The sequence below is a fragment of the Paenibacillus auburnensis genome (assembly GCF_927798115.1).
GTDB classification, from domain to species: domain Bacteria; phylum Bacillota; class Bacilli; order Paenibacillales; family Paenibacillaceae; genus Paenibacillus_AQ; species Paenibacillus_AQ auburnensis.
In genome coordinates this window covers 1-54529 of the sequence record NZ_CAKMMG010000015.1, presented here as the reverse complement: position 1 = coordinate 54529, position 54529 = coordinate 1, and the positions used below count along the sequence as shown (strand labels likewise).

The 54529-nt window shown below is 47.3% G+C and carries 73 protein-coding genes, 1 rRNA gene and 1 other annotated feature (1 of these 75 cut by a window edge); of the genes, 68 read left to right on the top strand and 6 right to left on the bottom strand.

What is annotated here, in order from left to right; genetic code table 11:
* The 22 genes from gltX to tuf all read left to right on the top strand — a co-directional run.
* Positions 1–104, top strand: partial view of a glutamate--tRNA ligase gene (gene gltX, locus L6H70_RS27660; protein WP_236337413.1) — the 3' portion only. It extends 1360 nt beyond the left edge of the window; 104 of the gene's 1464 nt are visible here — the last part of the coding sequence; the start codon falls outside the window, past its left edge; the stop codon is at positions 102–104.
* Between the two features lie 496 nt (positions 105–600).
* Complete coding sequence (gene cysE / locus L6H70_RS27655; protein WP_054943998.1) at positions 601–1293, top strand: serine O-acetyltransferase; 693 nt, start codon at positions 601–603, stop codon at positions 1291–1293.
* A 51-nt stretch (positions 1294–1344) separates the two neighbouring features.
* Complete coding sequence (cysS, locus tag L6H70_RS27650; protein ID WP_236337412.1) at positions 1345–2751, top strand: cysteine--tRNA ligase; 1407 nt, start codon at positions 1345–1347, stop codon at positions 2749–2751.
* Positions 2748–3185, top strand: a complete 438-nt coding sequence (locus L6H70_RS27645) for a Mini-ribonuclease 3 (protein ID WP_236337411.1) — start codon at positions 2748–2750, stop codon at positions 3183–3185. The genes cysS and L6H70_RS27645 overlap by 4 nt, the downstream gene beginning before the upstream one ends.
* A gap of 32 nt (positions 3186–3217) precedes the next feature.
* Positions 3218–3979: a 23S rRNA (guanosine(2251)-2'-O)-methyltransferase RlmB gene (rlmB, locus tag L6H70_RS27640; RefSeq protein ID WP_054943957.1), complete on the top strand. Its 762-nt coding sequence runs from the start codon at positions 3218–3220 to the stop codon at positions 3977–3979.
* Between the two features lie 2 nt (positions 3980–3981).
* Positions 3982–4503, top strand: coding sequence for an NYN domain-containing protein (locus tag L6H70_RS27635; RefSeq protein ID WP_236337410.1), 522 nt, complete (start codon positions 3982–3984; stop codon positions 4501–4503).
* Between the two features lie 165 nt (positions 4504–4668).
* Positions 4669–5313, top strand: a complete 645-nt coding sequence (gene sigH, locus L6H70_RS27630; protein ID WP_019908203.1) for an RNA polymerase sporulation sigma factor SigH — start codon at positions 4669–4671, stop codon at positions 5311–5313.
* 369 nt (positions 5314–5682) lie between these two features.
* Positions 5683–5832, top strand: a complete 150-nt coding sequence (gene rpmG / locus L6H70_RS27625) for a 50S ribosomal protein L33 (RefSeq protein WP_074086515.1) — start codon at positions 5683–5685, stop codon at positions 5830–5832.
* A 20-nt stretch (positions 5833–5852) separates the two neighbouring features.
* Entirely contained in the window at positions 5853–6044 is a 192-nt protein-coding gene (gene secE / locus L6H70_RS27620; protein ID WP_236337409.1) for a preprotein translocase subunit SecE, read from the top strand.
* A gap of 21 nt (positions 6045–6065) precedes the next feature.
* Entirely contained in the window at positions 6066–6599 is a 534-nt protein-coding gene (gene nusG, locus L6H70_RS27615; protein ID WP_020427084.1) for a transcription termination/antitermination protein NusG, read from the top strand.
* A gap of 74 nt (positions 6600–6673) precedes the next feature.
* On the top strand, positions 6674–7099 hold the full coding sequence (gene rplK / locus L6H70_RS27610; RefSeq protein WP_020427083.1) for a 50S ribosomal protein L11: 426 nt from the start codon (positions 6674–6676) through the stop codon (positions 7097–7099).
* A gap of 81 nt (positions 7100–7180) precedes the next feature.
* Positions 7181–7873: a 50S ribosomal protein L1 gene (gene rplA, locus L6H70_RS27605; RefSeq protein ID WP_054943960.1), complete on the top strand. Its 693-nt coding sequence runs from the start codon at positions 7181–7183 to the stop codon at positions 7871–7873.
* 68 nt (positions 7874–7941) lie between these two features.
* Positions 7942–8096, top strand: a sequence feature (ribosomal protein L10 leader region).
* A gap of 64 nt (positions 8097–8160) precedes the next feature.
* Positions 8161–8664, top strand: a complete 504-nt coding sequence (gene rplJ, locus L6H70_RS27600) for a 50S ribosomal protein L10 (RefSeq protein ID WP_054943961.1) — start codon at positions 8161–8163, stop codon at positions 8662–8664.
* Positions 8665–8729: 65 nt separating this feature from the next.
* On the top strand, positions 8730–9089 hold the full coding sequence (gene rplL, locus L6H70_RS27595; protein WP_054943962.1) for a 50S ribosomal protein L7/L12: 360 nt from the start codon (positions 8730–8732) through the stop codon (positions 9087–9089).
* Between the two features lie 123 nt (positions 9090–9212).
* Positions 9213–9818 carry a class I SAM-dependent methyltransferase gene (locus L6H70_RS27590; protein WP_236337407.1) on the top strand — a complete coding sequence of 202 codons (606 nt, stop codon included), beginning with the start codon at positions 9213–9215 and terminating at the stop codon, positions 9816–9818.
* A 412-nt stretch (positions 9819–10230) separates the two neighbouring features.
* Positions 10231–13776, top strand: coding sequence for a DNA-directed RNA polymerase subunit beta (gene rpoB / locus L6H70_RS27585; RefSeq protein WP_054943964.1), 3546 nt, complete (start codon positions 10231–10233; stop codon positions 13774–13776).
* Positions 13777–13890: 114 nt separating this feature from the next.
* Complete coding sequence (gene rpoC, locus L6H70_RS27580) at positions 13891–17502, top strand: DNA-directed RNA polymerase subunit beta' (RefSeq protein WP_236337406.1); 3612 nt, start codon at positions 13891–13893, stop codon at positions 17500–17502.
* A 183-nt stretch (positions 17503–17685) separates the two neighbouring features.
* Positions 17686–17937 (top strand): ribosomal L7Ae/L30e/S12e/Gadd45 family protein, encoded by a 252-nt coding sequence (locus L6H70_RS27575; protein WP_206102164.1) that lies wholly within the window; start codon positions 17686–17688, stop codon positions 17935–17937.
* A 134-nt stretch (positions 17938–18071) separates the two neighbouring features.
* Positions 18072–18491, top strand: coding sequence for a 30S ribosomal protein S12 (gene rpsL / locus L6H70_RS27570; protein WP_020427075.1), 420 nt, complete (start codon positions 18072–18074; stop codon positions 18489–18491).
* Between the two features lie 45 nt (positions 18492–18536).
* Positions 18537–19007: a 30S ribosomal protein S7 gene (gene rpsG / locus L6H70_RS27565; RefSeq protein ID WP_036652908.1), complete on the top strand. Its 471-nt coding sequence runs from the start codon at positions 18537–18539 to the stop codon at positions 19005–19007.
* Between the two features lie 48 nt (positions 19008–19055).
* Positions 19056–21134 carry an elongation factor G gene (gene fusA, locus L6H70_RS27560; RefSeq protein WP_236337405.1) on the top strand — a complete coding sequence of 693 codons (2079 nt, stop codon included), beginning with the start codon at positions 19056–19058 and terminating at the stop codon, positions 21132–21134.
* A gap of 110 nt (positions 21135–21244) precedes the next feature.
* Positions 21245–22435 (top strand): elongation factor Tu, encoded by a 1191-nt coding sequence (gene tuf, locus L6H70_RS27555; protein ID WP_236337404.1) that lies wholly within the window; start codon positions 21245–21247, stop codon positions 22433–22435.
* 136 nt (positions 22436–22571) lie between these two features.
* Here tuf and L6H70_RS27550 read toward each other — a convergent pair whose 3' ends face one another.
* Positions 22572–22913, bottom strand: coding sequence for a cupin domain-containing protein (locus tag L6H70_RS27550; protein WP_236337403.1), 342 nt, complete (start codon positions 22911–22913; stop codon positions 22572–22574).
* A 39-nt stretch (positions 22914–22952) separates the two neighbouring features.
* Positions 22953–23402: a V4R domain-containing protein gene (locus L6H70_RS27545; protein WP_054943970.1), complete on the bottom strand. Its 450-nt coding sequence runs from the start codon at positions 23400–23402 to the stop codon at positions 22953–22955.
* Between the two features lie 233 nt (positions 23403–23635).
* Here L6H70_RS27545 and L6H70_RS27540 point away from each other — a divergent pair, with 233 nt between their 5' ends.
* The 36 genes from L6H70_RS27540 (at position 23636) to rpsI (ending at position 43329) form a co-directional block, all read left to right on the top strand.
* Positions 23636–24280, top strand: coding sequence for a Crp/Fnr family transcriptional regulator (locus L6H70_RS27540; RefSeq protein WP_236337402.1), 645 nt, complete (start codon positions 23636–23638; stop codon positions 24278–24280).
* Between the two features lie 208 nt (positions 24281–24488).
* Positions 24489–25814, top strand: coding sequence for a globin-coupled sensor protein (locus L6H70_RS27535; protein ID WP_236337401.1), 1326 nt, complete (start codon positions 24489–24491; stop codon positions 25812–25814).
* Between the two features lie 236 nt (positions 25815–26050).
* Positions 26051–26359, top strand: coding sequence for a 30S ribosomal protein S10 (gene rpsJ / locus L6H70_RS27530; RefSeq protein ID WP_017692074.1), 309 nt, complete (start codon positions 26051–26053; stop codon positions 26357–26359).
* A 42-nt stretch (positions 26360–26401) separates the two neighbouring features.
* Positions 26402–27025: a 50S ribosomal protein L3 gene (gene rplC, locus L6H70_RS27525; protein ID WP_074113289.1), complete on the top strand. Its 624-nt coding sequence runs from the start codon at positions 26402–26404 to the stop codon at positions 27023–27025.
* Between the two features lie 25 nt (positions 27026–27050).
* Positions 27051–27674: a 50S ribosomal protein L4 gene (gene rplD, locus L6H70_RS27520; protein WP_236337400.1), complete on the top strand. Its 624-nt coding sequence runs from the start codon at positions 27051–27053 to the stop codon at positions 27672–27674.
* Complete coding sequence (gene rplW / locus L6H70_RS27515; RefSeq protein ID WP_019908225.1) at positions 27674–27967, top strand: 50S ribosomal protein L23; 294 nt, start codon at positions 27674–27676, stop codon at positions 27965–27967. Before rplD ends, rplW begins: the two co-directional genes overlap by 1 nt.
* A gap of 27 nt (positions 27968–27994) precedes the next feature.
* Entirely contained in the window at positions 27995–28825 is an 831-nt protein-coding gene (rplB, locus tag L6H70_RS27510) for a 50S ribosomal protein L2 (protein WP_054943974.1), read from the top strand.
* Positions 28826–28900: 75 nt separating this feature from the next.
* A complete protein-coding gene (gene rpsS, locus L6H70_RS27505) occupies positions 28901–29179 on the top strand; it encodes a 30S ribosomal protein S19 (RefSeq protein WP_054943975.1) in 279 nt (92 codons plus the stop codon).
* Between the two features lie 35 nt (positions 29180–29214).
* Complete coding sequence (gene rplV, locus L6H70_RS27500; RefSeq protein ID WP_019908228.1) at positions 29215–29547, top strand: 50S ribosomal protein L22; 333 nt, start codon at positions 29215–29217, stop codon at positions 29545–29547.
* 14 nt (positions 29548–29561) lie between these two features.
* Positions 29562–30227 (top strand): 30S ribosomal protein S3, encoded by a 666-nt coding sequence (gene rpsC, locus L6H70_RS27495; protein ID WP_054943976.1) that lies wholly within the window; start codon positions 29562–29564, stop codon positions 30225–30227.
* Positions 30228–30229: 2 nt separating this feature from the next.
* A complete protein-coding gene (gene rplP / locus L6H70_RS27490) occupies positions 30230–30664 on the top strand; it encodes a 50S ribosomal protein L16 (RefSeq protein WP_020427064.1) in 435 nt (144 codons plus the stop codon).
* Positions 30654–30851 carry a 50S ribosomal protein L29 gene (rpmC, locus tag L6H70_RS27485; protein WP_019908232.1) on the top strand — a complete coding sequence of 66 codons (198 nt, stop codon included), beginning with the start codon at positions 30654–30656 and terminating at the stop codon, positions 30849–30851. The genes rplP and rpmC overlap by 11 nt, the downstream gene beginning before the upstream one ends.
* Before the next feature lie 44 nt (positions 30852–30895).
* The gene (rpsQ, locus tag L6H70_RS27480) at positions 30896–31162 is read left to right on the top strand and encodes a 30S ribosomal protein S17 (RefSeq protein ID WP_054943977.1); all 267 of its coding nucleotides are present in this window, start codon (positions 30896–30898) and stop codon (positions 31160–31162) included.
* A gap of 38 nt (positions 31163–31200) precedes the next feature.
* Positions 31201–31569, top strand: coding sequence for a 50S ribosomal protein L14 (rplN, locus tag L6H70_RS27475; protein WP_020427062.1), 369 nt, complete (start codon positions 31201–31203; stop codon positions 31567–31569).
* 59 nt (positions 31570–31628) lie between these two features.
* A complete protein-coding gene (gene rplX / locus L6H70_RS27470) occupies positions 31629–31982 on the top strand; it encodes a 50S ribosomal protein L24 (RefSeq protein WP_019908235.1) in 354 nt (117 codons plus the stop codon).
* 30 nt (positions 31983–32012) lie between these two features.
* The gene (rplE, locus tag L6H70_RS27465) at positions 32013–32555 is read left to right on the top strand and encodes a 50S ribosomal protein L5 (protein WP_038597061.1); all 543 of its coding nucleotides are present in this window, start codon (positions 32013–32015) and stop codon (positions 32553–32555) included.
* Between the two features lie 45 nt (positions 32556–32600).
* Positions 32601–32786, top strand: coding sequence for a type Z 30S ribosomal protein S14 (locus L6H70_RS27460; RefSeq protein ID WP_036589425.1), 186 nt, complete (start codon positions 32601–32603; stop codon positions 32784–32786).
* A gap of 32 nt (positions 32787–32818) precedes the next feature.
* Complete coding sequence (gene rpsH / locus L6H70_RS27455) at positions 32819–33217, top strand: 30S ribosomal protein S8 (RefSeq protein WP_019908239.1); 399 nt, start codon at positions 32819–32821, stop codon at positions 33215–33217.
* Positions 33218–33247: 30 nt separating this feature from the next.
* Positions 33248–33790 carry a 50S ribosomal protein L6 gene (gene rplF / locus L6H70_RS27450; RefSeq protein ID WP_039877389.1) on the top strand — a complete coding sequence of 181 codons (543 nt, stop codon included), beginning with the start codon at positions 33248–33250 and terminating at the stop codon, positions 33788–33790.
* A gap of 84 nt (positions 33791–33874) precedes the next feature.
* Positions 33875–34243: a 50S ribosomal protein L18 gene (gene rplR, locus L6H70_RS27445; RefSeq protein WP_054943978.1), complete on the top strand. Its 369-nt coding sequence runs from the start codon at positions 33875–33877 to the stop codon at positions 34241–34243.
* Positions 34244–34270: 27 nt separating this feature from the next.
* Positions 34271–34768: a 30S ribosomal protein S5 gene (gene rpsE / locus L6H70_RS27440; protein ID WP_036652980.1), complete on the top strand. Its 498-nt coding sequence runs from the start codon at positions 34271–34273 to the stop codon at positions 34766–34768.
* 14 nt (positions 34769–34782) lie between these two features.
* Positions 34783–34968, top strand: a complete 186-nt coding sequence (rpmD, locus tag L6H70_RS27435) for a 50S ribosomal protein L30 (protein WP_019908243.1) — start codon at positions 34783–34785, stop codon at positions 34966–34968.
* Positions 34969–35008: 40 nt separating this feature from the next.
* Positions 35009–35449 (top strand): 50S ribosomal protein L15, encoded by a 441-nt coding sequence (gene rplO / locus L6H70_RS27430; protein WP_020427058.1) that lies wholly within the window; start codon positions 35009–35011, stop codon positions 35447–35449.
* Positions 35449–36747 (top strand): preprotein translocase subunit SecY, encoded by a 1299-nt coding sequence (secY, locus tag L6H70_RS27425; protein ID WP_206102159.1) that lies wholly within the window; start codon positions 35449–35451, stop codon positions 36745–36747. Before rplO ends, secY begins: the two co-directional genes overlap by 1 nt.
* 98 nt (positions 36748–36845) lie before the next feature.
* A complete protein-coding gene (locus L6H70_RS27420; RefSeq protein WP_236337399.1) occupies positions 36846–37490 on the top strand; it encodes an adenylate kinase in 645 nt (214 codons plus the stop codon).
* 4 nt (positions 37491–37494) lie between these two features.
* Positions 37495–38247: a type I methionyl aminopeptidase gene (gene map, locus L6H70_RS27415; RefSeq protein ID WP_206102157.1), complete on the top strand. Its 753-nt coding sequence runs from the start codon at positions 37495–37497 to the stop codon at positions 38245–38247.
* A gap of 11 nt (positions 38248–38258) precedes the next feature.
* Positions 38259–38567 carry a KOW domain-containing RNA-binding protein gene (locus L6H70_RS27410; RefSeq protein WP_236337397.1) on the top strand — a complete coding sequence of 103 codons (309 nt, stop codon included), beginning with the start codon at positions 38259–38261 and terminating at the stop codon, positions 38565–38567.
* A gap of 2 nt (positions 38568–38569) precedes the next feature.
* Positions 38570–38785 carry a translation initiation factor IF-1 gene (infA, locus tag L6H70_RS27405; RefSeq protein ID WP_018753971.1) on the top strand — a complete coding sequence of 72 codons (216 nt, stop codon included), beginning with the start codon at positions 38570–38572 and terminating at the stop codon, positions 38783–38785.
* A 53-nt stretch (positions 38786–38838) separates the two neighbouring features.
* The gene (gene rpmJ / locus L6H70_RS27400; RefSeq protein WP_003322638.1) at positions 38839–38952 is read left to right on the top strand and encodes a 50S ribosomal protein L36; all 114 of its coding nucleotides are present in this window, start codon (positions 38839–38841) and stop codon (positions 38950–38952) included.
* A 19-nt stretch (positions 38953–38971) separates the two neighbouring features.
* Positions 38972–39340, top strand: a complete 369-nt coding sequence (rpsM, locus tag L6H70_RS27395; protein ID WP_020427053.1) for a 30S ribosomal protein S13 — start codon at positions 38972–38974, stop codon at positions 39338–39340.
* Between the two features lie 19 nt (positions 39341–39359).
* A complete protein-coding gene (gene rpsK, locus L6H70_RS27390) occupies positions 39360–39755 on the top strand; it encodes a 30S ribosomal protein S11 (protein ID WP_020427052.1) in 396 nt (131 codons plus the stop codon).
* 131 nt (positions 39756–39886) lie between these two features.
* Positions 39887–40831 (top strand): DNA-directed RNA polymerase subunit alpha, encoded by a 945-nt coding sequence (locus L6H70_RS27385; protein WP_054943983.1) that lies wholly within the window; start codon positions 39887–39889, stop codon positions 40829–40831.
* Positions 40832–40873: 42 nt separating this feature from the next.
* Positions 40874–41239 carry a 50S ribosomal protein L17 gene (gene rplQ, locus L6H70_RS27380; protein WP_019908254.1) on the top strand — a complete coding sequence of 122 codons (366 nt, stop codon included), beginning with the start codon at positions 40874–40876 and terminating at the stop codon, positions 41237–41239.
* 225 nt (positions 41240–41464) lie between these two features.
* On the top strand, positions 41465–42244 hold the full coding sequence (gene truA / locus L6H70_RS27375; protein WP_236337395.1) for a tRNA pseudouridine(38-40) synthase TruA: 780 nt from the start codon (positions 41465–41467) through the stop codon (positions 42242–42244).
* A 234-nt stretch (positions 42245–42478) separates the two neighbouring features.
* Entirely contained in the window at positions 42479–42916 is a 438-nt protein-coding gene (rplM, locus tag L6H70_RS27370) for a 50S ribosomal protein L13 (protein ID WP_042140128.1), read from the top strand.
* A gap of 20 nt (positions 42917–42936) precedes the next feature.
* Entirely contained in the window at positions 42937–43329 is a 393-nt protein-coding gene (gene rpsI / locus L6H70_RS27365; protein ID WP_206102155.1) for a 30S ribosomal protein S9, read from the top strand.
* Positions 43330–43402: 73 nt separating this feature from the next.
* On the opposite strand, the gene L6H70_RS27360 is transcribed toward rpsI, so the two are convergent.
* Positions 43403–44290, bottom strand: coding sequence for an ImmA/IrrE family metallo-endopeptidase (locus tag L6H70_RS27360; RefSeq protein ID WP_236337394.1), 888 nt, complete (start codon positions 44288–44290; stop codon positions 43403–43405).
* A gap of 93 nt (positions 44291–44383) precedes the next feature.
* Positions 44384–44770: a helix-turn-helix domain-containing protein gene (locus L6H70_RS27355; protein WP_236337393.1), complete on the bottom strand. Its 387-nt coding sequence runs from the start codon at positions 44768–44770 to the stop codon at positions 44384–44386.
* 317 nt (positions 44771–45087) lie between these two features.
* Here L6H70_RS27355 and L6H70_RS27350 point away from each other — a divergent pair, with 317 nt between their 5' ends.
* The 5 genes from L6H70_RS27350 (at position 45088) to L6H70_RS27330 (ending at position 49548) form a co-directional block, all read left to right on the top strand.
* A complete protein-coding gene (locus L6H70_RS27350) occupies positions 45088–45444 on the top strand; it encodes a hypothetical protein (RefSeq protein ID WP_236337392.1) in 357 nt (118 codons plus the stop codon).
* 151 nt (positions 45445–45595) lie between these two features.
* A complete protein-coding gene (locus L6H70_RS27345; RefSeq protein ID WP_236337391.1) occupies positions 45596–46288 on the top strand; it encodes a phosphoadenylyl-sulfate reductase in 693 nt (230 codons plus the stop codon).
* 57 nt (positions 46289–46345) lie between these two features.
* On the top strand, positions 46346–47518 hold the full coding sequence (gene sat / locus L6H70_RS27340) for a sulfate adenylyltransferase (RefSeq protein WP_236337390.1): 1173 nt from the start codon (positions 46346–46348) through the stop codon (positions 47516–47518).
* Positions 47519–47601: 83 nt separating this feature from the next.
* Positions 47602–48348, top strand: coding sequence for an N-acetylmuramoyl-L-alanine amidase CwlD (cwlD, locus tag L6H70_RS27335; RefSeq protein ID WP_236337389.1), 747 nt, complete (start codon positions 47602–47604; stop codon positions 48346–48348).
* 90 nt (positions 48349–48438) lie between these two features.
* Positions 48439–49548, top strand: coding sequence for an Mrp/NBP35 family ATP-binding protein (locus L6H70_RS27330; protein ID WP_236337388.1), 1110 nt, complete (start codon positions 48439–48441; stop codon positions 49546–49548).
* Positions 49549–49610: 62 nt separating this feature from the next.
* Here L6H70_RS27330 and gerD read toward each other — a convergent pair whose 3' ends face one another.
* Positions 49611–50297 (bottom strand): spore germination lipoprotein GerD, encoded by a 687-nt coding sequence (gerD, locus tag L6H70_RS27325; protein ID WP_236337386.1) that lies wholly within the window; start codon positions 50295–50297, stop codon positions 49611–49613.
* Positions 50298–50424: 127 nt separating this feature from the next.
* Here gerD and L6H70_RS27320 point away from each other — a divergent pair, with 127 nt between their 5' ends.
* Both L6H70_RS27320 and L6H70_RS27315 read left to right on the top strand, forming a co-directional pair.
* Positions 50425–51018, top strand: coding sequence for a KinB-signaling pathway activation protein (locus L6H70_RS27320; RefSeq protein ID WP_236337421.1), 594 nt, complete (start codon positions 50425–50427; stop codon positions 51016–51018).
* 198 nt (positions 51019–51216) lie between these two features.
* On the top strand, positions 51217–52038 hold the full coding sequence (locus tag L6H70_RS27315) for a PPK2 family polyphosphate kinase (protein WP_236337385.1): 822 nt from the start codon (positions 51217–51219) through the stop codon (positions 52036–52038).
* A 45-nt stretch (positions 52039–52083) separates the two neighbouring features.
* Here the strand turns inward: L6H70_RS27315 and pdaB are convergent, their stop codons facing one another.
* Complete coding sequence (pdaB, locus tag L6H70_RS27310) at positions 52084–52890, bottom strand: polysaccharide deacetylase family sporulation protein PdaB (RefSeq protein WP_236337384.1); 807 nt, start codon at positions 52888–52890, stop codon at positions 52084–52086.
* A 98-nt stretch (positions 52891–52988) separates the two neighbouring features.
* On the opposite strand from pdaB, the gene L6H70_RS27305 reads away from it, so the two are divergent.
* The 3 genes from L6H70_RS27305 to L6H70_RS27295 all read left to right on the top strand — a co-directional run.
* Complete coding sequence (locus tag L6H70_RS27305) at positions 52989–53600, top strand: stage II sporulation protein M (RefSeq protein ID WP_236337383.1); 612 nt, start codon at positions 52989–52991, stop codon at positions 53598–53600.
* A 247-nt stretch (positions 53601–53847) separates the two neighbouring features.
* A complete protein-coding gene (locus L6H70_RS27300) occupies positions 53848–54078 on the top strand; it encodes a hypothetical protein (RefSeq protein ID WP_025336637.1) in 231 nt (76 codons plus the stop codon).
* 362 nt (positions 54079–54440) lie between these two features.
* Positions 54441–54529: ribosomal RNA gene (locus L6H70_RS27295) — 16S ribosomal RNA — on the top strand; the annotation flags it as partial.

Sequence of the window (54529 nt, the reverse complement as noted above, 5' to 3'; positions counted from 1 at the left end):
CCCTGACCGGCCAGACACACGGCCGTGATCTTAACGTGACCATTGCCCTTTTGGGGCGCAACCTGGTTATCGAACGTCTGAAATCTCAAATTAAAGGGGCTTAAGACACCAAAGGCTGCTGTCTAACCCTTGTCAGTCCATTATCTTTTCGCTAAGATAGAAGAATATTATAATAGCTGTGATCAGGAAAAGTACGCGTATCTAAGGACAATTGCCAGAGAGAATAACCGCGGAGGAAATCTTTCTTCCAGGCTGGGAGTTATTCATTTGTCCGGCGCGGAACATGCACCTGTGAGCTGTGCGGCTGAGCGCACCCGTCCGGGAGCGTTAGGCCGTGCCGGGACGTTACCGTTATTAACGCCAAGAGGGATGAGCGCAATCGCAGGCCGGAATAGGATTACGGCGATGATGCATCATCCAAGCAGAGTGGAACCGCGGTTACACGCCTCTGCAGCTTTATGCTGCAGAGGCGTTTTTTGTTGGAATTATAATTTATACACGGCATATGTAACTGAAGGAATAAGAAAGTGGGCTGGACAATACCTTCCCTTGGCGCACCTGTTAACAGGAGGCAGGGAAGTGAAGAAGAGGGGAAACGTGATGTTTAAGCATATCAAGTCGGACATCCGGGCTGTATTCGACAACGATCCCGCAGCCCGCAGCAGATTCGAGGTTGTTTTCACCTATGCCGGACTTCACGCGATATGGGCTCACAGAATAGCCCACTCCCTTTACACACGCCGATGGTTTACGCTGGCGCGGATCGTCTCCCAGATCAGCAGATTCATGACCGGTGTGGAGATCCATCCCGGCGCCCGGATCGGCAACAGATTGTTTATCGACCACGGGATGGGGATTGTCATCGGCGAAACCTGTGAAATCGGCGATGATGTCATCATCTATCAGGGGGTAACCCTTGGCGGAACCGGGAAGGAAAAAGGCAAACGCCATCCGACTGTTGGCAATAATGTGGTAATAGGTTCAGGCGCCAAAGTACTGGGATCATTCCGGATCGGCGATAATTCCAATATCGGCTCCAATGCAGTCGTACTGCGTGAAGTACCGAATAACAGTACAGTGGTCGGCAATCCCGGCCGTGTGGTCAAACGCAACGGGGAACGGGTATCGGACCGGCTGGATCATACCAAAATGCCGGATCCGCTGGTGGATTCCCTGCGCTTTCTGCAGAAAGAGATTGAGGAAATCCGCGAACAGCTTGGCAATGAAGACAAGCAAAAGGCAGAGCAGCGGCGGCTGGAAAGCCAGCAATACATCGGCGACTATGAAATTTAAGCTTACCGGTACTCGAAAGAATCCGGGACAACAGAAAGGATTGGGAACAGCATGTCTTTGCAAATTTACAACACTATGGCACGCGCTAAGGAAGTATTCGTGCCTCAAGAGCCAGGCAAGGTAAAAATGTACGTATGCGGACCAACCGTTTACGGCTATATGCATATCGGGAATGCGAGACCGGTTATCGTATTTGATATGGTCCGCAACTACCTGGAGGCACTCGGCAATGAGGTCAGCTATCTGACGAACTTCACCGATGTGGATGACAAAATGATCCGCAAAGCGGAAGAAATGAACATCACTGTAGCTGAGGTTGCGGAAATGTTCATTGCCGCCTATCAGGAGGATCTGATCGGGCTTGGCGTAAAGCCGGCCACGATGAATCCGCGGGTTACGGAGAGTATGGATAAGATTATCGAGTTCATCAAGGAGCTTGAAGAGAAGGGATATGCCTATGAGAACGGCGGGGATGTGTTTTACCGTACCGGCAAGTTTGCCGATTACGGCAAGCTGTCCCGCCAGAACCTGGAGGAGCTGCGCTTCGGTATCCGTGTCGAGGTAGATCCCCGCAAGGAAAACCAGGAGGATTTTGTGCTCTGGAAGGCAGCCAAACCGGGTGAGGTACACTGGGCCAGCCCATGGGGAGAGGGACGTCCCGGCTGGCATATTGAGTGCTCGGCGATGGTCCGCGAATATTTGGGTAAGACTATCGACATCCATGGCGGCGGAGAGGATCTAAAGTTCCCGCACCATGAATGCGAATGTGCACAGACAGAAGCACTGACAGGCGCGCCGCTGTCGAATTATTGGATGCATAACGCATTTCTGAATATCGGTGACGAGAAAATGTCGAAATCTCTGGGGAATGGCCTGCTTGTAAAAGATATCCGTGCACGCTTTAAAGCGGGGACTATCCGGTATTTCATGCTCTCCAGCCATTACCGCAATCAGCTGAATTTTACGGAGGAGGCGCTGCTGTCCGCCGAGAAGAGTGTCGAGCGGATCGCGCTCGCAGAGAGCAATGTAAAACATAGGCTTGAGCTTAACCCGGAAGGTGCGGGTGAAGCGGCGGGTAATGCTGTAGCAGAACGGCTGACGGCGATATTAAGCAATTTCCATGCCAGAATGCAGGATGATTTCAATACACCTGATGCGATTACGGCTGTATTTGACTGGGTCAGCCTTGCCAACCAGACCCTTGCTAAGACTGATGCCTCGTCCGCAGATTTTGCGGCGCTGCTGAATACCTTTGCAGAGATGAATGCTGTGCTGCGCCTGACCCCTGAGCTTGAGGCTGAGGTTGCGAGTGAGGAAGTCGAGCGCCTTATCGCGGAACGGGCAGAGGCACGCAAGAATAAGAATTGGAGTCGCTCGGATGAGATCCGCGACGAGCTGAACAGCCTCGGTATCCTTCTGGAAGATACTCCGCAGGGAATGCGGTGGCGGCGGAAATGAGCGGTGACTTCAAAGTAAACGAAGCCTGGTTTCCATATGAGCCATCCAAGCCGGCCCGGCTGCTCTCACCGATTGTGCTGGCATATGCGGGGGACGCTATTTATGAGGTGGCTGTGCGCCAGTATCTGATTTCACTGCCCAATCTCCGCCCGAATCATTTGCACCGAACAGCTACGGGGCTGGTCTCCGCCAAAGCGCAGAGTACGATTCTGGCCTACCTTGAACCTATGCTTACTGACGAGGAGAAGGATGTTGCCCGTCAGGGGCGCAATGCCAAATCGGGTACGGTCCCCAAAAATGCGGATGTGCTGGAATACCGCCACGCCACTGCGTTTGAATGTCTGATCGGCCACCTCTATTACACGGGGCAGCAGGCAAGAATTCAAGAACTCGTCCACAGCAGTATTGAGTATATGATGAACCGGCCTAAGTGAGGCCGCGAGCTGATAGAACAGGAGGCATGAACATGGAAGAATTAAAGACAGAAGAGGAAATACTGGCCGGTAAGCATTCGGTGCTTGAAGCACTTCGTGCCGGCCGCACGCTGAACAAGATCTGGATTGCTGAAACTGCGCAGAAGCATCTAACCGCGCCGATTATTGCCGAAGCGCGCAAAGCGGGGATTGTTATCCAGCATGTTGACAAACGGAAGCTCGATCAGCTTGCACCGGGAGTGCAGCATCAGGGGGTAGTTGCACAAGCGGCACCGTTCGCGTATGCCGAGGTTGCAGATATTCTGGCTGCCGCGGAGGCAAAAGGGGAACCTCCGTTTCTTATCCTGTTGGATGAAATTGAAGACCCGCATAATCTGGGTTCTATTCTGCGTACCGCAGACTGCACAGGAGTGCATGGTGTAATTGTACCGAAGCGGCGGTCGGCGCAGATTACGGCTACTGTCTCCAAAACATCAGCCGGTGCAGTAGAATATGTTCCGGTAGCACGGGTCACCAACCTGGGTCAAACAATAGACCGGCTTAAGGAACTTGGTGTTTGGGTAGTAGGTACTGATGTTGCCACCGATCAGAATTTGTACGAATCGGATATTTTCACAGGACCTGTAGCTGTTGTGATCGGCAATGAGAATAAAGGGATCGGCCGGTTAATCCGCGAAAAATGCGATATCTTGCTGAAGCTACCGATGGCCGGCAAGATAAATTCCTTGAATGCATCCGTCGCCGCCGGGGTAATTATGTATGAGGTGCTGCGCCGCCGGCATCAGCAGGGATAGTTATGGCTGACTGGCGCGATGTGCTGCTTGTGGATGGATACAATATGATCGGCGGCTGGCCGGAACTTGCTGCGCTTTCGCTGACCGGCATGCAGGGCGCTCGCGACCGGCTGCTGGATATGCTGGCCGATTATCAGGCATTCACGGGGCGGCGCGTTATCGCCGTATTCGATGCTTACCGTGTTCCGGGACTTGGCCGTTCGTTTGTGCAGGGGAAAGTTCAGGTGGTTTTCACCAAGGAAAAAGAAACTGCAGATGAATGCATCGAGCGGCTAGTGGGGGAATTAAGCCACCGCCGCAGGCAGATTTATGTGGCAACAAGCGATTTTGTGGAGCAGCATGTCATTTTTGCCCAAGGGGCACTGAGGATTTCCGCCAGAGAGCTGAAGCTTGAGATTGAAGAAAATCAAAAACAGGTCAAAAAAGCGATTGAACCCGAGATCATCAGCTCAAAGCGCCATTCCCTGGAAGAAAAGCTTCCTCCGGAAATGCGCAAACGTCTTGAAGACTGGCGTCGGCAATGAAAAATCAAATAATATTCAAGAAGCATGGGCGAAATGCCATAAAATGCTATTGAAGATTGTTTTTGGTCAATAATCGGTTGACGGTATAAGGTAACATAATATATACTGATCCTATATTTTAGCGAAGTAACGATGTGTCTTGCGTTGCAGCCGGGGGGATTCTTGGTGAGTGTCGACCTCAAGGAAATAATGCTGTCCGAGTATGATTTCATAAGTGATGAAGAAATTGTCGAGATCTTCCGTGGTGGCGACAGTGGCGCATTGGAACATTTAATTAACAAGTACCGTAACTTTGTACGCGCTAAGGCCCGTTCTTATTTTTTGATTGGAGCGGACAGGGAAGATATCGTACAGGAAGGCATGATTGGCCTGTATAAGGCGATTCGTGACTTTAAGGGTGACAAGCTCTCTTCTTTCAAAGCGTTTGCAGAACTCTGCATTACCCGTCAGATTATAACCGCTATTAAGACGGCTACCCGTCAGAAGCATATTCCGCTTAATTCCTATGTATCATTGGACAAGCCTATCTATGATGAAGACTCAGACCGGACACTGATGGATGTGATCTGCGGTACACAGGTGCTGGATCCCGAAGAACTGATTATCAACCAGGAAGAATTTATTGGACTGGAAGATAAGATGGCGGAGATTTTGAGCGACCTCGAACGCAAGGTTCTGATGCTCTACCTGGATGGAAGATCCTATCAGGAGATTGCAGAAGACTTGAAGCGGCATGTGAAGTCGATCGATAATGCATTGCAACGTGTTAAACGCAAATTGGAAAGATATCTGGAAGTGCGTGACAATTAATGATATACTACTACTTGAAAGGCTCGGACATCGAGTCTTTTTTTAGTGTTTTGGAAATTTCTGTATCATAATGATTCGGGATTTCAGTCGCTAGTTGGTAAGGACAGGTTTATACACAGTCGGAATGCTCCATAATGATAGAGAAAGACAGCGTCTAACGGGCAAAAAGGCAGAACCAAAGACAACGTGCAGCACACGACTACAGAACCCGAAATTACCCGGTGCGGATGGGCAAATCTTTCGTTGACACAGACGTTGACATTATGCTAAAGTGTTTTAGGTAGGCCTAAATTCGCGGGTTTTTTTTAGGATCAATATTTGCGTCTTCTAATTTGATAATTAGAAGGACGTCTTCGGGAGGTGCACATCATGCGGGTAATTATCACTTTGGCTTGTACAAGTTGCAAACAAAGAAACTATGCGACAACCAAAAACAAGCGAAATCACCCCGACCGCTTGGAGATGAAGAAATTTTGCAAGTTCTGTAACGAGCAAACTCCTCATCGCGAAACCAGATAGTCTTTGGAGGTGTAGTCGGCGTGAAACGTAGTTTCAAGTCTTTGTTTTCCTTTTTCACTGAGAGCTGGAGTGAACTCAAAAAAGTTCGCTGGCCTAGTCGTAAAGAACTGAAAAACTATACGTTGATCGTTCTTGGCACAATTGTTGTTGTTGCTGTTTACTTCTGGGTTCTGGACATCGGTATTTCCGCTGTGATCGAAAGGATTATTTAGAGAGGTCCCAGGTGGCTTGGTATGGAAAAAAGATGGTATGTTGTTCATACCTATTCCGGGTATGAGAATAAGGTTAAGGCCAATTTGGAAAAACGCGTTGAGTCCATGGGCATGGAAGACAAAATATTCCGTGTTCTTGTTCCTATGGAAGAAGAACTGGTAAACAAGGACGGCAAGAAAAAAACCGTCATGCGTAAAGTTTACCCTGGTTACGTTTTGGTGGAAATGGTTCAGACTGATGATTCATGGTATGTTGTCCGCAATACGCCGGGCGTTACCGGATTTGTCGGTTCGACAGGTTCCGGGTCCAAGCCTACCGCTTTGCTTCCGGAAGAGGTTGAACAAATTCTGAAGCATATGGGCATGGTTGAACCTAAAGCGAAGATTGATTTCGAAATTAAGGAATCCGTACGTATTATGGTTGGTCCCTTTGCGAATTTTGTGGGCTCCGTGGAAGAAATTTTGGCTGATAAGAGCAAGATCAAAGTGCATGTCAACATGTTTGGACGGGAAACCCCGCTGGAGTTGGATTTCACTCAAGTGGAGAAAATATAACAGTCGCAAGGGTTTCTTGTGGGAGAATGCAATAAGCATTCGAATACCACTATTTTTGCAAGGAGGTGTCACTCATGGCTAAAAAAGTTATTAAAATGGTGAAACTGCAGATTCCTGCAGGGAAAGCGAATCCAGCGCCTCCAGTAGGTCCGGCGTTAGGTCAAGCAGGTGTCAACATCATGGCATTCTGTAAGGAATTCAACGCTCGTACAGCTGACCAGGCTGGCCTGATCATCCCGGTTGAAATTACAGTGTTTGAAGACCGTTCCTTTACTTTCATCACTAAAACTCCTCCGGCTGCCGTTCTGCTTCGCATTGCTGCTAAAGTAGAAAAAGGATCCGGTGAACCAAACAAGAAAAAAGTAGCGAAACTCGGCCGCGCAGCGGTTCGTGAAATCGCCGAAACAAAAATGCCCGACCTGAACGCTGCATCTATCGAAGCTGCAATGCGTATGGTTGAAGGTACTGCCCGCAGTATGGGTATCACTATCGAAGACTAATAAGTATTCGATGAAACGGTCATTCATGACCGCAATATGTGGGAGGAATTTCCGCTAACACCACAAAGGAGGAACATTTTCATGGCAAAACATGGTAAGAAATACCAAGAATCTGCTAAGCTGATTAACAGCGAAGCAACTTACGAGCCTTCAGAAGCTGTAGAGCTTGTGAAAAAGGCAGCAACTGCCAAATTCGACGAAACCGTTGAAGCAGCAGTTCGTCTGGGTGTAGACCCGCGTAAACAAGACCAAGCTGTTCGTGGTGTTGTTGTCCTGCCTCACGGCACAGGCAAAACACAACGCGTGCTTGTATTTGCAAAAGGTGAAAAAGCGAAAGAAGCGGAAGCTGCTGGCGCGGATTTTGTAGGCGATCAGGATATGATCAACAAGATCCAACAGGGCTGGTTTGAATTCGACGTCTGCGTAGCTACACCTGATATGATGAGTGAAGTCGGTAAACTCGGCCGTTTGCTCGGTGGTAAAGGCCTTATGCCTAACCCTAAAGCCGGTACAGTTACTTTCGACGTTACCAAGGCTGTGCAAGAAATCAAAGCCGGTAAAATCGAATACCGTCTCGATAAAGCAGGTCAAATTCACGCGCCTATCGGCAAAGTGTCTTTTGCTCCTGAACAATTGAACGAAAACCTTAAAGCCCTCATCGACGCTTTGAACCGTGCGAAACCAGCTGCTGCTAAAGGTGTATACCTTAAAGGCATCGCAATTTCGTCTACTATGGGACCTAGCGCTCGCGTGAATGCAGCTGCCTTCAGATAAATAAAGGTTGACTCTGAGAGTCATCTTTGATATTCTGTAACAGTTGTGAACATTAAGGTGATCATTCTTGAACTTGAATATGCTTACCGTAGACAGTAGGTGCTGCAAGGCTTAATTTCCTACCGAGGTGTTGTGATAGAAATAAGAAGTGCTAGGCGCTTGCCTGAGTAACTTTCCTTTTATCAAGCCTTCGTGAATCTGCGGAGGCTTTTCTAATGCCTGCGTAGGAACGGCGGGGATTTTTCGGAAGAGACGCCGTCACATAAATTTCCAGGAGGTGTATACAATTGGCAAATGCAAAAGTAATCCAAGCTAAACAGGATGCGGTTGATGTTGTTACCGGCAAACTGCAGAACAGTATTTCTACTGTTGTTGCGGACTACCGCGGATTGAACGTTTCCCAAGTGACTGAACTGCGCAAGCAGCTTCGTGAAGCTGGCGTTGATTTTCAAGTCCTGAAGAACACATTGGTTCGCCGCGCAACTGCTGCGGCTGAATTGACTGATCTGGACGCTGTCCTGACTGGTCCTACAGCAATCGCGTTCAGTGAAACTGATGCGGTAGTAGCAGCCAAAATCTTGAACGACTTCGCTAAGAAGAACGACGCTCTGAAACTGAAAGGCGGCGTTGTAGAAGGCAAAGTTATCGATGCGGACCAACTGAAAGCACTGGCTGAACTGCCATCCCGCGATGGTTTGCTCTCCATGCTGCTTAGCGTGCTTCAAGCTCCAATCCGCAACTTCGCGCTTGCAGTTAAGGCTGTTGCTGAGAAGGAAGAACAAAGCGCGTAAGCCTTTGATTCTAGTATCATAATCATTACCACAAATAAATTTAAATATAAAATGGAGGTTCAATCATGAGCAAAGAAACAATTTTGGAAGAAATTAAAGGCATGAGCGTATTGGAACTGAACGACCTGGTTAAAGCAATCGAAGAAGAATTCGGCGTAACTGCAGCAGCTCCAGTAGCAGCTGGCGGCGCAGTAGCAGCAGTAGAAGAAGAACAATCCGAATTCGACGTAATCTTGACAAGCGCTGGCGCTTCCAAGATCAACGTTATCAAGATCGTTCGCGAAATCACAGGCCTGGGCTTGAAAGAAGCTAAAGACCTCGTAGACAACGCTCCAAAAGCAATCAAAGAAAAAGTAAGCAAAGAAGAAGCCGAAGCTACCAAAGCAAAATTGGAAGAAGCAGGCGCAGCTGTAGAAGTGAAGTAATTCGCTTCCATAAAGTAATGCCCCGGAAGGAAGAAGTTCTTTTCGGTTCTAGCAACCCCCTTGAACTTGTTCAAGGGGGTTGCTCTATAAATACACCTTCACTTAAGCGAAAGGGAGGATTCTATGTCGCAGCATTATTACTCGCAGCAGCCCGAAGCGCGTCATGACAGACGGACAATCGATACGGTGCTGAGAGGAAAAAGCCTCCGTTTTACCAGCGACGCCGGTGTTTTTTCAAAAGGGGATATCGATCACGGAAGCCGTGTTCTAATTGAAGCGATGGAAATTCCTGACGGTTCGACAGTTCTGGATGTAGGCTGCGGATATGGTCCCATGGGGATCAGCGCAGCGGTTCTTGCACCTAAAGGACATGTCACAATGATTGATATCAATGCCCGTGCGGTCCAGCTTGCCAGGGAGAATGCCCAGAATAACGGAATTCGTAATGTTACTGTTATGGAAAGTGATGTACTGGCCGCGGTGAAGGGGCAGAAGTTTGATGTGATTCTCACCAATCCTCCGATTCGTGCAGGTAAAGCTGTAGTACATCAAATTTTTGAACAGGCGTATGAGCATTTGAATGAGGGCGGGACGCTGTGGATTGTTATTCAGAAGAAGCAGGGCGCACCTTCGGCGGTGGCTAAACTGGAAAGTATGTTTCCGGTTGTGGAAGAAGTGGGGAAAGACAAAGGCTATCGCATTATTCGGGCGCAAAAAACAGTTGATTAGTCGTTGACATGTGCCCCGGATAGTGTTATTATTATAAAATGTCAGTATTAAGATAGGCTCCATGTCTTTAGTTTGCTGAAATGTCAAGTGATATATTGTCGCCGGCAAGCGCAAGCCGTTCGGCAAGTTTGTGCGAATTCCGTTGTCTATGTTACTGTCACGGCGAAGGTCGCCGGGATAATAGGTAATAGCGCATAAACTGTTGCTTGGTGACGTATAATACGTACGTTTTGGGCAAATCTACTGGATAAGGAGTATTTTGGCCATGGATAGATGCGCTCTTTTTTCGAAGATTTCGATAAGGGCTTTTCTTTATTTATGGTCGAATCCTTATGTTATGGTTCCATTATACGGGTCCAAACAAGGGTTCGCAATCAATTTTTAAGTGAGTAGACATGAGGGGTGAGTAAAGTTGGCAGGACATCTTGTTCAGTATGGTCGACGCACTCGGCGGAGCTATGCGAGAATTAACGAGGTACTCGAGGTCCCGAACCTGATCGAGATCCAACAAAAATCTTACGATTGGTTTTTGGAGGAAGGATTGCGGGAAATGTTCCAGGACATCTCGCCGATCCAGGATTTCACAGGTAATTTGGTGCTTGAGTTCATTGATTACAGCCTGGGTGAACCGAAATATACGGTTGACGACGCTAAAGAGCGGGACGTGACTTATGCGGCTCCTCTGCGGGTGAAGGTACGGCTCATTAATAAGGAGACCGGTGAGGTCAAAGAGCAGGAAGTGTTCATGGGAGATTTCCCGCTGATGACGGAGACCGGCACTTTTATTATCAATGGTGCGGAACGGGTTATTGTCAGCCAGTTGGTTCGCTCTCCAAGCGTCTATTTCAGCACGAAAGTGGATAAGAACGGCAAAAAAACCTACACCGCCACAGTAATTCCGAACCGAGGAGCCTGGCTGGAGCTTGAGACGGATGCTAAGGATATCATGTATGTCCGTATCGACCGTACACGTAAAATTCCGGTTACCGTGCTTTTGCGTGCTCTTGGTTTCGGTAGTGATGCCGAAATTCTGGAACTGCTTGGTAATGATGAATATATTCGCAATACGCTGGATAAAGACAACACGGACTCTACAGAAAAAGCGCTTATCGAAATTTACGAGCGTTTGCGTCCGGGTGAACCTCCTACCCTTGACAATGCCAAGAGCCTTTTGGTTGCACGCTTCTTTGATCCGAAGCGCTATGACCTGGCCAACGTTGGCCGTTACAAAATCAACAAAAAACTGCACATCAAGAATCGTCTGTTCAATCAGCGATTGGCTCAGCCATTGGTTGATGAATCCACAGGAGAAATCCTGGCGGAATCCGGTCAAATGGTTGACCGCCGTCTGCTTGATGAGCTGATTCCTTACTTCGAAAAGAATGTTGCTGCTAAGAACTACCGCGTAACAGGCGGAGTTATGGACAGCGAAGATATCCCGCTGCAGACTATCGACGTCTTCTCGCCGATTGAAGAAGGTCGGGTTATCAAGCTGATTGCCAACGGCAACATCGACAAGTCGGTCAAGCATATTACCCAGGCTGATATTATCTCCTCAATCAGCTACTTTATTAATTTGCTGCACGGTATCGGCAACACCGATGATATCGACCACTTGGGTAACCGCCGCCTGCGTTCGGTAGGTGAGCTTCTGCAGAACCAATTCCGTATTGGTTTGTCCCGTATGGAGCGCGTAGTACGTGAGAGAATGTCGATTCAGGATGCCAACGCGATTACGCCGCAGGCCCTGATTAACATACGTCCCGTTATCGCCTCCATCAAAGAGTTCTTCGGCAGTTCGCAGCTGTCCCAGTTTATGGACCAGACGAACCCGCTTGCTGAACTTACGCACAAACGCCGTCTATCGGCACTCGGACCCGGCGGTCTGACCCGTGAACGCGCTGGCTTTGAAGTCCGCGACGTACATCACAGTCACTATGGCCGTATGTGTCCAATCGAAACACCGGAAGGTCCGAACATCGGTTTGATCAACTCCTTGTCCACCTTTGCCCGCATCAATGAGTATGGCTTTATCGAAGCCCCATACCGTTGGGTGGATCCAAAGACCGGTAAGGTTACTGAACAGATTGATTATCTGACCGCGGATGAAGAAGATAACTATGTAGTTGCCCAGGCGAATGTACTGATCGATGAAGATGGTTCTTTCAAGGAAGAACAGGTTATCGTTCGTTACAATAAGGACTCGGACAACATTACTACAATGCCTAGTAATCGTGTTGACTACATGGACGTTTCGCCAAAACAGGTTGTATCGGTCGCTACGGCGCTCATTCCGTTCCTTGAGAACGATGACTCCAACCGCGCACTGATGGGATCGAACATGCAGCGTCAGGCCGTTCCGCTCCTGATTCCGAAGGCTCCGCTTGTCGGCACAGGCATGGAACATAAATCCGCTAAGGATTCCGGCGTATGTATTGTTTCCAAGTATGACGGTATTATCGAACGTTCGTCGGCCAATGAAATTTGGCTGCGCCGTGTTGAAGCTGTCGAAGGCAAGGAAGTTAAAGGCGATATCGTTAAATATAAATTACACAAATTTATGCGTTCGAACCAAGGTACCTGTATTAACCAACGTCCGCTGGCTAAAAGAGGGGATATTGTTAAGAAAGGTGACATCCTGGCAGACGGTCCTTCCACAGAAATGGGCGAATTGGCTCTGGGCCGCAACGTAGTCGTTGCGTTCATGACGTGGGAAGGTTACAACTACGAGGATGCCATCCTGCTGAGTGAAAAGCTGGTTAAGGAAGATGTATACACATCGATTCACATCGAGGAATACGAATCCGAAGCCCGCGACACGAAGCTGGGACCTGAAGAGATCACGCGTGATATTCCGAATGTGGGCGAAGAAGCTCTGCGCAATCTTGATGAGCGCGGCATCATCCGCATTGGTGCGGAAATCAACGCCGGCGACATTCTGGTTGGTAAAGTTACTCCGAAGGGCGTAACGGAACTGACTGCTGAAGAACGCCTGCTGCATGCAATCTTTGGTGAGAAGGCACGTGAAGTGCGCGACACCTCACTGCGTGTTCCACATGGTAGTGATGGTATTATCGTTGATGTTAAGGTATTCACCCGTGAGAACGGCGATGAGCTGCCTCCTGGCGTGAATCAGCTGGTTCGTGTCTATATCGCTCAGAAACGTAAGATCTCTGAGGGGGATAAGATGGCCGGACGTCACGGTAACAAGGGTGTCGTTGCCCGTATCCTGCCAGAAGAAGATATGCCGTTCCTTCCGGACGGTACTCCGGTACAGGTTGTCCTGAACCCGCTGGGCGTACCATCGCGTATGAACATCGGCCAGGTGCTGGAGGTTCATATTGGTATGGCGGCACTGCAGCTCGGTATTCACGTAGCTACTCCGGTATTCGATGGAGCCCGTGAGAACGACGTGTTTGACACAATGGAAGAAGCCGGCATGCAGCGTAATGGTAAGACCGTGCTCTATGATGGCCGTACAGGCGAGCGCTTCGAGCGTGAAGTTACTGTCGGTGTCATGCACATGATCAAACTGGCGCACATGGTTGACGATAAGATTCATGCCCGCTCCACAGGACCTTACTCACTCGTTACGCAGCAGCCACTCGGCGGTAAAGCCCAGTTCGGCGGACAGCGCTTCGGGGAGATGGAAGTATGGGCGCTTGAAGCTTACGGTGCTGCATATACACTGCAAGAGATTTTGACTGTGAAGTCCGATGATGTGGTCGGCCGTGTGAAAACGTACGAATCTATTGTCAAAGGCGAGAATGTTCCAGAACCGGGTGTTCCGGAATCGTTCAAGGTACTCATCAAGGAACTGCAGTCGCTTGGTATGGATGTCAAAATCCTCAGCGGCGACGAGCAGGAGATCGAGATGAAGGAACTGGATGATGAAGACGAGACGTCAGGCGACAAGCTGAGCCTCAATTTGGAAGGCGCGGAAGTCGGAATCGAGTAGTTGGTAAGCAAACACACAAATTTCATCTAAAAAGGACCGTGCCCTCTTTTGATCTGACGATCAAGGGAGGGCCTCCGGTACTAAATCAGGATATAGGTTAAGGAGGGTTGCTCCTTGTTGGACGTTAACAATTTTGAATTTATGAAAATCGGGCTTGCTTCTCCGGAAAAAATTCGTTCTTGGTCCCGCGGAGAAGTAAAAAAACCGGAAACCATTAACTATCGTACGTTGAAACCGGAAAAAGAAGGCCTTTTCTGCGAGCGCATTTTTGGACCGCAAAAAGACTGGGAATGTCACTGTGGTAAATACAAACGCGTCCGTTATAAGGGCGTTGTCTGCGACCGCTGCGGTGTAGAAGTTACCCGCGCTAAAGTCCGCCGCGAACGTATGGGCCATATCGAGCTGGCAGCTCCGGTATCTCATATCTGGTACTTCAAGGGGATTCCTAGCCGTATGGGTCTGGCTCTGGACATGTCTCCAAGATCGCTTGAAGAGATCATCTACTTCGCATCTTATGTTGTAACTGATCCGGGTGAAACACCGCTGGAGAAGAAACAGCTGCTGTCCGAGAAAGAATACCGTAGCTACCGTGAGAAATACGGCTATGGATTCCAGGCGGGTATGGGTGCTGAGGCGGTTAAAAAGCTGCTCCAGGATATCGACATCGAAAAAGAATTGGAATTCCTCAAGGAAGAGCTGCGTACGGCTCAAGGCCAACGCCGCAACCGGGCTATCAAACGTCTGGAAGTCATTGAAGCCTTCCGCAACTCCGGCAACAAGCCTGACTGGATGATCATGGATGTGCTTCCGGTAATTCCTCCGGAACTTCGCCCAATGGTTCAACTGGATGGCGGCCGTTTTGCTACGTCTGACCTTAATGACTTGTACCGTCGTGTAATTAACCGGAACAACCGTCTGAAGAGACTGCTGGATCTGGGTGCTCCTGATATTATCGTGCAGAATGAAAAACGCATGCTTCAGGAAGCTGTCGATGCACTGATCGACAACGGCCGCCGTGGCCGTCCTGTAACAGGCCCTGGTAACCGTCCGCTCAAATCGCTCAGCCATATGCTGAAGGGTAAACAAGGACGCTTCCGTCAGAACTTGCTCGGTAAACGTGTTGACTACTCCGGACGTTCCGTTATCGTTGTAGGACCATATCTGAAGATGTACCAATGCGGACTTCCGAAGAAAATGGCTCTGGAGCTCTTCAAACCGTTCGTAATGAAAGAACTGGTTAACAAAGGCCTTGCCCATAACATCAAGAGCGCAAAACGTAAAGTTGAGCGTGTAAGTCCTGAAGTATGGGATGTCCTTGAAGAAGTAATCAGAGAGCATCCGGTTCTGCTGAACCGTGCCCCTACGCTGCACAGACTCGGTATTCAAGCCTTTGAACCGATCCTGGTAGAAGGTCATGCTATCCGTCTTCACCCGCTCGTATGTACGGCTTACAACGCCGACTTTGACGGTGACCAAATGGCGGTGCACGTTCCTCTGTCAGCTGAAGCTCAAGCTGAAGCACGTCTCCTGATGCTGGCATCCGGTAACATCCTTAACCCTAAGGACGGCAAGCCGGTTGTTACTCCTTCCCAGGATATGGTCCTTGGTACGTTCTATCTGACCATGGACAACAAGGAAGAAAAGGGCACAGGCATGATTCTGCGTACCGTAAACGAAGCTGTTTCAGCTTACCAGCGCGGAACTGCGGGATTGCACGCACGTGTAGCGATTCCGGTTAAAGCATTGGGTAAGACCAGCTTTACTGAAGCGCAGCAAGGCGCAATGCTAATCACAACTGTCGGTAAAATTATCTTTAACGAAATTTATCCGAGCAGTTTCCCTTATATCAACGAAGCTACCAAAACGAACCTGCTGCAAGGTACACCTGAGAAATACTTTATCTATGAAAAGGGTGCGGATATCCGCGAGGCTATCATGAATGCTCCGGAAGCAAGCGCCGTAGGTAAGGAATATCTGGGTCTGATCATTGCACGCTGCTTCGAGACCTACCATACAACTAAGACATCCATGATTCTGGATAGAATCAAGCAGCTCGGCTTCACGTATTCCACACGGTCCGGTGTTACTGTTGCCGTATCCGACGTTATCGTGCCAGAAGAGAAGGCTACTATTCTGAAAGAGTCCGAAGCTAAGGTCGATGTGGTTGCCAACCAATATCGCCGTGGTCTGATTACCAATGACGAGCGCTATGACCGCGTTATTGAAATCTGGTCGAAGACAAAGGATGATCTTACCAATGTCCTGCTGAAATCGATGGACCGCTTCAACTCTATCATGCTAATGGTTGATTCCAAGGCGCGTGGTAACAAATCGCAGATCACCCAGCTGGGCGGTATGCGTGGACTGATGGCAACACCTTCAGGCCGGATTTTCGAATTGCCGATCAAAGCGAACTTCCGTGAAGGTCTGACGGTCCTCGAGTACTTTATCTCCACCCACGGAGCGCGTAAAGGTCTGGCCGATACAGCGCTGCGTACTGCGGATTCCGGTTACTTGACACGTCGTCTCGTAGACGTGGCTCAAGACGTAATCGTCCGTGAAGAAGATTGCGGAACAGATAAAGGCTTTACCGTTAGCCGAATTCAGGATGGTAAAGAAGTTATCGAAGATCTGTATGACCGTATTGAAGGCCGTTACTCCTTTGAAACTGTCCGTCATCCGGAAACGAAGGAAATCATCGTTCACCGCAACGATCTGATTGACTCCGACAAGGCTGAAGAGATTGTTAACGCAGGTGTAACTAAGCTGCAAATCCGCTCTGTACTGAGCTGCCGTGCCCGTCACGGGGTCTGCAAAAAATGCTACGGACGTAACCTGGCAACAGGTAAATTCGTGGAAATCGGTGAAGCTGTCGGCATTATCGCCGCACAATCCATCGGTGAACCGGGAACCCAGCTTACCATGCGTACGTTCCATACCGGTGGTGTTGCCGGTGATGACATCACGCAAGGTTTGCCGCGTATCCAAGAGTTGTTTGAAGCCCGTAACCCTAAAGGTCAGGCGACAATCAGTGAAATTGACGGGGTAATCAAGGAAATCCGCGAAACCAAAGACCGCCGCGAAATCGAGGTTCAAGGTGAAGCTGAGTCCAAGACCTACTCCATCACTTATGGTTCGCGTCTGCGTGTCAGTGAGGGCCAGGAGATTGAAGCTGGGGATGAACTGACAGACGGTTCGATCGACCCTAAAGAAATGCTGCGTATCAAAGGGATCCGTGGGGTACAGAACTACATTCTGCAAGAAGTACAGCGTGTATACCGTAACCAGGGCGTAGAAATCAATGATAAGCACATTGAAGTTATGATCAAGCAGATGCTGCGCAAAATCCGTATTATCGACGCCGGGGATACCAATCTCCTGCCAGGAGCTTTTGCGGACATTCATGAATATGAAGCAGCCAACAAAGAAGCAATTCTTTCTGGTAATGAACCTGCGGTGGCCAAACCGGTACTGCTGGGTATCACCAAGGCATCCCTGGAGACGGACTCCTTCCTGTCTGCGGCATCCTTCCAAGAAACTACACGTGTCTTGACCGATGCAGCAATCAAGGGTAAAGTCGATAAGCTCCTGGGACTGAAAGAAAATGTTATCATCGGTAAGCTGATCCCTGCAGGTACGGGGATGAACCGCTACCGTAATGTTAAGCTGAGCGATCCGAATGCACAGAGCGAGCAAGAAGCTCTAGAGACGGTTCCAGCTGAATAATTAAATAATCATAGCAGGCAGATTCCGCATCACGGCTCTTAATCGTCCGTGATGCGGCTGAATGCTGTGAATATTAATAATTTCTTTTGCCGATTATCTTGACATCAATTGCTGATAATGCTAATATGTCTAAGGTGCGTGAGTGGCCTTGTCATTCTTTTTCATTGGAGGTAATGATTTATTATGACTGATGATAGAGGACTGCAGGATGCTCAGGTCAAGATCGGTACCAAACAAACCGTTAAGGCGGTAGAGTTGGGCCAAGCCGCAGAAGTCTATGTGGCAGAGGACGGAGATCAACGGCTTACTTCCAGAATTGTTTTGCTTTGTGACAAACAAGGCGTGAAGGTCACTTATGTGGACACGATGCTGAATTTGGGCAAAGCTTGCGGTATAGAAGTTGGTGCTGCTATGGCAGCCGTCTTAAAACAATAGCGTGAGAAACGTTTTTGTACCGGGGGTACACTTCGGCAGCAAAGACTTTTCATTTGTCTTTTTATGAACCACCTGGGTCTGTGGACTTAATGTTCGTAAATTGATTATCATTTCAGGAAGGGGGTGGCACAACAATGCCAACTATTAATCAACTGGTTCGTAAAGGCCGTCAAGCCAAAATCGAGAAATCCAAGTCTCCTGCTCTTCAAAAAGGGTTCAACGCCCTGAAGCGTGAGGCAACAAATTTGAGCGCCCCGCAAAAACGCGGTGTGTGCACTCGTGTAGGCACAATGACTCCACGTAAACCAAACTCAGCGCTTCGTAAGTATGCCCGTGTTCGTTTGACGAACCGTCTTGAGGTGACTGCTTACATTCCGGGTATCGGACACAACCTTCAAGAGCACAGTGTAGTATTGCTGCGCGGAGGTAAAGTTAAGGACCTTGCAGGAGTTCGTTACCACATCGTGCGTGGCGCTCTGGATACTGCAGGCGTAGCTAACCGGATGCAAGCTCGTTCCAAGTATGGTGCGAAACGTCCTAAGGCTAAGAAATAAGATTACAATACCTGAATAATAAACATTTAAGAAAGGGGGATATCCATGCCACGCAAAGGTCCAGTTACTAAGAGAGATGTATTGCCAGATCCATTGTATAATAGCAAGTTGGTTACCCGTTTGATCAACCGTATTATGCTGGGTGGTAAAAGAGGTGTCGCTCAAAGCATTCTGTACAATTCGTTTAAATTGATCCAAGAACGTACGGGCAAAGATCCGATGGAAGTTTTCGAAGCTGCCATCAAGAATATCATGCCGGTATTGGAAGTTAAGGCTCGCCGTGTCGGCGGTGCTAACTACCAAGTGCCTATCGAGGTTAAACCTGAGAGACGTACTGCTCTGGGATTACGTTGGCTCGTGAACTACTCACGTAACCGCGGCGAGAAGACTATGGAAGAACGTTTGGCGGCTGAAATCATCGACGCTTCCAACAACACAGGCGCTTCTGTTAAGAAACGTGAAGACACGCACAAAATGGCTGAAGCGAACAAAGCGTTTGCTCACTACCGCTGGTAGGATTTTAAGCCGTTCAAATAACTTATATTTTGAAGGGAGACCCATTTCATGGCAAGAGAGTTCTCCTTAAAAAATACACGCAATATCGGGATCATGGCACATATTGATGCTGGTAAGACTACTACCACTGAGCGGATTCTATTCTACACAGGCCGTACGCACAAAATCGGTGAAGTTCACGAGGGTGCAGCTACAATGGACTGGATGGAACAAGAACAAGAGCGCGGAATTACCATTACTTCCGCTGCTACAACCGCTGCTTGGAAGGGTCACCGCATCAATATCATTGATACCCCAGGACACGTTGACTTCACTGTTGAAGTTGAACGTTCCCTGCGTGTATTGGATGGAGCAGTTGGTGTTTTCAGTGCGAAAGAAGGCGTTGAGCCTCAGTCTGAAACTGTATGGAGACAGGCTGACCGGTATGGCGTTCCCCGCATCGCATATGTAAACAAAATGGATATCATCGGCGCGGACTTCCTTAACGTTGTAGAAAGCATGCGTGATCGCTTGCAAGCCAATGCAGTTGCAATTCAACTGCCAATTGGCGCCGAAAACGACTTCGTGGGTATTATTGACCTGGTTGAGCAAAAAGCTCACATCTTTAAAGATGATCTGGGTCAAAACATTGAAGTAACGGACATTCCGGCTGAATATCTGGAACAAGTTGAGACTCTGCGTCTTGAGCTGATCGAGAAAGTTGCAGAACTTGACGAAGACCTGACTATGAAGTACCTGGAAGGTGAAGAAATTACAGTTGATGAGATCAAAGCTGCTCTGCGCAAAGGCGTAGTAGAAGTTAAGATCTTCCCTGTAATCGTTGGATCCTCCTACCGCAACAAGGGTGTTCAGCTTATGATGGACGCTGTCGTTGATTACTTGCCATCCCCACTGGATGTACCGGCAATTCAAGGTCATCTGGATGACGGTACTGAAGCGGTTCGTCACTCTTCGGACGAAGAACCATTCTCAGCATTGGCATTTAAAATCATGACTGACCCTTATGTGGGTAAACTTACGTTCTTCCGCGTGTATTCCGGTGTTCTGGAATCCGGTTCTTATGTAGTTAATGCTACTAAGAACAAACGTGAGCGTATCGGCCGTATTCTGCAGATGCACGCTAACAGCCGTCAAGAAATCTCCATCGTTTACGCTGGTGATATCGCAGCAGCTGTTGGTTTGAAAGATACAAGTACAGGCGATACACTTTGCGATGAGAAACATCCGGTAATCCTGGAATCGATGAACTTCCCTGATCCGGTTATCGAAATCGCAGTTGAACCAAAAACCAAAGCCGACCAAGATAAATTGGGCGTTGCTCTCGGTAAGCTGACTGAAGAAGATCCAACTCTTCGTGCGCATACTGATGAAGAAACTGGCCAAACCATCCTGGCAGGTATGGGTGAGCTTCACCTTGATATTATCATCGACCGTATGCGCCGCGAATTCAAAGTAGAAACCAATGTGGGTAAACCACAGGTTGCTTACCGCGAAACATTCAAAGCACCAGCACGTGTTGAAGGTAAATTCGTTCGCCAATCCGGCGGTCGCGGTCAGTACGGTCACGTATGGGTTGAATTCGAACCTCTCGAGCCAGGTACTGGCAGCCAATTCGAAAGTAAAGTTGTCGGTGGTTCTGTACCTAGAGAATACATCGCTCCTGCACTTGCCGGTATTGAAGAGCAAATGAAAAACGGCGTTATTGCAGGCTTCCCGCTTGTAGACGTTAAGGCAACCATCGTTGATGGTTCTTATCATGATGTTGACTCCAACGAAATGGCGTTCAAAATTGCCGGCTCGATGGCACTCAAAGCAGCTAAAGACAAGTGTAAGCCTGTCCTGCTTGAGCCAATCATGAAAGTGGAAGTAACTGTTCCTGAGGAATATATGGGCGATGTTATGGGTATGCTGAACTCCCGTCGCGGTAGAATCGAAGGTATGGATTCCCGTGGTGGTGCGCAGATTATCCGTGCTAAGGTGCCTCTTTCCGAAATGTTCGGATACTCCACAACTCTCCGTTCCGGTACTCAAGGACGCGGTGTATTCTCAATGGAGCTTTCTCACTATGAAGAAGTACCTAAATCCATTGCAGAAGAAATCGTTTCTAAGAACAAAGGTGGAGAATAGTCACCGTTTTTAACTCGCCGTTCGGATATTAATCACTCAGTCATCTAAGAATTGCATGTAGACGGGCGGCTCAAATATAAGGAACCCCACAATAAGGAGGAACTGTTCAAATGGCAAAGGCAAAGTTTGAACGTAACAAACCACACGTTAACATCGGTACTATCGGTCACGTCGACCATGGTAAAACGACTCTGACTGCTGCAATCACAACTGTATTGTCCAAAAAATACGGTGGTGCCGCTGTAGCTTTCGACCAAATCGACAAAGCTCCTGAAGAACGCGAACGTGGTATCACTATTTCCACAGCTCACGTTGAATATGAAACTCCTAACCGTCACTACGCTCACGTAGACTGCCCTGGACACGCCGACTATGTTAAAAACATGATCACTGGCGCAGCGCAAATGGACGGAGCTATCCTGGTTGTATCCGCAGCTGACGGCCCTATGCCACAGACTCGCGAACACATCCTGCTGTCCCGTCAAGTAGGTGTTCCTTACATCGTCGTATTCCTGAACAAATGCGATATGGTTGAAGACGAAGAGTTGCTTGAACTGGTTGAAATGGAAGTTCGCGACTTGCTGAGCGAATACGACTTCCCAGGTGATGATACTCCAATCATCCGTGGATCTGCTCGTGAAGCTCTTCAAAACCCTGAAGGCGACTATGCACAGAAGATCGTTGAAATGTTCGAAACGATCGACACGTACATCCCGCTTCCAGAACGTCAAACTGACAAACCATTCTTGATGCCTGTCGAAGACGTATTCTCCATCACTGGCCGCGGTACTGTGGCAACTGGTCGCGTAGAACGCGGAACAGTTAAAGTCGGAGAAGAAATCGAAATCGTTGGTATTCACGAAGAAAAGAAAAAATCCGTTGTTACAGGCGTTGAAATGTTCCGTAAATTGCTCGATTCCGCACAAGCGGGCGACAACATCGGCGCATTGCTGCGTGGTGTAGACCGTAACATGATCGAGCGTGGCCAAGTTTTGGCTAAGCCGAACTCCGTTAACCCACACACTGAGTTCACTGCTCAGATCTACGTTCTGACTAAAGAAGAAGGCGGACGTCACAAACCATTCTTCACTGGTTACCGTCCACAGTTCTACTTCCGTACAACTGACGTAACTGGTATCATCAACCTGCCAGAAGGTACTGAAATGGTTATGCCTGGTGATAACATCACTGTAACCGTACAACTGATCTCCCCAATCGCGATTGAAGAAGGTACTAAATTCTCCATTCGTGAAGGCGGACGTACAGTTGGTGCAGGTTCCGTAGCTTCTATCCAAAAATAATTCGCTTCTATCCGTTAGGATAGTATCGGATCATAAACAGGGGTTCTTCTTCGGAAGAGCTCCTGTTTTTTTGTATACAAAAACTCTATCCACAGAGGATATCCTCTGTGGATAGAGTTTTAATAGATTGATCTTATTAAATTTCTTTAGCATAGGCCGGGCTGGGCAGCTTGGAGATTACGACATGAAGACTCGCAGGGGAAGTGCCGGTGTTATGGTAGGCGAAGGAATCATCCTCAGCAACGTAGATAACTTCCTCCTCGCTGAATTCCTGTGCTACATCATTTACTGTGATGGTGCCGCTCCCTTTTAGAGCATAGATATAGACATCTGCACCGGGGTGCTTATGCATGGGCAACTGCTGGCCAGGCATAAAATTAAGGACAAAGACAACGCTATCCCCTTTTTGAAACAGTATTTTTTTGGTGAACCGATCTTCTTGATATTGAATGGCTTCTGTTATCATTTTCTTTTCCATATCCATATACCCTCTTTCATTAAATATTCCCATACGGGATTAGAGTTTTACTTCATATTCACAATGTTCATGTCCGGTAGCATTACACTTTACTTCTTTAACACTAACTCTGTGACCCATGATTTTAGTTAGTGCTCCCTCCAGAATTGCGCCTTCTAAATCGCAGATCATTTTCTCTTCCTCTAGTGTAGGCAATCCTTTGCAAAAGCAGTCATCCACAGCAATATTGATCCTGGACTCATCTGAAAAAATAATACGCGGAATTCCAATTTTCAGTTCTTCAAATAGCTGCAGTAACTCATCCACACTGTTCACCGGCAGGCTTTCACCTATCTTTCGGCCTACAGTCAATGTAGTGCCTTTACCGCCCATCGGCAAGCCCTGGTTTAGGCCAATGAGGCGTATGGTGCGGAATAACTCTAGTGGAACCATATTACCTAGTATTGCTCTGTCCATCTTTTGCATGTCTTCAAATGTATATTGCAGCATAGACACATCCTCTCCTGTAAATTCTCTATAAGAGTATTTTGAAGGAAAATGAACCTAGAATCCTTGATACAGATCAAGTTTATTAAAATTATTGTGAGTGTTATCACTAGGTGGCTTCCAGATCCTTGATATGTTGTCATCAGGTTAATAGGAAGGAAAGTGTCATTATGAATATGAATTGTAACACATGCCACAACAATCCGTGTGTACGGCAGGTACCTGTATTTCAGGGCTTGTCTGATCATGATCTGCATATAGTTGAGTCTATTATAGAATCAAATTATTATACAAAGGGGAATCTGGTATTTAGAGAGGGAGAGCAGTCCGAATCACTGTTTATAGTAAATAACGGCCTGATTAAACTGACTCAGAATAATACGGAAGGGAAGCAGCATGTTCTTCGCTTTCTTTTCCCCGGGGATTACTTTGGCCAATTTGCCTTGCTACATAATAAGAGGCATTATGCTACTGCAGAGGTAGTGGAAAGCGGACTTGTGTGCCGGATTCATCGCAAAGATTTTCTACCCTTGATAGAAAGGAATGCGGCTCTTGCCTTCAGCTTCCTGATGTCAATGAGTGAACAGTTACAACAGGCCGATGAACTTGCGGGGTCGCTGCATATTTTAGAGGCAGAGAAGAGATTAGCAAGACTTCTGCTTCATCTATCCTCCAAAAACCAGCAGGAGCATGGAACCGAACCGGCATCTAAGATTCATCTGCCAGCAGCCAAAAAGGACTTCGCAGCCATGATAGGTACCACACCTGAAACACTCAGCCGAAAGCTGAATAAGTTTGAAGCGATGAAGATTATAGAAGTAAAGAACAGGACCGTAGTTATCTTAGATATTAAGATGCTCTATAAGGTTGCAGAATTATAGAATAGAAAAATTTGTATACACCTTTATTGTTCGACACAATACGACAATAAACACCCAAAACTCTTTTCATTCTACAAAATTCAACAAAAAACTACTTAAAATTCTTTACATTTCACGTTCTCCTAGGTTAGAATGATTCTATATTATCATTGTTAATATTTAGGAGTTTAGGGAGAGTGGAAGTGTGGGGAAATGTCCTTTTTCTTTTATGCATGGTATTCAGTCACGTAACAATAATGAGGCAACTCCCGATAAACGCTCCAAGGACAGCGAGAATCATACACCTGCTACCACGGCAACCGTTCATTCGCTCCATGGGCATGAAGAGTTGAACGAACAAATGCGGATGATTGACTTGACTGAAGAGGATCTGGATCTTTTACGGATGATGAAACCTATTGTCGAACGTGAGATTAACTACATCACTGACCAATTCTACAATACGGTCCTTGGTGTAAATAAGCTTGAGAGCATCATTCTAGAGCACAGCAGCATTGAACGCCTCAAGGGAACTTTAAAACAACATATTATTGAAATCTTTGACGGCAAAGTGGATGAGCAGTACATAGCTAAACGCTTGACGATTGCTAAAATTCACAAAAAAGTCGGTCTCGAGCCAAAATGGTATTTGTCGGCTTTTCAGAATCTGCAGAATGTATTTATTACGGTAATGTACAATGAAACGTATAAAGACAACGAGCGGTTAAAAGTAGTACAGACCGTAACCAAACTTCTGAATCTGGAACAGCAACTGGTGCTCGAAGCCTATGAGAAAGAGAACATCCGGGAGAAGGAAGAACAATACCTGGTTGTTAAAAATGAACTGAAACAGAAAATCGCTGAGTTTAGCGGAGAGCTGATAGATCTGAGCATGGACACTAACGCTGCTGTAGAGCAGCTGGTGGCGAGCAGCAACGAAGTGAACAATTCATTCCGCCGTACTGCCTCTACCGCTCTTGGGTCGCAGGAGATGGCTAAGGATGGACAGGGACATCTCGGCAGCCTCAGCGGTCAGATTAATCTTATATATGAGAGTACGAATGAAATGGAACGGTCGGTAAAAGAGCTAAGCAGCTCTTCTTTGCAAATCCAGAAGATTGTGGCTGCTGTACAGGATATAGCCGATCAGACCAAAATTCTTTCTTTAAATGCTACAATAGAAGCCGCCCGTGCAGGTGAATATGGCAGAGGCTTCAGTGTCGTGGCCAGTGAGGTCAGCCGGCTTGCAGAAGACACCAAGAGCACCGTAGTACGTATCGGAGATTTAACCCAAAAATCGGCTGCGCTGACTAGCCAGGTAGTTAAAGAAATCCGTAAGGTGCAGGAACTGACGAAAAGCGGAAAAGAGCAGTCCGTAGAGACGAGCAGACTGTTTAGTGATATCGTGGATTCGATGCAGACTAGTACACAGGAAATAGTAACTGTTGAGGAAGAGATCAGAGTATTAATTCATACTATTGAAGGAATAGGTGCTACAACGGCACAAACTGCGGCCTCGGCCGAGTTTTTCAAGTCTGCAACGGATAATCTTTAAGCGAAAAATTGAATATTTGTATAGAAGAGAACAACGTATAAAAAAAATATGCGTTGTTTTTCATTTTTGCTTGCAAAGTATCCGCCTATTATATATAATAATAAATGTTGTTCTGAGACGTTGCGATGATGTGAGAGGTTACTGACACACCCGGCCCCTTTGCCATGAGGTCGACGTCAGAAAATTTTCACGGAGTATGTCCGATAATAAATTGGGCGATAGAAGGAGGGACTAAAATGGCAAAGCAAAAAATTCGTATCCGCTTGAAAGCATACGACCACAGAATTCTTGATCAATCCGCAGAGAAAATCGTTGAAACAGCAAAACGTTCGGGTGCTGGTGTATCCGGGCCGATCCCGCTGCCAACTGAGAAGCAAATCATTACTATTCTCCGTGCGGTACACAAGTACAAGGATTCCCGTGAACAGTTTGAACAACGGACTCACAAACGTTTGATCGATATTGTGAATCCTACACCACAAACTGTGGATGCCTTGATGCGCTTGGATCTACCGTCCGGTGTAGATATCGAAATCAAATTGTAATTCTACCATTAAGCAACTAGGAAAAGAAAAGAGGTGTCAACATTGAAAGGTATCTTAGGAAAAAAACTCGGTATGACTCAAGTGTTTACTCCAGAAGGTAACGTGATCGCAGTATCGGTTATCGAAGCTGGCCCTTGTGTAGTACTGCAAAAGAAAGACCTGAATATCGACGGATATGAAGCAGTGCAGTTGGGCTTTTCTGATAAGAAAGAAAGTCGCTCCAACAAGCCTGAACAAGGTCACGCCAAAAAGGCAAATGCAACACCTAAGCGCTACGTTCGTGAAATTCGCGGTGTTGACCTCGGGGCACTCGAGGTTGGACAAGAGCTGAAGGCTGATATCTTCGCTGAAGGCGAATTTGTTGACGTAACTGGCACTAGCAAAGGTAAAGGTTTCCAAGGTAACATCAAACGTTGGGGACAAAGCCGCGGACCAATGGCTCACGGATCGCGTTATCACAGAAGACCGGGTTCCATGGGTTCCATTCAAGCTAACCGCGTTCCTAAGGGCAAACGCCTTCCAGGACATATGGGTCACACGACCGTAACGGTTCAGAAACTTGAAATCATCAAAGTTGATGTTGAACGTAACGTATTGCTGGTTAAAGGCGCTATCCCAGGTCCTAAGAACAGCTTCGTGAAAGTTAAAGAAACCGTTAAGAAATAATTACCTAAGAAAGGAGGAACATGAAATGCCAAAAGTAACACTTTTTAATATCAGTGGTAACGAAGTTGGCGAAGTTGAACTGAGTGATTCAGTATTCGGTATTGAACCGAACGTGCATGTCCTGCACGAAGCTGCACTTATGCAAAGAGCTTCCCTTCGTCGTGGTACACACAAAGTAAAAGGACGTTCTGAAGTACGTGGCGGCGGACGTAAGCCTTGGAAACAAAAAGGTACAGGTCGTGCTCGTCAAGGCTCCATTCGTTCACCACAATGGAAAGGCGGCGGCGTAGTCTTCGGACCAACACCACGCAGCTATTCCTGGAAACTGCCTAAGAAGGTTCGTCGTTTGGCCATTAAATCCGCGTTGTCCTCGAAAGTACTCGGGAATGACATTATCGTATTGGATAGCCTGACAATGAATGCACCGAAGACGAAAGAATTCGCAGCTATTCTGAACAACCTGAAGGTTGGTACTAAAGCTTTGATCGTAGCTCCTAGCCATGACGACAATGTAGCACTTTCCGCTCGTAACATCCCAGGGGTGAAATTCGTAGCGGCTGACGGCATCAATGTTCTTGACGTACTGACGTACGACAAACTGATCATCACTAAAGAAGCAGTTCTGAAGGTAGAGGAGGTGTTCGCGTAATGAAAGATCCTCGTGATATTATCAAACGTCCGGTGATTACGGAACGCACATCCGAATACATGAGCGAATTGAAATACGCTTTTGAAGTGGATATCCGTGCTAACAAGACCGAAATCAAAAAAGCTGTCGAGGCTATTTTTAAAGTTAAAGTAGTTAGTGTGAACACAATGCGCGTACCTGGTAAACTGAAACGTTATGGCAAATACTCCGGATACACTCCAGAGTGGAAAAAAGCCATCGTGAAGCTTAGCCCGGACAGCAAGCCGCTCGAATTCTTTGAAGCGGTAGAATAATACTCTTAAAGTAAGGAGGGAACTATAGTGCCAATCAAAAAGTACAAACCGACCTCTCCGGCAAGACGCGGTATGTCCGTGTCTACGTTTGAAGAAATTACAACAAACCAGCCTGAGAAATCGTTGCTTGCGCCGCTGAGCAAAAAAGCGGGCCGTAACAACCAAGGTAAAATTACGGTTCGTCACCACGGCGGCGGACACAAACGTAAATACCGTATTATCGACTTCAAGCGGACTAAAGACGGCATACCAGGTAGCGTTGCTACAATCGAGTATGACCCGAACCGCACATCTAATATTGCTTTGATCCACTATGCCGATGGAGAGAAACGTTACATCATCGCTCCTAAAGGACTTAAAGTTGGGGATAAAGTAGAGTCCGGCCCTGCAGCCGACATCAAAGTTGGTAACAGTCTTCCACTGGAGAACATCCCGGTAGGTACAGTTATCCACAACATCGAGTTGAAACCAGGTAAAGGCGGACAATTGGTTCGTGCTGCTGGTACAGAAGCTCAATTGCTTGGTAAGGAAGAAAAATACGTATCCGTTCGTTTGAACTCCGGTGAAGTTCGCAGAATCTTGAGCGTTTGCCGTGCAACAATCGGTTCCGTAGGTAACGAAGATCACGAATTGATCAAAATCGGTAAAGCCGGACGCAGTCGCTGGCTTGGCCAACGTCCTGAAGTTCGCGGGGTAGTAATGAACCCTAACGATCACCCACACGGTGGTGGTGAAGGCCGCGCTCCAATCGGACGGAAATCGCCTATGTCTCCTTGGGGTAAACCAACCCTCGGCTACAAAACGCGTAAGAAAAACAAGGCATCTGATAAATATATCGTTCGCCGCCGCACAAAATAAGACGCTTCAGGCATGTTAGCAAGCGCGAAGCGTCGATTCGCGGTTTGAAGAACCGGATGAAGGGAGGATTCACACATGGGTCGCAGTTTAAAGAAGGGGCCGTTCATCGATGGCTACCTGCTGAAAAAAGTTGAGGAATTGAACGCGGCAGAAAAGAAAGTCGTAGTTAAAACCTGGTCCCGTCGCTCAACAATTTTCCCTCAGTTTATCGGACATACGTTTGGTGTATATGACGGCCGCAAACACGTGCCAGTATACGTAACGGAAGATATGGTAGGTCACAAGTTGGGCGAGTTCGCGCCAACACGTACTTACAAAGGCCACGCGGGTGACGATAAGAAAACAAGAAGATAATTAAAAAGGTCTTCGTTCGAGAGGAGGGAAAATAAATGGAAGCAAAAGCACATGCTAGATCGGTGCGGATTTCTGCTCGTAAAGCGAAACTGGTTGTTGACTTGATTCGCGGCAAGCAAGTGGGGGAAGCTATTGCAATTCTTCGCCACACTCCAAAATCCGCTTCTCCGGTAGTTGAAAAACTGCTTAACTCGGCGATTGCCAATGCTGAGCACAACTACTCCATGGACGTGAACAGTTTGTTCGTTAGCGAAGTTTTCGTTAACCAGGGTCCTACTATGAAACGTTTCCGTCCGCGCGCCATGGGTCGTGCAAGCCGGATCAATAAACGTACCAGCCACATTACTTTGGTGGTATCTGAGAAATAAGGGAGGGATAACACGTGGGTCAAAAGGTAAATCCAATCGGACTCCGAATCGGTATTATTCGCGATTGGGAATCGAAATGGTATGCAGGTAAAGATTTCGGTACTCTTTTAATGGAAGACGTCAAAATCCGTGAATACCTTAAAGGCAAGTTGAAAGATTCCTCTGTTTCCCGCATCGAGATTGAAAGAGCGGCAAGCCGAGTGAATGTTACAATTCACACTGCTAAACCAGGTATGGTAATTGGTAAAGGCGGAGCAGAAGTAGAAGTACTTCGCAGCGCTGTTACAGCAATTGCCGGTGGCAAAAAAGTCCACATCAACATCAACGAAATTAAGCACCCTGAATTGGATGCAATTCTTGTTGCTGAAAGCATTGCACAACAATTGGAACGTCGTGTATCGTTCCGTCGTGCTCTGAAACAAGCGATTCAAAGAACTATGCGTTCCGGCGCAAAGGGAATCAAAACTCAAGTTGGCGGACGTCTTGGCGGCGCTGAGATTGCCCGTTCAGAAGGTTATAGCGAAGGAACAGTTCCACTTCATACGCTTCGTGCCGATATCGATTACGGAACGGCTGAAGCACATACTACTTATGGCCGTATCGGTGTAAAAGTATGGATCTACCGTGGAGAAGTTCTTCCCCCAGCTAAGAAACAAGCTGCTCAGGAAGGAGGCAACTAATCATGTTGGTACCAAAACGCGTTAAACACCGCAAGCAACAACGCGGTCACATGAAGGGTATGGCAAAAGGCGGTACTGAGCTGAACTTCGGCGAATTCGGCCTGCAGGCATTGGAACCATCTTGGATCACTAACCGTCAGATCGAAGCTGCCCGTATTGCAATGACACGTTACATCAAACGTGGTGGTCAGGTTTGGATCAAGATTTTCCCAGATAAGCCTATTACTCAAAAGCCTCTTGAGGTTCGTATGGGTAGTGGTAAAGGTAACGTTGAGAAATGGGTAGCCGTAGTTAAACCGGGCAAGATTATGTTCGAACTCGGAGGCGTGTCGGAAGAAATCGCTCGTGAAGCGATGCGTCTTGCCGCTCACAAGCTGCCTGTAAAGACTAAGTTTGTGAAACGTGAAGAATTGGGTGGTGAAGCAAATGAAAGCTAATGAACTTCGCAACTTAACCACTGCCGAGATTGAACAGAAGATCGCTGGATTCAAAGAAGAACTCTTCAATCTCCGTTTCCAATTGGCTACTGGCCAGCTGGATAACCCGACTCGGATTCGTGATGTGCGTAAGGAAATAGCTCGTGCTAAAACCGTTATCCATCAAAGAGTACTTGGGATTAGTTAAGTGAGGGCGGATCAACAGATCCGTAATCAGGAAGGAGGCTAACTATGAGCGAAGAACGTAATGCACGTAAAGTGCTGATCGGTAAAGTAGTCAGCGATAAAATGGATAAAACCATCGTAATTGCTGTTGAAACCTATAAAAAGCACAACTTGTATCACAAACGCATCAAGTCCACGAAGAAATTCAAGGCACATGATGAGGAAAACGTTGCGAAAATCGGTGATGTTGTTAAAATCATGGAAACTCGTCCGTTGTCCAAGGACAAACGCTGGAGACTTGTTGAAGTGGTAGAAGCAGCGGTTATCATCTAAGATAATCAGGAAGTTTTTCCGGAAGGAGGAAATTAATAATGATTCAACCATTTACACGTTTGCATGTGGCTGACAACTCTGGTGCGAAGGAACTGATGTGTATCCGCGTACTGGGTGGTACTGGACGCCGTACAGCAGCAATCGGTGATCTGATCGTTTGTTCCGTTAAACAAGCAACACCAGGCGGCGTTGTCAAAAAGGGTGATGTTGTTAAAGCGGTGGTTGTTCGTACTAAACGTTCTGTTCGCCGTAAAGACGGTTCTTACATCTCTTTCGATGAAAACGCAGCTGTTGTTGTTAAAGACGACAGAAGCCCACGCGGAACACGTATCTTCGGACCAGTTGCTCGCGAACTTCGCGATAAAGACTACATGAAGATCGTTTCCTTGGCACCGGAAGTAATCTAATAAGTTGCTTATGAAGTAACGTGAAGTTCTGAGAAGGCTAGTCATAGGAGGTGTAATAAATGCCTAGAGTGAAAAAAGTTCTGGAATCCCATAACAATAAACTGCACGTTAAAAAAGATGATGTGGTACTTGTGATCAGCGGGAAAGACAAAGGTAAAAAAGGCCGTGTCATCGCTGCTTATCCTCGTGAAAACCGCGTCCTGGTAGAAGGCGTAAACATGGTGAAGAAACACCAGAAGCCGAACCAGTTGAATCCGCAAGGCGGAATCATCGAGCAGGAAGCTTCGATCCATGTGTCCAATGTAATGCACATTGATCCGAAGAGCGGTAAAGTTACTCGTATCGGTTACAAAGTGCTCGATAACGGTAAAAAGGTTCGGGTAGCTAAGAGATCCGGAGAGATTATCGACTAATACAGTCCTAAAGAAAGGAGGTAAATCTTCATGGCAGCAAGAATGAAAGAACGTTATTTGAATGAAATTACACCTGCTCTGATGCAGAAGTTCAACTATACAACTGTTATGCAAGTGCCTAAGATCGAGAAAGTTGTCATCAACATGGGTGTGGGTGACGCTGTTCAAAACTCCAAAGTGCTTGACGCTGCAGTTAACGACTTGCAACTGATCGCTGGTCAAAAGCCGGTAATCACTAAAGCCAAAAAATCCATCGCCGGTTTCAAACTGCGCGAAAACATGCCGATTGGGGTTAAAGTAACACTGCGCGGCGAGCGTATGTATTACTTCCTGGACAAATTGTTCAACGTAACGCTTCCACGCGTACGTGACTTCCGTGGTGTTTCCACTAAAGCCTTCGACGGCCGTGGTAACTACACACTTGGTCTTAAAGAACAACTGATCTTCCCTGAAATCGAGTATGACAAAGTGGATAAGGTCCGCGGTATGGACATCGTTATCGTAACTACTGCAAAGACGGACGAGGAATCCCGCGAGCTGCTGAATCAGCTGGGAATGCCTTTCGCTAAGTAAGAATCATCCATTTCTCCGAAACTGTTTAGGAGGTGTCAGGCTAAAGTGGCAAAAACTTCGATGAAAGTTAAACAACAACGCGAGCCTAAGTTCAAAGTACGTGCATATACACGTTGCGAGCGTTGCGGTCGTCCACATTCGGTACTGCAAAAGTTCAAAATTTGCAGAATTTGTTTCCGTGAGTTAGCTTATAAAGGCCAGATCCCTGGCGTGAAAAAAGCAAGTTGGTAAGAAGTTTATAAACGGGAAGGAGGTTTACACACATGACTATGTCTGATCCTATTGCAGATATGCTTACTCGTATTCGTAACGCCAACACTGTGCGTCACGAGACAGTAGAAATGCCTGCTTCTACTATGAAAAAACAAATCGCGGACATCTTGAAGCGTGAAGGTTTCATCCGTGATGCGGAATTCGTTGAAGATAGCAAACAAGGGATTATCCGTATCTTCTTGAAATACGGCCCTAACCAAGAGCGCGTTATCTCTGGTCTGAAAAGAATCAGTAAACCAGGCCTTCGCGTTTACACGAAGAGCAATGAAGTGCCTCGTGTACTCGGCGGCCTTGGAATCGCGATTATCTCCACATCTAAGGGAGTTATGACCGACAAAGAAGCTCGTCAATCAAAATCGGGCGGAGAAGTTGTCTGCTACATTTGGTAATAAACGTCACAAGATAAGGAGGTGCAACACATGTCTCGTATTGGTCGCAAACCAATCGCAGTACCTAGCGGTGTAGATGTCACTTTAGACAACGCCGTTATTACAGTAAAAGGTCCTAAAGGCACTTTGACTCGTGAGCTTCATAAAGACATGAAGGTTACAGTTGAAAATAACGAAATCACCGTTGTTCGCCCGTCGGACAACAAATTGCATCGTTCACTTCACGGCACAACCCGCTCCGTTGTCAGCAACATGGTAAGCGGTGTGACTGAAGGTTTCTCGAAATCTCTGGAGCTGGTTGGGGTCGGATATCGTGCAAGCAAATCCGGAGATAAAATCGTTCTGAACGTTGGTTACTCCCACCCGGTTGAAATCACACCGGAAGCGGGCATCGAGTTCGAAGTTCCTGCGAACACGAAAATCATCGTTAGAGGTATCGATAAAGAACGCGTTGGCGCATATGCTGCCAAAATCCGTTCCGTACGTGAACCAGAACCGTACAAAGGTAAAGGTATCAAATATGAAGGCGAGCGTATCATCCGCAAAGAAGGTAAAGCCGGTAAGAAGAAATAATCGGCTTACCCTTCATTGTAAGATACCCCGTGCATCTTAAAGTGAAGCTGTTTACGGCAAACTGAAGGGAGTGAAAGGGAAGTCATGATTACAAAAGAGGATAAAAACAAGGCTCGTCTCAAGAGACACCTGCGGGTTCGTAAGAAGATCCAAGGAACTACTGAGCGTCCACGTTTGAACGTGTTCCGTTCTTCGAAACACATCTACGCTCAACTGATCGATGACGTGACAGGCGTTACTATCGTATCCGCCTCGACACTGGACAAAGAATTGAGCGCTACAATCGGCAATGGCGGCAGCGTTGAAGCTGCAAGCAAAGTGGGTCAATTGATCGCTGAGCGCGCTAAAGCTAAAGGTTATGCAGTGGTTGTATTTGACCGCGGTGGATACTTGTACCATGGACGGATTCAAGCTTTGGCTGATGCAGCTCGCGAAGCTGGTCTTGAATTCTAGAATATTTCTTAAAAGGAGGTTAACGACTTGCGTGTAGATCCGAACAGTTTAGAGCTGACAGAAAGAGTTGTACACATTAACCGTGTAGCAAAAGTTGTAAAAGGCGGACGCCGTTTCAGCTTTAGCGCACTTGTTGTTGTGGGCGATGGCAACGGCTACGTCGGTGCTGGTATCGGTAAAGCCGGCGAAGTTCCGGATGCCATCCGTAAAGGCATTGAAGACGCCAAGAAAAACCTGATTCACATTCCGATCGTAGGAACTTCGATTCCCCACTTGGTTACTGGACATTTCGGCGCAGGACGCGTTCTGCTGAAACCAGCATCCGAAGGTACTGGCGTTATCGCTGGCGGACCAGTTCGTGCGGTATTGGAATTGGCAGGCGTTGGCGACATCTTGACAAAATCTTTGGGTTCTTCGAATTCCATGAACATGGTCAATGCAACTTTGGAGGGTCTTTCCCGTCTGAAGCGCATTGAAGAGGTCGCGAAGCTTCGCGGCAAATCTGTCGAAGAATTGCGCGGTTAAGGAGGGGAACGTCAATGGCTAAATTGCAAATTACCCTCGTACGCAGCGTAATCGGACGTCCAGAAACACAACGTGTTACTGTTAAGACGCTCGGCCTGCGTAAAACTAACTCGTCCGTGGTTCACAATGACACTCCTGCAATTCGCGGAATGATCAACAAAGTGAGCCACTTGCTTTCCGTTACTGAAATCGAAGGCTAAACGCCTTGCATAAATTAACAAACATAAGGAGGTGCAAACGATGAAGTTACATGAACTTGCTCCAGCTCCTGGATCCCGTAAAGAACGCAACCGCGTTGGTCGCGGACCAAGTAGCGGGAACGGTAAAACTTCCGGACGCGGTCACAAAGGTCAGAACTCCCGTTCCGGCGGTGGTGTTCGTCCGGGCTTCGAGGGTGGACAAAACCCACTCTATCGTCGTCTGCCTAAACGTGGTTTCATCAATCCTACCCGTAAAGAGTATGCGATTGTGAACCTGGAAGATCTGAACAGCTTTGCTGAAGGAACTGAAGTGACTCCACAGTTGCTGATTGAAACTGGTGTTGTCAAGAATTCCAAGAGCGGCATCAAGATCCTCGGTAATGGCGAACTTGCCGTTAAATTGACTGTACAAGCAAATAAGTTCTCTCAATCTGCGGTAGAGAAAATCGAGGCTGCCGGCGGTAAAACCGAGGTGATCTAATGTTCAAGACGCTTAAGAATATATGGCATGTTGAAGATTTGCGCAAAAAGATCCTGTTTACCCTGTTCGTTCTGATCATTTACCGCATCGGTTCGTTTGTACCGGTTCCCGGTGTGAACAAAGAAGTACTGGAATCAACAAATCAAAGCGGCGACGCTTTGATGGGTCTTTTGAACACCTTCTCGGGCGGAGCGCTCAAAAACTTCTCGATTTTTGCGATTAGTATTTACCCGTACATTACAGCTTCCATCATTGTGCAATTGCTCTCGATGGATGTTATCCCTAAGTTTGCCGAATGGGCTAAACAAGGGGAGCACGGGAAAAAGCAACTGGCGCAAATCACCCGGTACGGTACGGTTGTACTCGGTCTGATTCAAGCGTTTGCCACTTCAATCGGGTTTAACCGGATTTATGGCACTGAGATGATTCCAAATGCTACCTTTGCGGATTACCTGCTTATTGCGATCATACTGACTGCAGGTACATCGTTCTTGATGTGGCTCGGTGAGCAGATCACTGAAAAGGGAATAGGAAACGGGATTTCGATCCTGATTTTTGCGGGAATCGTCGCCGCCATACCGGGATATATCACGACTACGGCGCAGTCAAGCTTTATTCAGCCGGATCAGGTGTTCCTGAATATTCTTAAAGTCGTTATTGTACTGATTGTGATTGTGGCGATTATTACAGGGGTTATCTTTGTACAACAAGGTATCCGTAAAATCCCTGTACAATATGCCAAACGCGTAGTCGGTAACAAAATGTACGGTGGACAGAATACGCACATTCCGCTTAAAATCAATGCGGCAGGTGTAATTCCGGTTATCTTCGCCGTATCACTGCTTCAATTTCCAATTGTAATCTCCAGCTTCTGGGCCAGTCATGAATGGGCTAAATGGGTTACTGCTAATCTTTACTATGATAAGCCGCTCGGCATGCTACTTTACGTAGTGATGATCATCGGATTTACGTTCTTCTATACGTTCGTTCAGATGAATCCGCAGCAAATGGCTGACAATATGAAGAAGAACGGTGGCTACATCCCAGGTATTCGTCCAGGTAAAGCTACAGAGAAGTATCTGACTCGGGTAATGTCCCGTCTGACTATGTCCGGCGCGATTTTCCTGGCTCTGATCTCTGTACTGCCGGTATTCTTTGGGAACTTGTCCGGACTACCCCGTTCCGTGAAGATTGGCGGTACTTCACTGCTGATCGTCATCGGTGTAGCCCTGGATACGATGAAGCAGATCGAGAGCCAATTGATCAAACGCCATTACAAAGGCTTCATCAATAAATAGGCGATAGGTTCCGGCGAAGCTTAAGGTCTGCTTACTTCCCGGCACCTATTGTGCTGTTTCTTGCTTGGTGGCGAACTTTTGGGGGGAGAAGAGAAATCGTGAACATTTTATTCATGGGCCCTCCTGGGGCAGGCAAGGGAACGCAAGCTGCTGTAATCGTAAAAGAACTTGGCATTCCGCATATTTCAACAGGCGATGCCTTCCGCTTGGCAATCAAGCAGGAGACTCCGGTTGGGCTGAAAGCCAAGTCTTATATAGATCAAGGTTTGCTTGTACCTGATGATGTGACCATTGGAATCGTTGAAGAACGGCTCCAGCAGTCCGATTGCGAAAAAGGTTTCTTATTGGATGGTTTTCCAAGAACCCTTTCGCAAGCGGAAGCGCTGGAAGAGCTTTTAAGCCGGGCTGGCAGTTCCCTTGATCATGTGATCAACTTGAATGTGGACCGTGGACTGCTGATGGCGCGCCTTACCGGACGCCGGATTTGCAAAGTTTGCGGTGCATCCTACCATTTAATTTTCAACCCGCCGAAGCAAGAAGGCATTTGCGACATTGATGGCGGCGAATTGTATCAACGTCCGGATGACAACGAAGAGAGTGTAGGCAAACGTCTGGATGAGTATGATAATAAGACAGCGCCATTGCTTGCATTTTATGAGAATAAAGGTCTTTTGCGTCAGGTAAACGGAGAGAACGAAATAGGCGTCGTTACTTCCGAAATCGTATCTTTGCTGCGGGGTTAATGTAATGATCATTTGTAAATCCGAACAGGAACTTGCCTTCATGAGGGAAGCTGGTCGAATTGTTGCCGAGAGTCACCGCCTGATCGCTCAGGCCATTGAGCCGGGGATCACCACCGGTGAGCTCGACAGAATCGCCGATCAATACATTCGCAGTCAAGGTGCTGTGCCGTCTTTCAAAGGTTACAACGGTTTTCCTGCCAGCATTTGCGCTTCAGTCAACGAACAATTGGTGCATGGATTTCCGGGGAAACGCAAACTGATCGAAGGCGACATTGTTACGCTGGATATTGGTGCAGAGTACCGCGGGTATCACGGTGATTCCGCTTGGACCTACGGAGTGGGCAGCATTTCCGAAGATGCTCAGCGTTTGCTGGACGTGACGGAAGGCTCCTTGTACGCAGGACTGGCGTTAGTCAAACCGGATGTGCGCTTGTTTACAATCTCCCATGCGATCCAAACATATATCGAAGACGCCGGATTCTCCGTCGTACGCGAGTATGTAGGTCATGGCATCGGGGCAGAACTGCATGAAGAACCGCAAATTCCGAACTATGGCATAGCGGACCGCGGACCACGTCTGAAACCGGGTATGGTACTCGCGATTGAGCCGATGGTGAACGCAGGGGACAGATATGTCAGAACTCTGGAAGATAACTGGACGGTCGTTACGGTAGACGGTTCACTCTGTGCTCATTTTGAGCATACAGTAGCAGTTACACCGGACGGCATGGAAATTTTCACAAAACTGAATGCGTAGGTGATCTTCACGTGAATACTGGGAGCAGCCCGCAGGTTGGTCAAATCGTGAGAATTCTCAAAGGCAAAGATGCCGGAGAGGCTGCCGTTGTTATCGCAGTTATTGATAGCAGATTTGTATACATTGCTGATGGAGACAAACGAAAGTTTGATGGGCCGAAAAAGAAGAATATCGGACATTTGGAGCTCATACCTTTCATAAGCAGTGAGGTTGTAAATAGTTTGGAAGAAACCGGCCGGGTAACCAATGGAAAGCTGCGGTTCGCAGTGATGAAATATGGAAGTCCAGCTGGAATAAGTGCTGATGAGAAAGGAGACTAACTGTGGCTAAGGAAGATGTCATTGAAGTGGAAGGAACGGTCATTGAGCCGTTGCCTAATGCAACGTTTAAGGTTGAGCTTGAGAACGGTCATCAAATACTTGCCCATGTGTCCGGGAAATTGCGGATGCACTTTATCCGTATCCTAACCGGAGACAAAGTGGTCGTGCAGTTATCGCCTTACGATTTATCTAAGGGCCGTATAACTTACCGTAAATAGATGGGAACTACAACGAAAGTTTTGCTTCGCAAAACTTTGAGGAGGTAATTAACATGAAGGTAAGACCTTCTGTGAAGCCCATTTGCGAAAAATGCAAAGTCATCCGCCGCAAAGGGACTGTTATGGTAATTTGCGAAAATCCGAAACACAAACAAAAACAAGGTTAAGAAGGGGGTGTAGCGTAAAATGGCTCGTATAGCTGGAGTGGATTTGCCACGTGACAAACGCGTTGAGATCGCCTTGACTTATATTTTCGGAATCGGTAAAACGACTTCCCAGAAAATTCTTAATGAAACAGGCATTGACGTTAACACACGTGTCCGTGATTTGACGGAAGATGAAGTCAGCAAACTGCGTGAAATGATCGACAAATCGGTCAAGGTTGAAGGTGACCTGCGTCGTGAAATTTCCTTGAATATTAAGCGTCTTACTGAGATCGGCTGTTACCGCGGTGTTCGCCACCGTCGTGGATTGCCTGTTCGCGGTCAACGTACTAAAACAAATGCCCGTACCCGTAAAGGCCCGCGTCGTACGGTAGCAAACAAAAAGAAATAAGAAGAGGTGATAAGAGACAATGGCTAAACCGAAAAAAGTCGTACGTACTAAACGTCGCGACCGGAAAAATATCGAGTCTGGCGTGGCACACATCCGTTCCACGTTCAACAACACTATCGTTACGATCACGGATCCTCACGGAAATGCAATTTCCTGGGCGAGCTCCGGTGGTCAAGGATTCAAAGGTTCCCGTAAATCGACTCCATTTGCAGCGCAAATGGCAGCCGAAACAGCTGCTAAAGCAGCTATGGAACACGGCATGAAGTCCGTTGAAGTTATGGTTAAAGGACCGGGCGCGGGCCGCGAAGCAGCCATCCGTTCCCTTCAGGCCGCAGGCCTTGAAGTAAACCTCATTAAAGACGTAACTCCGGTTCCTCACAATGGATGCCGTCCGCCGAAGCGTCGCCGCGTATAGTGAAATCAGAATTGTGATTGTGGTATAATTCTGACGCATCTGCTAATAATAGGTGTTTAGGCATACTACATGATGCACCTGATGGGGTGACAGTTTCATATAGGAGCGACGTTTGAAGGAGGGGTACACTCGTGATAGAAATCGAAAAGCCGAAGATTGAGACCGTAGAAGCCAATGATGAAGGAACCTATGGGAAATTCGTAGTTGAACCGCTGGAACGTGGATATGGCACGACTCTGGGGAACTCGCTTCGCCGGATCTTGCTTTCCTCCCTTCCGGGAGCCGCAGTGACTTCGGTCCAAATTGACGGCGTTCTGCATGAGTTCTCGACCGTTCCTGGCGTAATGGAAGATGTGACGGAAATCATTCTGAACCTTAAGGCTCTTTCCCTGAAGATTCATTCAGATGAAGAGAAAGTGTTCGAGATTGATGCTGAGGGTGAAGGCATCGTTACCGCAGGTGATATCCGTGCGGACAGCGATGTTGAAATCCTCAATCCGGATCTTCATATTGCAACGCTGGGACCTGGCGCGAGACTTCACATGCGTATTTTTGCAGGCCGTGGTCGCGGCTATGTCCAAGCAGACCGGAACAAACGCGACGATCAGCCAATCGGTGTTATTCCAGTTGACTCTATCTACACTCCTATCTCCCGCGTAAACTACGGCATCGATAATACTCGTGTCGGTCAAGTGACGAACTATGACAAGTTGACGCTGGAAGTTTGGACAGATGGAAGTATCAGACCGGAAGAGGCTGTAAGCCTCGGAGCCAAAATTTTGAACGAGCACCTCGTTTTGTTCGTAGGACTTACGGACGAAGCGAAAGACGCCGAAATTATGGTTGAAAAAGAAGAAGACAAAAAAGAAAAAGTGCTTGAGATGACAATCGAAGAACTTGATCTTTCTGTCCGTTCCTACAACTGCCTCAAACGTGCTGGTATTAATACCGTACAAGAGCTGACTACGAAAACTGAAGAAGATATGATGAAGGTTCGTAACCTGGGCCGCAAATCTTTGGAAGAAGTTCAAGAGAAGCTTGAGGAACTTGGTTTGGGTCTTCGTACAGAAGAATAGTTATCAGATTGCTTGAGTACTTGAGTGAAGGAGGGAAAACAAATGGCATACCAAAAATTGGGCCGTGATTCCAGTGCGCGTAAAGCGTTGTTCCGCGACATGGTAACGGATCTGTTCCTATACGAACGCATCCAGACAACGGAAGCCAAAGCGAAGGAAGTTCGTTCCATCGCTGAGAAACTGATCACTAAAGCGAAAAAGGGCGATCTTCATGCTCGTCGTCAAGTAGCTGCTTTTGTTCGTCGTGAGACTGTAGACGGTGAGCAAGATGCAATCCAAAAATTGTTCTCTGATATTGCTCCTCGTTACACAGAGCGTCCAGGCGGATACACTCGTATCCTGAAGCTGGGACCTCGCCGTGGCGATGCTGCGCCTATGGTTTATCTTGAACTGGTAGACCGCGCGTAAGTATACAAGTCATGATTTCCGATTTGACTCTTTAAGTTCATGATCTCCGGAGATTGAGCAGTAAGTATTATTGTTATTGTGCCGCAGGGGCGTTTAGGCCCTGCTGTACCAATAACCGCGGGAATCACCTTGTAAAGAGTAGAAGGAGCTCCCGCCGGGGCTCTTTTTTTTTGAAGACGATGGATGGTTAGTGTAAGTGAGCAACAGGGTGAAAGGAAGAACGGAATGCGCAATCTATTGATGAAAGTCAATTATGACGGAACCCATTATGATGGCTTTCAGACCCAGCCTCAGGGCAATACGATTCAGGACCGGCTGGAACAGGCAATCCTTCATTTGACCGGCGAGACGCTGAAGATAACAGCCTCTGGACGGACAGATGCAGGTGTTCATGCTTATGGCCAGCCGTTTAACTTCATTACTTCCTCGCAGATTCCGCTGGAACGCTGGTGTCTGGCGCTCAACGCCAGATTGCCGCAGGATATCGTGGTCACTGAGGCTAAAGAGGTTCCGCTCTCGTTCCACTCCCGTAGAGGGGCTAAGCGCAAAACCTACCGATACACGATTAACGGCAACCGGTTCCCGGATCCGTTCCAGCGGCGACTGCAGTACCATCACCCGGTGAAGCTCGATATCCCGGCCATGCAGCAGGGACTTGCACATCTTCTGGGCACCCATGACTTTACTTCGTTTGCCTCGCGGAAGTCTACGAAGACCTCCCATGTGCGGACGATTTTTGAAGCTTCTATGGAGATTGACCGTAGTATGTGCCGTCCGGGCTCGTCTGACCAGGGGGTTATTCATACTTATATTACCGGCAGCGGATTTTTGCAGCATATGGTTCGCATCATTATGGGAACGCTGATTCAAGTGGGTGAGCGCAAGTATCAGGCGGATAAGGTTGCGGATATTCTGGCAGCATGCGACCGTGCAGCTGCTGGACCAACGGCTGTAGCCAAAGGACTCGCGCTGTGGAGTGTGGAATATGACCAGGACAGTTTGTGATGATCTGGAAACTATGTATTTCGTGAAAATATAGACTTTCTATTTAAAAATCACTTGCACTTGTCATGTTTATGCTGTAATATAAAAGTTGTGTTTTCTTGATGGCTATCCCACAGCCCCGATCAGGAAAATGCCAACAAACAAGCTTTTCTTAACTCACATAATCGTAATTCCAATGAGAAATTAGATATACGAAACAGATGATTTTCGTACGAGAACAAGGAGGAAACATTCATGCGTACCACCTATATGGCGAAGCCGAACGAAGTTGAACGCAATTGGCACATTATTGATGCCGAAGGCAAAACACTTGGTCGTTTGGCAAGCGAAGCCGCTGCTTTGATCCGTGGCAAACACAAACCGCAATTTACCCCACACGTTGATACAGGGGATTTCGTAATTGTTATCAACGCTGAGAAGATTCACCTGACAGGCAAGAAAATGCAAAATAAGAAATACTACCGTCACTCGATGCACCCAGGTGGCTTGAAAGTCACTGTTGCAGAAGACCTGATCAAAACTAAACCTGAGCGCATGATTGAATTTGCAGTTCACGGTATGATTCCTAAGACTCGTCAAGGGGATCACATGAAGTTGAGATTGAAAGTTTATGCAGGCGCTGAGCATCCACATGCAGCACAAAAACCTGAAGTTTACGAACTTCGCGGATAAGAATAGAGGAGGACAGTTTCATGGCACAAGTACAATACTATGGGACAGGTCGTCGTAAACATTCGGTAGCACGTGTTCGCCTTGTACCGGGTGAAGGACGCATTGTCATTAACAAACGTGAGATGGACGAATACTTCGGTGTAGAAACATTGAAGATGATCGTAAAACAACCTTTGAACCTGACTGAAACACTGGGCAACTACGATGTAATCGTTCTTGCACATGGTGGTGGCATTTCCGGTCAAGCTGGCGCAATCCGTCACGGTATCGCCCGTGCGCTGCTGAAAGTTGACCCTGAATACCGCGGCGCTCTGAAAAAAGCCGGCTTCCTGACTCGTGACCCACGTATGAAGGAACGTAAGAAATACGGCCTCAAAGCTGCTCGTCGTGCTCCACAGTTCTCGAAACGTTAATATTCCTTTCAAGGAAATCAAGCCTCTGGCCCTTCGGGTCAGGGGCTTTTATTATATTCTGGATCGCCTCCTCTTAATTAAACCTCCGTGTTAATCTCTGATCTGTTTCAATAATCTGTTCAACGTCACGCATATGAACTACAAATGTACTCTTGGAAAATCCATATCTGAAGACCAGCCGGTGAATTTGCAAAGTTAGTTGCCCGTCGAAACAAATGATATCTCCACTAATAGTGGGTTCAACAGCAAGATCTTTCAATGCCTCCCATTCAATCTCCTGGAAACGTTCATCTCTGGGGATAAGCAGTTCATATTGTGTAGTCAAAGTTTCATAATCCAGACTTACGATTAACTGGTCAGGGCCCTCAAAGGTGCTGTGAGGGTCATAATAGGCGAATATTTCTGTCTTATCGGAAAACTCAATGTGCTGCTGGTTGCCCGTAGATGAGGATTTGTGAGTGAATAACCCGATCCTTAGCTCGCCCTCGTATTCGCGACGCAAAATTTGGTCAAATCGTGCCTTGGCCATCTCTCTCGGAACACCGAAAGTGCCTGATAACTGCTGGATTGTCATGTTGTAATCCTCTGGCAGCTGCTGAAGGTTAATCATAAAGTAAGGCATAGATGCGTATAGGACAAATTTTTCAGCATCTATCTCCTGGGCTTTAATGAAAAAGTCCGGCATAATGAGCTGATTGCCTGCATGCCTGAGGACGTGGCAAAGCTCATGCAGAAAATCAAGCCGCTGCTTCATTGGAGGAAGACGGCTGTCTAACAGAATGCAGCGCATGCCTGAATCTGACTCATAGGCGCGGCTGCCGATGGGTGAGTATTGAACGTAAATGTTAAGGGCTTGAGCAAGCACTTGGATTGTAATTTGCTCGGGAGAGGCAATGTGATGCTCTATGTAAAGCTGCTCGACAAACTGTTCAAGCTGAGTTTTTTTGTAATGGTTAAACATTAGGAACCTCCTTATAGGAATGTATGTTCGTATATATGGGTGCGTGAAATCAGCTCGTTAGCTGAAACCACGATAATGCGAAGCATCGGTATTTTATTGCTTGTCCTCTGTTTTTTTCTTCTCTGCATCTTTAATAAAGTTCCAAAAGGTAAGCATCTCCCGCTTCCGTTCTTCCGGAGCACCAAGGTAATCTTTGAAGAACAGACTGTGCTCCGGGTTGTTGATAAAGGCCTCAAATTCGGAAAAATCCTGATGAAGGGAAGTTGCCTCCTCAGGTCTGAAGGCCAAGCGGTCCATTTCTTCTGTAGTTATCCCCAACGCACGGCATACTTTAATCACATTATCTACAGATGCTCCGCCTACACCACGCATTAACATTGATCTGAGTGTAGTATAGGGAATTCCTGCCTTTTCCGCAAATGCCTTTGTGTTCAGGCCGGTTTCCTCAATCAACTTTTTTAAGACTTCAGCCCTACGCACATATAGCCCTCCTCTGAGCACAGCAAATATACGTTATTTCGCATTACCTCTTTATTATAATAACGCTATAAAGGAATGTAAATGTTCAATATCGTATTTTAATAGCATTTATGATTTGACAAAGTACGCAACTGAGTATAATATGGGTGTAAAATACGCAATTGAGTACTACGAACTCAAAGAAGCATTTGAGAAAAGGGGGGCGAATATTTAAAAATTGGACAGCCTCTGAACCATCATGAATATTTTTCTCGAATTGTTCTTGAATTCGTACGACATAAGCGACACAACAAAACACAGAAGGGAACGATGAGATAATGCCTATACAAAAATCGCAAACGATAGAAGATCAGCTGCAAAAATTGACGGAAGCGTTTACCAAGCTGTCAGCAGAGAATATGAGCTCGAACACCAAACTCAAGCTGTTAGAAGAGAACGTTAACCGCCAAGAAGACCATATAAAGCGAATTAATGAATCGGTCAGCGAAATGAAACGGCAGTTTAACATCATTACGGGAAAATTTAATCAGATCGAGAACAGGATTTTTATGCTTCTACAGCAATCGGGAAAAGAAAATCAGGCAGAGCGTAAGTTTTGGATGGATCTTTTGAAATATGTACTCGGTGGAACGATCTTTGTGATTATCGGATACATTTTTATAGGCGGGGGATAAGATAGCGGTAAAAAAATGTGCGCATCAAACTTTCAACCAAAATGGAAAAAACCATTGACTTCGGCCCCGGATGCCTTATACTATTCCATATAAGAATAGTTGGAATTGACGGGATTGGATGTTTTTAATACCAGGATGGAGGAATAAGATTATGAATCTGCTTGAGAAAGAAGATTTGATCAAAGTTAAGGCTGAGGAACTGGAGAATGCTTCTCCGGAAGACATTATCCGCTGGGCAGTAGAGACCTTCCCTAATATAACGTTTGCCTGCAGCTTCGGTGCCGAAGATGTAGTGCTTGTGGATATGCTTCAGAAAGTAAGTCCGTCGACGGATGTGTTTTACCTGGATACAGATTATCACTTCAAAGAAACTTACGAGACAAGAGATATTATGGCTGATAAATACGGAATGGAATTTGTCCGTGTATCGCCGCAGATTACCATTGAGGAACAAGCGCTTCAATATGGTGAGGCTTTGTGGAATGTAGATCCTAACCAGTGCTGTGCGATCCGTAAGGTAGAGCCGCTTACCCGTATTCTTTCCCAGTATGATGCTTGGATCACCGGTATCCGCCGGGACCAGGCACCAACCCGGGCTAACGCCAAAAAAGTAGAATACGACTATAAATTTGGCCTGGTTAAATTTAACCCGATCGCCGATTGGACATCCGAGGATGTTTGGAACTATATCCGTGAGAATAATGTAGTGTATAACCCGCTGCATGACCGTAACTTCCCGAGCATCGGCTGTGAACAGTGCACCCGTGCGGTAATGCCTGGTGAAGACCCACGCGCCGGAAGATGGTCGGGATCTGAGAAAACGGAATGCGGGCTTCACAAATAATCAGTTACTAATCAGCTACTCATATAAAGTGTAAAGACACAGGAGGAGAGAAATTAGATGACGTCAATACTTCCACACGGAGGAACACTGATTCAGCGTATTGTGGAGGGAGCGCAGCGGGAACAATTGCTGCAGCAAGCTTCAGGCTACAAATCCATTGCAATTAATACTTGGACAATATCCGACCTGGATCTTATTGGTGTCGGGGCATTTTCTCCGCTTACCGGCTTCCTCAATGAAGAAGACTACCATTCGGTAGTCACCAGTATGCGCCTATCCAATGGTACAGTATGGAGTATTCCGATTACGTTGGCTGTCCAAGATGAAGTAGCTTCCGGCCTTGCTGTTGGTGACACTGTCTCGCTGGTTGGTGAAGAAGACGGTGTCATCTACGGTTTGCTGGATATCGAGAGCATCTACAGCGTGGACCAGCAGGTTGAGGCACAAAATGTGTTCAAAACCACGGATCCCGAGCATCCCGGTGTGAGTAAGCTCCTGGCCCGCCCAACGACTTATGTGGGAGGCCCAATTACTGTTCTTAACCGTCCGCAGCCGGCGAAGTTCGGAGAGTTCTATTTCGATCCTGCAGAGACGCGCAAGACCTTCGCCGAAAAAGGCTGGAGAACCGTTGTAGGCTTCCAGACGCGTAATCCTGTTCATCGTGCCCATGAGTACATTCAGAAGTGTGCTATGGAAGTTGTAGACGCGCTGTTCTTGAACCCTTTGGTGGGTGAGACCAAATCTGATGACGTTCCGGCCAATGTGCGGATGAAGAGCTATTTGGCACTCCTGGAAAACTATTATCCGGGAGACCGGACCTTCCTGGGCGTCTTTCCGGCAGCGATGCGTTATGCTGGTCCTAGAGAAGCGATTTTCCATGCAATGGTACGTAAGAATTACGGCTGTACCCATTTTATAGTTGGCCGTGACCATGCCGGTGTAGGTGACTACTACGGTACGTATGAAGCCCAGGAGATTTTCAGCAACTTCACTGCTGAGGAACTTGGGATTACTCCATTATTTTTCGAGCACAGCTTCTTCTGCATCAAATGCGGAAATATGGCCTCAAGTAAGACATGCCCGCATCCGGCTGATCAGCATTTGACTCTGTCGGGTACAAAGGTACGTGCGCTGCTGCGTGACGGTAAGTGCCCGCCTCCTGAATTTACCCGCCCTGAGGTTGCGGAGATTCTGATTGAAGGCATGTCCCAGGAAGTCACTTCCCGATAATCAATAATTATAGAGCCAGTACTATTTGGCCCCCTTGTCCCATATAGATGAGTAGAATCTATCGGGACGAGGGGGTCTTTGCTATGTCTGGCCGAAAGGAAGATAAGGTCTCGGTCTGGATCGCGTGGAGCAGTATTAAAAAAAGTATTCTGGGAGCGGTGCTTCTGGCTGTGATGATCGGCATAATAGCTTATGATATGCCTACCGCCAAGACACTGAACTATTGGAGCCTGCCGCTGTCCGGTAAAATTATCGCCATTGATGCCGGGCATGGAGGCCCTGACGGGGGAGCGGTAAGCCGGGAGGGCTTGATCGAGAAGGATATCAATCTCTCCGTTTCCCTGTATCTGCGTGACTATTTGCAGCAGGCGGGAGCGATTGTGGTCATGACACGCGAGGGGGACTATGACCTGGCCCAGGAGGGGACAAAAGGGTATTCCAAGCGCAAGACAGAGGACCTGAAGCAGCGGGTCAGAAGTATTGAAGAGGAAGGGGCCGACCTTTTTATCAGTGTGCATATGAACAGTGTGCCTTCGAACCGCTGGAGCGGAGCACAGACCTTTTACTTTCCGAATAACGAAGGCAATAAGGCATTAGCCGGATTCGTTCAGGATGAGCTGCGTAGCACTCTGGAGAATACAGACCGTGTGGCGAAAACTGTGAATACGGTGTATCTGCTCAAAATGCTGAAAATGCCGGCTGCACTGGTTGAGGTAGGGTTCCTGTCCCATCCCCAGGAGTCAGTCCTGCTTGGCGACGATGTGTATCAGCGGAAAGTAGCAACGGGCATTTACCGGGGGATTTTGCGGTATGCCTCGGAGCAGCCCTGAGCAGGGACTACTCATCTGTAGAAGGGTAATGCTATAATAGACAAAAAAACCGGAGCCTTACCCGTCCGGAACGAAACAGAGGTGCTATCCATGCTGACCAAGGAACAAATTCAGGAACTTTTGCAGCCGCTCACAGACCCGGAATCCGGTAAAAGCCTTATTGATTTGCAGTTGATCCGCGACATAATGGTCAAAGAGGATAGAATATCGTTATCCGTCATCTGTCTTGAGGAAGATGAGAAAAGCCGGATGGAACTGGAGCAGAGGGTGCGTGACCTGCTTACAGCTAGCGGGGTGTCTAATGTCCATATCCGGCTGCGCAATGCAACCGATTATGAGCGTTCTATTTTGCGCGGAGAGAGCTCTGAGGATGAGCCGGACACAGAACAGGGGGAAGGGCTCAAAGGACACGCAGCGGGTCTTGAGGGCCATGAATTGATCAATGAGAAGTCCGGTGTAAACTTCATTGCGGTGGCCAGTGGCAAAGGCGGTGTAGGGAAATCGACTGTGACGGTTAACCTCGCAGTGGCCCTGGCACGTAAGGGTAAGAGAGTCGGACTGATCGATGCCGATATCTATGGCTTTAGTATTCCGGATATGATGGGAATCGAGGAAGGACCAATAGTTGAAGAGGGTACGATAATTCCTGTAGAACGTTTCGGAGTCAAAGTCATGTCTATGGGCTTTTTCATCCGTGAGAATAGTCCGGTAATCTGGAGAGGTCCGATGCTCGGCAAAATGCTCCGCCAGTTCTTTAGCGATGTGGGCTGGGGGAAGCTTGATTACATGCTGCTGGATCTTCCTCCTGGAACGGGCGATGTGGCGCTGGATGTACACCAGATGCTTCCGCACAGCAAAGAGATTATTGTAACCACCCCGCATGCCACAGCGGCCTTTGTTGCCGCGAGAGCGGGCTCTATGGCTCTGCAGACCGATCATGAGGTGCTTGGTGTCATCGAGAATATGGCTTATTATGAATGCTCCTCCTGTGGCAAGAAGGATTATATTTTCGGCCGCGGGGGCGGAGCAAGGCTGGCGGAGACGCTGCATACGGAGCTGCTTGCCCAGGTACCGCTTGGCGCACCGGACAATCATATCTCTGAGCCCGACTTTTCGCCGTCTGTATACAAAGCAGAAACACCGACCGCACAGCTGTTTGCAGAGGTTGCCGATAAGCTTATTGCCAAGTATGAACAATAATCCAAAAAAGCCAAAATGCATAAAAAGAGGCATTCCCCAACATAGGGGATGCCTCTTTTGTTTTAAGATCCGGAATCGCCTTCGCCTTCCTGCTTAGAGCTGTCACTGCCGCCTCCGGATTCTCCTTCTTTACCTCCGCCCTTTTTCTGAACCTTAGGCTGAAGCTCATCCTGAACAACTGTTTTTAGCAGACTTAGCACTTCCATGCGGAATAAGGGGTTTTGCATGGCTTCCTGCATAATGGTCATAGATTGCTTACGGTAATCTGAGGTCTTAGTAAGGTCTAGAAACATTTTCATCATTTCAGGTGATTTCATGATTTCTTCAATGGATTTTTGATAAGTGGGATCTTTGATCAGCTGAAGATGAAGTTCCTTACTCTGGCTGTTGATTGCCTTTGCGAATTCACCGGCGAATGTCGGATCGGTCATGATTTTTTCGAATTCTTTTTGATATTCCGGAGCAGTGATTGTATCTTTAACTGCTATCCGGATCTGTTCCGTGGTTTGGAGCGGCATCATTTTCATGCTCATACCGCTGCCACTGCCCCCTTCGGAGCCGGAGCTTGAGCTCAGCGCTTCTTCAACCGCCTTTTTTCCTTCATCGCTTTTTAATATATCGACAACCATCGTCTTCATTTCCTTATATCCCATCTGGCTGGAAGAACTGCTCTGTTCCCCTCCGCAGGCTGTTAAGGCGAAAACCAAGCTTAATGCCAAGCCCCCTGACAACAAACTCCTCCACTTCATTGGCGCTGCCCTCCTTTATAGGAATCCTGACTGTAGTATGCCGCACGGTCACCCAGGTTATGTTACAGGGCAATGGTTTTTTGACGGCAACCTTGGTAAAATAAATCACACAGGGGAGGTGGAGTGGCTGAGTATAAGAAAATGGTATCATTTGTTCTGGACCACACTTTTAATTGGGGCTGCCACGGCTGTTCTGGCCGGATTGATGCTACAGGCTGTAAATGGCGGAATTGAATTTAAAAGCACAGCAGATCTGCTTATTTACCCGCTGATTCTTCTTGGTTACGGGATGCTTGTTAGCGTTTACGCGCAGCTGGGGTTTTTCGCCTATCTGATCCTCAACTACATGGGCATCGGCGTATTTCCCCGCAAAGCATGGCAGTACATACAATTAGTATTGGCTGTTCTGGCATTGCTTGAACTGGTCTTTCTGCGTACCTTTGTTGGGGGAGACAGGAATGGTGTATCTGATCTGATCCTGGGAATTGGAATTCTGCTCACAGCCCTTATAGTGTCCTACTTCAAAGTGCGGAGCACGAACGCAACTGCCGCAGTTCCGACTTTTTTCTTTATGACAGCCATCACCATTGTAGAAACGGTGGGTGTACTTCAGATAGGCGTTGACAGTGCGACTGTTTTTATTGTCGTTCCGCTGATTGCCTGCAATGCATTCCAGATTTTGAGATTGCACCGCATTCTTAAGCCGAAGCCGCCGTTATAATCGAATTCAGCGTAAAACCCCGACACTCCAAGGAGCCGGGGTTTTTGTTCAAATATAAGTTTTCTCTGATCATTCCAGCAGCGATTAAAATTAAAACAAGAAGGTTAATCTTAAGGAACAGCTTACATAACATGCACCTGAGATTTCATAACGGGTCTGCCTGAAATCCGGCCAGCAAAACTTTGAGGAGGGGCATATATGAACATTAAGCGTTATATGATAAAAGACACAAGTGATAAAATCCTGAGCAAGCTCGATCCGGATGAAAGCGGCGAATTTAATTCCAAAGAGGAAGCCGAGGCAAAGATGGAGAAGCTCAAGATTCGCCTTGCCGAGCTGCAGGATATTCTGTTCGCACAGAAAAAGCACTCCCTGCTCGTGATTCTTCAAGGGATGGATTCAAGCGGGAAAGACGGAACAGTAAAGCATATATTCTCTGGTATTAATCCGCAGGGTTTTATTGTTACGAGCTTCAAAAAGCCCTCACTGGAGGAGGAGGCTCATGATTTCCTGTGGAGAGTGCATATGAAGACTCCGCCGAAAGGCTACATCGCTGCCTTCAACCGCTCCCATTATGAGGATGTGCTGGTGCCGCGTGTACATGGAAGTCTGAAAAAGGATGACATGAAGCGGCGGTTCCGCTATATCCGCCAGTTCGAAGAAATGTTGGTGGAAGAGGGGACAACGATTATCAAGCTCTTTTTGCATATCTCTAAGGAGAAGCAGCTCGAGAAAATTCAGGAGCGGCTTCAGGATCCGACCAAACATTGGAAGTTTGATGTCAGTGATCTGCAGGAGCGGCAATACTGGAATGATTATCAAAAAGCTTATGAAGATGTTTTTCGTGAGACAGGCACAGAAGGAGCCCCTTGGTATTGGATCCCGGCTAATCACCGTTGGTACCGCAATTATCTGGCTTTGGCTATCGTGGTGAAGACACTGGAAAGCCTTGACCTGAGTTATCCGAAGCTGGATACCCCCACACCAGAGATTTCGGAGCTCATATCCCCGCGCCACTGATAAAGGTTCTGCCAGACAACTTGCGGTACTGTACGGTTTAAGGAATTATAGTCCTGCGGCGTCTTCCAGTCCTTCATTCAGTGAAGCGGAATCCCGGACTTCTGTACCGTCGGCACTGCTCTGGCTGATCAATTCAGAGACCGTGACGAATTCATAGCCCTTACTGCGGAGATTGTCAATAATAAGCGGAAGTGCCTCATGTGTCTGTTTGCAGGAATCGCTGGCATGGAGCAGAACAATATCTCCCGGATGGGCTTTGCTGGTTACGCGCTTTACGATATTATCTACACCGATGTTTTTCCAGTCCAGGGAGTCGGTATCCCACTGGATAACCTTGTAGCCCAGATCGCTGGCAACCTGAAGCACTCTTTTATCAAAATCGCCATTCGGCATGCGGATCAAATTCGGTTCTTTACCCGTTAACTCGGTTAAGACGGTATGAGCTGTTGAGATTTGAGTACGGATCTCCTCGTTGCTCAAAGTACTGTAGTTAACATGCTTATGGCCGTGGCTGCCGATTTCATATCCTGCCTCTTTAATACTTGTAACAATTTCCGGATGCGTTTTGCTCCAGGGCGAGGAGAGGAAGAAGGTGGCCTTATCCACTTTTTTGTCCTCCAGCACCTTTAGAATCGGTTCAGGCCTCTTTTCACCCCAGCTAATGTCAAAGGTTAAGGCGATCAGCTTCTTCTCCGTTGGTACACTGTAAATCGCAGACGGGGCCGGCGAATCCGAAAAAACGGTAATATTGCCCCTCTCGACGTACACAACACCAGCGGCAAGAAGCGCAGCGGCAAAGATATAAATGAACCGTTTTATCTTTTTGCCGCTGAATACATAAAAAGAATTCATACTTGCAGCGCTCCTCTCCCATGCGAAATGGCTTGTTTGTTCTAAATGTATGCTCGTACCTACCGCTTATGACTGACAATAATTTATAGGAGGAACCTATGTTCTCATTTTCAACATTTGCCAAAGATTTAGGGACAATCCGCAAAACCTTGCTGGTTGCGCTGATTCTATTCCTAGCAGGAGGAGTGCTCGGCTGGATAGGTACCGGAAGTCTACAGAAGCTGCTCGCCCAGCAGTTAGAGGGGTTAAGTGAAATCAGCGGGAATCTCAGAGATTCAGAGCACCCGCAGTGGAGCTTTTTTGTGTTTATATTTGCGAACAACAGCATCAAAAGTGTAGTAGTTATCTTTCTGGGGGCACTGTTCGGAGTCGTACCGGCTGCATTCTTACTGATTAACGGAGGCGTGATCGGCTACTTGATTCATTTGTCAGCTATGCAGGGCCAGGATCTATTTCAGCTGATAGTAAAAGGACTGCTTCCCCACGGAATTATCGAGATACCGGCAATAATCATCGCTTGTGCTTTTGGTCTTCACTTTGGCGGTAAAGTGATTCTCAGCTTATTCAGCCCATCCCGCGAAAAAGAGCAGGGGAACCGGAACTGGTCCGGGTTTATGCGGCAGACATTTACAGCGTCGGTGTGGATTGTAATCCTTCTGTTCATTGCAGCAATCATTGAAAGTACAATTACGTTGTCTCTTTTATCATAAAAATCCAGGGAAATGAGCATAACATTAAAGCCATTCAAATTTGGGGGATCCTGACAACACGACGCGCAGGCATAAGGGGCGAGGCCATGAGGGAATTTTGGAGATTATGGTTATAGTTCTTTTGCTCCGGTTAATTTAGTGTAACAGGTATATTCACAGCTTTTCCCACCAAATGGACTAACTTCTATCACACAAACAGCAGCATTTTAGGTTTTGATCTTAAAATACCACGAAGGAGGCCAAGCATATGTTGGGAATGTTGTTCAATGAGAAGGAGTGCAAGGAGCTGGACTATGTTTTGCGAAAAGAGCTTGACGAGATGCTCCTTGATTTAAGTGATCAGCGTTTGGACCAGAATATCAGGCATGCCATTGCCAACCGATATAAAACCGTATTCCGCATGTACGCGCGTTTTGCTCCGCAGAAAGAGTTGTCTAAGTATGCATGGGGCGGCCGTTCATCCCAGTTCAAACATTGAAATAATAAGCTGCTGCTCACAAGTTTGTGTGCTTGGCCATTAATTTAATCAAATAGGTTGACTAAAAGGGAGCGTCCGTGATACATTATATCTCGCGCTCCTTTTCGATGTTTGATTAGTAGCTGCAAGGCAAGGAAAAATGAAAAATAACTTTTTTCAAAAAAACACTTGCCAAAATGATAAGTACTATGATATATTATAAAGGTCGCTGCTGAGACGCGGCGAAGTGTTAAAAAGAGAGACATTGATCTTTGAAAACTGAACAACGAGTGAGTGGGAGATCACGAAAGTGAGATCCAAAATTAGAGAATGCAAATTCTCGTCAGATGCTTCAAAATGAGCAATCGCTCTTTCTAAATACCAATTTGGAGAGTTTGATCCTGGCTCAGGACGAACGCTGGCGGCGTGCCTAATACATGCAAGTCGAGCGGAGCTTATCCTTCGGGGTAAG

What these genes read in the sequence shown, in the direction of transcription:
- L6H70_RS27330 (WP_236337388.1), top strand. Translation starts at nt 48,439, where the DNA reads ATGCTGACCAAGGAACAAATTCAGGAACTTTTGCAGCCGCTCACAGAC.
- cwlD (WP_236337389.1), top strand. Translation starts at nt 47,602, where the DNA reads ATGTCTGGCCGAAAGGAAGATAAGGTCTCGGTCTGGATCGCGTGGAGC.
- cysS (WP_236337412.1), top strand. Translation starts at nt 1,345, where the DNA reads ATGTCTTTGCAAATTTACAACACTATGGCACGCGCTAAGGAAGTATTC.
- rpsK (WP_020427052.1), top strand. Translation starts at nt 39,360, where the DNA reads ATGGCTAAACCGAAAAAAGTCGTACGTACTAAACGTCGCGACCGGAAA.
- rplL (WP_054943962.1), top strand. Translation starts at nt 8,730, where the DNA reads ATGAGCAAAGAAACAATTTTGGAAGAAATTAAAGGCATGAGCGTATTG.
- rpsG (WP_036652908.1), top strand. Translation starts at nt 18,537, where the DNA reads ATGCCACGCAAAGGTCCAGTTACTAAGAGAGATGTATTGCCAGATCCA.
- rplP (WP_020427064.1), top strand. Translation starts at nt 30,230, where the DNA reads ATGTTGGTACCAAAACGCGTTAAACACCGCAAGCAACAACGCGGTCAC.
- gerD (WP_236337386.1), bottom strand. Translation starts at nt 50,297, where the DNA reads ATGAAGTGGAGGAGTTTGTTGTCAGGGGGCTTGGCATTAAGCTTGGTT.
- rpmG (WP_074086515.1), top strand. Translation starts at nt 5,683, where the DNA reads ATGCGGGTAATTATCACTTTGGCTTGTACAAGTTGCAAACAAAGAAAC.
- L6H70_RS27300 (WP_025336637.1), top strand. Translation starts at nt 53,848, where the DNA reads ATGTTGGGAATGTTGTTCAATGAGAAGGAGTGCAAGGAGCTGGACTAT.
- rplQ (WP_019908254.1), top strand. Translation starts at nt 40,874, where the DNA reads ATGGCATACCAAAAATTGGGCCGTGATTCCAGTGCGCGTAAAGCGTTG.
- rpsJ (WP_017692074.1), top strand. Translation starts at nt 26,051, where the DNA reads ATGGCAAAGCAAAAAATTCGTATCCGCTTGAAAGCATACGACCACAGA.
- map (WP_206102157.1), top strand. Translation starts at nt 37,495, where the DNA reads ATGATCATTTGTAAATCCGAACAGGAACTTGCCTTCATGAGGGAAGCT.
- L6H70_RS27550 (WP_236337403.1), bottom strand. Translation starts at nt 22,913, where the DNA reads ATGGAAAAGAAAATGATAACAGAAGCCATTCAATATCAAGAAGATCGG.
- rpsL (WP_020427075.1), top strand. Translation starts at nt 18,072, where the DNA reads ATGCCAACTATTAATCAACTGGTTCGTAAAGGCCGTCAAGCCAAAATC.
- tuf (WP_236337404.1), top strand. Translation starts at nt 21,245, where the DNA reads ATGGCAAAGGCAAAGTTTGAACGTAACAAACCACACGTTAACATCGGT.
- L6H70_RS27545 (WP_054943970.1), bottom strand. Translation starts at nt 23,402, where the DNA reads ATGCTGCAATATACATTTGAAGACATGCAAAAGATGGACAGAGCAATA.
- L6H70_RS27345 (WP_236337391.1), top strand. Translation starts at nt 45,596, where the DNA reads ATGAATCTGCTTGAGAAAGAAGATTTGATCAAAGTTAAGGCTGAGGAA.
- fusA (WP_236337405.1), top strand. Translation starts at nt 19,056, where the DNA reads ATGGCAAGAGAGTTCTCCTTAAAAAATACACGCAATATCGGGATCATG.
- rplN (WP_020427062.1), top strand. Translation starts at nt 31,201, where the DNA reads ATGATTCAACCATTTACACGTTTGCATGTGGCTGACAACTCTGGTGCG.
- rpmC (WP_019908232.1), top strand. Translation starts at nt 30,654, where the DNA reads ATGAAAGCTAATGAACTTCGCAACTTAACCACTGCCGAGATTGAACAG.
- rplD (WP_236337400.1), top strand. Translation starts at nt 27,051, where the DNA reads ATGCCAAAAGTAACACTTTTTAATATCAGTGGTAACGAAGTTGGCGAA.
- rpsI (WP_206102155.1), top strand. Translation starts at nt 42,937, where the DNA reads ATGGCACAAGTACAATACTATGGGACAGGTCGTCGTAAACATTCGGTA.
- cysE (WP_054943998.1), top strand. Translation starts at nt 601, where the DNA reads ATGTTTAAGCATATCAAGTCGGACATCCGGGCTGTATTCGACAACGAT.
- rplO (WP_020427058.1), top strand. Translation starts at nt 35,009, where the DNA reads ATGAAGTTACATGAACTTGCTCCAGCTCCTGGATCCCGTAAAGAACGC.
- L6H70_RS27360 (WP_236337394.1), bottom strand. Translation starts at nt 44,290, where the DNA reads ATGTTTAACCATTACAAAAAAACTCAGCTTGAACAGTTTGTCGAGCAG.
- rpmD (WP_019908243.1), top strand. Translation starts at nt 34,783, where the DNA reads ATGGCTAAATTGCAAATTACCCTCGTACGCAGCGTAATCGGACGTCCA.
- rplX (WP_019908235.1), top strand. Translation starts at nt 31,629, where the DNA reads ATGCCTAGAGTGAAAAAAGTTCTGGAATCCCATAACAATAAACTGCAC.
- L6H70_RS27590 (WP_236337407.1), top strand. Translation starts at nt 9,213, where the DNA reads ATGTCGCAGCATTATTACTCGCAGCAGCCCGAAGCGCGTCATGACAGA.
- secY (WP_206102159.1), top strand. Translation starts at nt 35,449, where the DNA reads ATGTTCAAGACGCTTAAGAATATATGGCATGTTGAAGATTTGCGCAAA.
- L6H70_RS27635 (WP_236337410.1), top strand. Translation starts at nt 3,982, where the DNA reads ATGGCTGACTGGCGCGATGTGCTGCTTGTGGATGGATACAATATGATC.
- rlmB (WP_054943957.1), top strand. Translation starts at nt 3,218, where the DNA reads ATGGAAGAATTAAAGACAGAAGAGGAAATACTGGCCGGTAAGCATTCG.
- rplV (WP_019908228.1), top strand. Translation starts at nt 29,215, where the DNA reads ATGGAAGCAAAAGCACATGCTAGATCGGTGCGGATTTCTGCTCGTAAA.
- rplE (WP_038597061.1), top strand. Translation starts at nt 32,013, where the DNA reads ATGGCAGCAAGAATGAAAGAACGTTATTTGAATGAAATTACACCTGCT.
- rplF (WP_039877389.1), top strand. Translation starts at nt 33,248, where the DNA reads ATGTCTCGTATTGGTCGCAAACCAATCGCAGTACCTAGCGGTGTAGAT.
- pdaB (WP_236337384.1), bottom strand. Translation starts at nt 52,890, where the DNA reads ATGAATTCTTTTTATGTATTCAGCGGCAAAAAGATAAAACGGTTCATT.
- L6H70_RS27575 (WP_206102164.1), top strand. Translation starts at nt 17,686, where the DNA reads ATGACTGATGATAGAGGACTGCAGGATGCTCAGGTCAAGATCGGTACC.
- L6H70_RS27315 (WP_236337385.1), top strand. Translation starts at nt 51,217, where the DNA reads ATGAACATTAAGCGTTATATGATAAAAGACACAAGTGATAAAATCCTG.
- rpsQ (WP_054943977.1), top strand. Translation starts at nt 30,896, where the DNA reads ATGAGCGAAGAACGTAATGCACGTAAAGTGCTGATCGGTAAAGTAGTC.
- rplK (WP_020427083.1), top strand. Translation starts at nt 6,674, where the DNA reads ATGGCTAAAAAAGTTATTAAAATGGTGAAACTGCAGATTCCTGCAGGG.
- sat (WP_236337390.1), top strand. Translation starts at nt 46,346, where the DNA reads ATGACGTCAATACTTCCACACGGAGGAACACTGATTCAGCGTATTGTG.
- rpmJ (WP_003322638.1), top strand. Translation starts at nt 38,839, where the DNA reads ATGAAGGTAAGACCTTCTGTGAAGCCCATTTGCGAAAAATGCAAAGTC.
- rplA (WP_054943960.1), top strand. Translation starts at nt 7,181, where the DNA reads ATGGCAAAACATGGTAAGAAATACCAAGAATCTGCTAAGCTGATTAAC.
- truA (WP_236337395.1), top strand. Translation starts at nt 41,465, where the DNA reads ATGCGCAATCTATTGATGAAAGTCAATTATGACGGAACCCATTATGAT.
- rplW (WP_019908225.1), top strand. Translation starts at nt 27,674, where the DNA reads ATGAAAGATCCTCGTGATATTATCAAACGTCCGGTGATTACGGAACGC.
- L6H70_RS27645 (WP_236337411.1), top strand. Translation starts at nt 2,748, where the DNA reads ATGAGCGGTGACTTCAAAGTAAACGAAGCCTGGTTTCCATATGAGCCA.
- rplR (WP_054943978.1), top strand. Translation starts at nt 33,875, where the DNA reads ATGATTACAAAAGAGGATAAAAACAAGGCTCGTCTCAAGAGACACCTG.
- rpsM (WP_020427053.1), top strand. Translation starts at nt 38,972, where the DNA reads ATGGCTCGTATAGCTGGAGTGGATTTGCCACGTGACAAACGCGTTGAG.
- L6H70_RS27305 (WP_236337383.1), top strand. Translation starts at nt 52,989, where the DNA reads ATGTTCTCATTTTCAACATTTGCCAAAGATTTAGGGACAATCCGCAAA.
- rpsS (WP_054943975.1), top strand. Translation starts at nt 28,901, where the DNA reads ATGGGTCGCAGTTTAAAGAAGGGGCCGTTCATCGATGGCTACCTGCTG.
- nusG (WP_020427084.1), top strand. Translation starts at nt 6,066, where the DNA reads ATGGAAAAAAGATGGTATGTTGTTCATACCTATTCCGGGTATGAGAAT.
- rpsH (WP_019908239.1), top strand. Translation starts at nt 32,819, where the DNA reads ATGACTATGTCTGATCCTATTGCAGATATGCTTACTCGTATTCGTAAC.
- L6H70_RS27350 (WP_236337392.1), top strand. Translation starts at nt 45,088, where the DNA reads ATGCCTATACAAAAATCGCAAACGATAGAAGATCAGCTGCAAAAATTG.
- rplM (WP_042140128.1), top strand. Translation starts at nt 42,479, where the DNA reads ATGCGTACCACCTATATGGCGAAGCCGAACGAAGTTGAACGCAATTGG.
- L6H70_RS27535 (WP_236337401.1), top strand. Translation starts at nt 24,489, where the DNA reads ATGCATGGTATTCAGTCACGTAACAATAATGAGGCAACTCCCGATAAA.